Here is a 56,677-nt window from a genome sequence, read left to right as displayed (position 1 = left end):
TCCCCGACGATGGGGGTGTCAATTGGATTTGGTCGACTTCCACATGGAGTGGCTGCAGGTGATCAAGTCGAAATCGAGATTCGTGGCAAATGGGTGCCGGCCGTAGTGTGCAAGTTGCCTTTTGTGCGTAACGGACAAGTGGTCACACACGCGTAATTTTTTTATTTAAACCGTATTCAATTCAACCAAACTGATTGAAAAATTTCTGGAGACTTTCATGAGCATCCCTAGCGATCGTAAATACGCAAAAACACACGAATGGATCAAGGCCGAAGGCGATGTGATGATCGTCGGTATTACTGGCCCCGCACAAGAACAGCTCGGCGATCTGGTGTTTGTCGGCGACGTGAAAGTCGGCTCCAAACTCGCTGCAGGCGCAACCGCCGGAGTCGTAGAGTCTGTCAAGGCGGCATCTGATATTTATGCGCCTGTCGCCGGCGAGATCGTTGGTTTTAATGAGGCGCTCAATGACGCGCCCGAAACCATCAATGCCAGCCCCTACGGCACTTGGATCTTCAAGATCAAGGCAAACAATCCCGCCGATATTGATGGTTTGCTCGATGCAGCAGGCTATCAGGCTGTCGCTGACGCAAGTTAAGGCAAAAATCATGTCCCAAGCTTTGGATACTTCGAACGAATTTATTCCTCGCCACATTGGTCCGAGCGAGGACGATCAGAAAAAAATGCTCGCAGCGATTGGCGCGGCGAATCTCGACACCTTGATGCGCGAAGTTGTGCCTGCGAACATCCATATGTCTCGTGAGCTTGATCTTCCCGGCGCGCGCTCAGAGGCCGATGTGTTGGCTGAAATGCGCAAAATAGCGGGCGAAAATCAAGTGTTTCGCAACTACATCGGACAGGGCTATTACGGCACGCACACACCTAACGTTGTGTTACGTAATATTCTTGAAAATCCAGCTTGGTACACCGCCTACACGCCGTACCAGCCAGAGATTTCACAAGGTCGTCTTGAAGCGATCCTGAACTACCAAACCATGGTCGCGGATTTGACGGGACTTGACATCTCTAACGCGTCTTTGCTTGACGAAGGTACAGCTGCCGCAGAGGCGATGACGCTCGCGCGTCGCGCTTCGCAAGCCGCGAGCAAGGTGTTTTTTGTGTCACAGCATTGTCATCCACAGACTATCGAGGTGATCCGCACCCGTGCAGATGGTTTGGATATTGATGTGGTGGTGGGTGATGAGGGCAAGGGCGTACCTGCTTGTTTCGGTTTGCTCCTGCAATACCCTCATTCGCTTGGTGCTGTCGCGGACTATCGCGCGATCACTGAGCAGGTTCATGCCCAAGGCGGTGTCGTGGCGTGTGCAACGGACTTGTTGGCGTTGGCACTGCTTGAGCCCCCCGGACACTGGGGTGCGGATATCGCGATCGGTTCGGCTCAGCGCTTTGGTGTGCCCTTTGGTTTTGGTGGTCCCCATGCTGGCTTCATGGCTTGCAAGGATGCGTTCAAGCGGAATATGCCTGGCCGCTTGGTCGGTATCTCCAAAGATGCCCAGGGCAATCAGGCTCTGCGCTTGGCGCTTCAGACCCGTGAGCAACACATTCGCCGCGAGAAAGCGACCTCCAATATCTGTACGGCACAGGTACTGTTGGCTGTGATGTCCAGTATGTATGCTCTATGGCATGGTCCCAAGGGTATTCGGTCTATCGCCACGCGAGTACATCAGTCGACCGCAATACTCAAGCAGGGCCTCGCATCGCTTGGTATCAAGGTTGCGAACGATACCTTCTTTGACACGCTGTTGCTCGAAACGGGTACGCAAACAGAAGCCGTGCTGACTGCCGCACGTGCGGCACGGATCAATCTGCGCAGCGTCAGTGCCACGCATCTCGGTATATCCCTGGACGAAACAGTCACGCTCCAAGACCTTGAAGAACTGCTTGACGTGTTTGCTCGGGCGACCAAGCAGTCGCCACCGGCTTTGTCCACGGCGATAAACGGCTTGCCAGGCATTCCCTCAAATGTTCAGCGCAAGAAGGCCATCCTCAGTCATCCCGTCTTTTCCAGCATACAGTCTGAAACGGATATGTTGCGTTATCTGCGAAAGCTCGCTGACAAGGATCTCGCACTCGATCGCACAATGATCCCGCTTGGCTCTTGCACAATGAAGCTCAACGCAACGGTCGAGATGATTCCTGTGACATGGCCGGAGTTTGCCGCCATTCATCCTTTTGCACCGGCAGATCAGACGCGCGGTTATCAAAAGATGATTGAACGTCTGTCAAAAGACTTGTGTGAAATCACGGGCTATGACGCCATCAGCTTGCAGCCTAACTCTGGTGCGCAGGGCGAGTATGCGGGTCTGCTTGCGATCCGTGCTTACCATCGTGCGAATGGACAACATCAGCGAGATGTTTGCCTCATCCCATCATCGGCGCATGGTACCAATCCCGCTTCCGCAAACATGGTCGGCATGGATGTTGTGGTCGTCGGCTCAGATGCGCACGGCAACGTTGATATCGATGATTTGAAAGCCAAAATCGCCAAGGTTGGCGATCGTCTGGCCGCTCTGATGGTGACCTATCCTTCGACACATGGTGTCTTCGAAGAGTCGATCACAACCATTTGCGATCTGATCCATGAGGCCGGTGGTCAGGTATACATGGACGGTGCGAATATGAACGCCATGGTGGGTGTCGCACAGCCAGGAAAGTTTGGCTCCGATGTTTCCCATTTGAACTTGCATAAAACATTCTGCATTCCGCACGGCGGCGGCGGGCCCGGTGTGGGGCCTGTTGGTGTGCGTGCGCATCTCGCGCCTTTTCTGCCTGGTGTTGTGAATGAAAAGGGTGTCATGGCCAACGGCATGCCCGTGGGCCCAGTATCGGCGGCCCCGTTCGGCTCAGCGAGTATTTTGCCTATTCCGTTTGTCTACATCTCGCTGATGGGGGCACAGGGTCTGAGGCGCGCAACAGAGGTGGCGATTTTGAGCGCCAACTATGTGGCTCGTCGACTGGCTGATCATTATCCTATTCTGTACACGGGTCGTAATGGTCGCGTCGCGCACGAGTGCATTCTTGATATGAATCCGATCAAGGAGGCCTCTGGCATTTCCGCCGAGGACATCGCAAAACGTCTGATGGATTACGGTTTCCATGCACCGACCATGAGCTTCCCTGTTGCGGGTACCTTGATGGTTGAGCCAACTGAGTCAGAGGGACTGGCTGAGCTGGATCGTTTTGTCGACGCGATGATTTCTATTCGTCAGGAGATCGCTCAGGTCGAACGGGGTGAGCGCGATAAGAGCGATAACGTTTTGAAAAATGCGCCACATACGGCTCAGATGTTGCTAGCTGAGGAGTGGCATCACGACTATCCGCGTCAGCAGGCTGCCTATCCTCTGGCAAGCTTGCGTGACACCAAGTACTGGCCGCCTGTTGGGCGCGTGGATAACGCCTGGGGCGACCGGAACTTGGTGTGTTCTTGTTTGCCTGTAGAGGCTTACGCCGAGTAGGAGTAAAGGGTTACTTTTCGGCAGACTTGAGTTCTGCCGAAAACTCCCTCACGAGTTTAAAGAAGGTACTGACCATGCCTTCAATCGCATCTTGACCAATACCCCCGTAGGTGCTGATATCCATTTCCAAAACGGGGGCGCCAGATTCTTTGACATAGACTCGCGCCCAACGATTCCGCAGGTTCCAGCCATTGACGAACTTGAGTGCGGCCACATGTTCAGATGAGTAAGTTGCACGCAGCAGGACGTCTTCGCAAGTTGGATCCTTGCGGCAACCACTAAAAATAATCTCGATGCTCTGCGCACCAGAGTCGCCTGGCGTCACTTTAAGAACAAGGTCGCCATCGGCATCTCTGGATTCCTCGTAGGTGAATTCTGAGTCACTCAGGATGGCGCCTAATACCGCAGGATCCAAATGCTGAAGAGATAAGGCCTCATCAGGTCCTTCCTGTCCGGAAGTGGCCTGACTGGTGTAAAGCTTGGACGGCAATAGCGTGCTTAGAACCTTTAGGATGGGTTCTGGAGGAGTGCGTTGCCCATTGATACGCAACTCGCCTTCTTGGACGTTGAAATGGGTGACGAGACGGCCGTTTTGAACCCGTCCGAGTTTGAGCTGGAAAGCCATATCCGCGAGTCTTTTCGCTTCGCGATCCGCCAGGCTTTTCGCCTTGGCAGGAGAGGTGCCCGGGGTTTGAACGCTTTGCAGAATGAGAGCATTGACCATCGATTGTGAAATCGTCAGCGTCGCATCGAGTGTGTCGATTGGACTTTCGCGCAAGCCAATGCCACCTGAAGCCAGTTCAGCGCCCCGGAAAGTTGTGCTCAGGTTGAGCTGACTTTTTCCTGAGGAAGTTTCCCAAGCAAGCGGTTCGATACGAATGCTTGGGTTGTTTTTGAGCAGGCCTTGAACATAGACCCAGATTTTTTTGATTTCGGCGGTACTGAGCGGCTCAGGAGCAAGAATATTGAGCATCACGCGAATCAGGGTGCGGTTGTAGAGCTCAAGCAAAGGAGAAAGGTCGCGGTCGCTCAGGTTGTCATAGGTGAGCGCAAGTCTAAGCGCGCCAAGTTTGTTCTGGGCGATCCCCAGCTCACTAATGTTGATTTCAGTCGCGCCACTCAGCTCGTCATCCGTGCGCGAGAGCGCACTGCGAAATTTGAATTTTTCCAGTTCAATTGTGGGAGCATTGACCGATGTCCACGTCAGTCGACCGATCTCACGGGAGTGAATGCCAATAGGTAATCCCGATGAATCGAGCTGCGCTTCCAGGCGGACCTTGACTGTGTTGAGATCAAGCGTGGTCTGTCCATTGGTCATGTTGAGTGACTCAAGTGCCAGCGTCCCACTTCTGCTTTTGAATCTCGGACCGATTTCCGCCGTAAGCGTGGCACCGCCGAACTTGACCCGCAAAGCATCTTGAGAGAATTCTGCAGGCGTTGCTGACCAATTCAAACTTGCAACACCGTTCGTGCCAACGCGCGTCTGACCGCTCAAAAGTGGCTGCTCAGAGTTGGCCTTTGTCAATTGCTCGATCCAAGGCGTTGGCGCACTGACTGTTTCAATCATGGCGCCTACGGGACTGAAATCACCGGAGAGCAAATTTTTAAAGGGAAAGGGCCCATGGGCGATACGGTTGATAAAAAGAATCTCTCGCTTTTGTTGGGGATCAGATTCCTTAAGACCTGGAAGGGTGAGAACGTAGGAAGCTTCAGTGGAAAAAATACCTCTTTGGTAATCGCGGGCCGACAGGCGGACTTGCTCTGGCCACGTGCGGGCCAGATGAAGATTGATGGCATCGACGGCCGCATAGGATTGCGACTGGATCTTAAAGCCTGACCACAGGCTTGCCCCACAATATGCGGCAATGGCTGTCGCCACGAGAGCAGTCACTGCGACGAGCTTTCTCTTCATGTTCGTTCCAACTGTTCGGGATGCACACGCCGATAATGTACGACATCGAAACGCAATCCATTTTCCTCCGGATAGTGTGTTCTGGAGGTTTCGGTCCACTGATCCTTGTTTAAAGGTGCAAAATGGGCGTCGCCTTCAACGTTCTCTAATACCTCTGTGGCGATGATCTCTTGAGCAAATGCAAGTGCCTCATGATAGATCTGCGCGCCACCGATCACAAAGGCCCGGTCCACGTCCTGTAAACAAGCAATGGCTTGCGCAAGGCTGCTCACACACTCCGCACCAGAGGCATGAAAATCAGGATTTCTCGTAATGACGATATTACGCCTGCCGGGTAACGGCCTGCCAAGTGATTCCCATGTCTTGCGCCCCATGATGACAGGGTGTCCAAGCGTCGTGCGCTTGAAGTGTGCCAGGTCACTTGGCAGCTTCCAGGGCAGAGCGTTGTCTCGTCCAATGACACGATTCAGTGCGTAGGCGACGATCAAGTAAAGCTGCATGGGAGTCGGGCCTTGTGGGCTTGGTTAAGTCAGGCGTTAGACGGCTACGGGCGCTTTGATATGCGGATGGTGCGCGTAATCCTCGATCACGAAATCTTCGTAGCGATAATCAAAAAGTGAATCAGGTTTACGTTGAATGACGAGCCTTGGATAAGGGTGGGGTTCACGCGACAGTTGCAGCTCGACCTGCTCGAAGTGATTGCTGTAAATGTGGCAGTCCCCACCCGTCCAAATGAAGTCACCGACCTCGAGGTTGCACTGCTGTGCGACCATATGTGTCAGGAGGGCATAGCTTGCGATATTGAAAGGCACACCAAGGAAAATGTCTGCGCTGCGTTGATAGAGTTGGCAAGAAAGTTTGCCCTCCGCGACATAAAACTGAAAAAACGCATGGCAGGGAGGCAACGCCATATTTTTGATTTCACCCACATTCCACGCGGACACAATTAGTCTTCGCGAGTCGGGCGTTTTGCGAATTTGTTCAAGTACTTGTGAAATCTGATCGATATGGCCACCGTCAGGCGTGGGCCAGGAGCGCCATTGCACGCCATAAACGGGCCCGAGATCGCCGTCTTCGCGCGCCCACTCATCCCAGATCGTGCAGCCGTTTTCCTGAAGCCATCGGACATTTGAATCACCCCTCAGGAACCAGAGCAGCTCGACAAAAATACTTCGGGTGTGAAGTTTTTTGGTTGTCACCAGAGGAAAACCTTTCGAAAGATCAAAGCGCATCTGATAACCAAAGACAGATCGTGTGCCGGTACCGGTTCGATCGGTTTTGTTGACGCCTGTGGTGTAGACGTGGCGCATAAAGGTTTCGTACTGGTTCATAGGAAATTTTATGATCAAGTCGATGAGGGAAGGGCAGTGTCTACGATGTCTGCGGACCAGGTGATCTCGGCAGTGTGCGCAAGCATGGCGGAGGCTGAGCAATATTTTTCATGAGAGAGCGCGATCGCGCGCTCAACGGCGGCACGCGGAAGATTGCTTCCCGTGACCGTAAAGACAAAGTGAATCTTCGTGAAGACTTTTGGATCCGTTTCCGCACGCTCGGCTTGTAGCTTCACAGAGCAACCGGTAATTGCATGTCGTCCGCGCTTGAGTATCAGCACGACATCGTAAGCCGTGCAGCCACCAGTCCCTACTAGCAACAGTTCCATGGGTCTTGGGGCGAGATTATGGCCGCCACCTTCCGGTGCGCCATCCATTGCGGCGATGTGACCTGTGCCTGTCTGGCCAACGAAGAGCATGCCGTCCGGCCCGCCCCAATCAATTCTGACTTCCATGTTTGATCCCCTGCGTAGAAGCAAGAATGATAAACGGAAAGAGGCCTGAAAGCTCTTGTGAACCTGCTTTTGTGCTTTAGGGCTATTTTGTGCGCAAGGGCGTTAAGATACCGGGCATTGCTGCTTGGAATGTTTCACCATGGATCGCCTCCCAATACCAACGTCCTCAACACCCCCGGCGACCGAAGCCACCGGGTCACGCGCAATCAGTGCGCCTCGCCTGATGCGCAGACACGGGTTGCTGGACCCGTTTATTGCTGAAATCGATGTCGCTTTGCAAGTCCTCGGGGCGGGAGTGACCGCGTCGCGCCCCAATCCCGCCGGTCCGCTCAGGCAGGACGATGATGCGCAGATGGATGTCGAGTCCAAGCGCCATGCGGCAGGATTGATGCGAGTCAATCACGTGGGCGAGGTTTGCGCGCAAGCGCTTTATCGCGGTCAGGCTGCAGCGGTCCAGAATGTCGAGAGTGCTGAGTTTTTTTTGGCGGCCGCCTCAGAGGAGGTTGATCATTTGGGCTGGTGTGCTCAGCGTCTCAAAGAGCTTGACAGCCGTCCGAGCCTCTTGAATCCGCTTTGGTATGCAGGCTCTTTCGCCTTGGGCGCGCTTGCCAGTCGAGCGGGGGCTGCGAAAAGTTTAGGATTTATGGCGGAAACCGAACGCCAAGTTGAGGCGCACCTAGACAGCCATCTCACTGAATTGCCACCAACAGATGCGCGCTCAAGAGCGATCGTGGAGCAAATGAAAGAAGACGAGATCAAGCATCGCGTCAGCGCGGAGTATCGGGGTGCCGAGGCGCTTGCACAGCCGGTACGCGCTGTCATGCGCTTGATGGCAAAGGTCATGACGGGGACCGCGTACAGGATTTAGGTTTGTTGATCTTTAAGTGTTGTTGCAATGCATCAAAATATTGAAATCACTTATTTTTTATACGGATTGATAAATATTCTTGCAACGCACCAACTTTTCAGCTAATATTTGTTTATGGAAGTTCAGTCATGAGTGTGTTGAATCTGATTGCTAGTGTTTACCAGTAGCCGGTTTTTAGTTTTGTTGGTTACATAGCTGTTACGCAGTGGTTGACTAGCCCAACACTGATTCATTCGCTGAGACCCTCGAGGTTTCCTGAACTTGCCAAGGTTGTCTCCTCCACCCTCCTCCTTTGGTGGATTTAGCCCAAGACTGCAAAGTCTTGGGCTTTTTTTTTCGTGGGCTTTTTTTTATTTCTTAAGCCTTTATGATCTCGTACTCAGCGTTCAAACAAAGGTGTTGTGCCTGCGAGCGTGGATCGAGTTGGAGAGTGACTTGCACATTCAAGACGTAAAGTTGGCAGTAGTCGGCCTGGGCTATGTGGGGCTACCGTTGGCGGTTGAGTTCGGTAAACAGCTTCCGGTGATTGGTTTTGACATCAATTTGACGCGCATCGAGGCGCTTAAAAAAGGTCACGATCACACACTTGAGGTCGATTCCGCGGAACTGGCGCTTGCAACGGGTTTGCGCTACACCGCAGATCCCGAAGCGCTGCGCGAGGCGAATACCTTTATCGTGACGATGCCAACGCCGATCGATGCCTACAAGCAGCCAGATCTGACGCCTTTGATTCTTGCCAGTGAAACGATTGGCCGTGCTCTGAAAAAAGGTGATCTCGTCATTTATGAGTCGACGGTTTATCCAGGCGTGACCGAAGATGTGTGTGTGCCAGTGCTGGAGCGCGTCTCTGGCTTGCGATTCAATCAAGATTTTTTTGCTGGCTATAGCCCAGAGCGTATCAATCCGGGTGATAAAGCGCGTCGGGTGACGACGATTAAAAAGGTCACTTCTGGCTCCACCCCCGAAATTGCGAAATTAGTGGATGAGCTGTATCGCCTTGTTGTTGTGGCGGGAACGCATTGCGCACCCAGCATCAAGGTGGCGGAGGCTGCCAAAGTCATCGAGAATACCCAGCGCGATGTGAACATTGCTTTGATCAATGAATTTGCAAGAATCTTTAATCGTCTTGGTATAGACACTGAAGATGTTTTGACTGCCGCAGGCACTAAATGGAACTTTCTGCCCTTCAGGCCTGGACTGGTGGGTGGGCCTGCATTGGCGTCGATCCTTATTATTTGACGCACAAGGCACAGTCGATTGGCTACTATCCGGAAATTATTCTCGCCGGGCGCCGGATCAATGACAGTATGGGTAGTTATGTAGTCGCCCAACTCGTCAAAGCCATGACGCGGAGTCGCATTCATGTTGAAGGTGCGCGCGTATTGGTCATGGGATTCAGCTTCAAAGAAAACTGCCCGGACCTACGCAATACGCGTGTGGTCGACGTCGTGCGAGAGCTTGAGGAATATCACGTCGATGTGGATGTGTACGATCCTTGGATCGATCCGCAAGAGGCCGCGCATGAGCATCGCGTACATCCTGTGAATATCCCGGAAAAGGGTGCTTACGATGCCATCATTCTGGCAGTTGCCCATCGACAGTTTGTTGAAATGGGGATCGAAGCGATCCGTGCGCTGGGTAAGCCTGAGCACGTGTTATATGACTTGAAATATATTTTCCCGGCAGAGCAAACTGACTTAAGGCTATAGGACTACATCAACCACTTGCGAGTTTGCGTACCCAATACGCAGTTGAGGGATCATATGGACTGACTGCCGGGTCGCTACCGAGCGCATCTAGCCGTCGTTCGATATCGCCAGCCAGCCGTTTGCCAAACTCAACGCCCCACTGGTCAAAAGGGTTGATTCCCCAAAGCACACCTTCTGTAAAGACTTTGTGCTCATACAGCGCAAGCAGTGCGCCGAGTTGTCTGGCCTCGAGCCTGGGCAGCACGATGAGCGTGGAGGGGCGCCCGCCTGGATGTACGTGATGACGGGCGAGCGTTGCGGCTTTCTCGGGATCTTTTTCTGTTTTGCTGACTTCTTTAAGCGATTGCTCGAAAGACTTGCCCTCTAGTAAGGCGGAGCGTTGCGCTAAACAGTTGGCGATCAATAGTCTGTGGTGTCGTGAATGACGGTGATCCGGTACGGCACAAAGAATAAAGTCGACGGGTGCGCCCTTGCCATCCTGATGCAGCCATTGAAAAAAAGTATGCTGGCCATCTGTGCCCGGCATGCCCCAGACAACCGGACTGCTGGGGACATCCAGGGCTGAGCCATCGCGCAGCGTGGCTTTGCCGAGAGACTCCATTTCAAGCTGTTGTAACCAGGGGACGAGGCTACCTAAGCGCGCATCGTACGGGCATAGGGCAAAAGAACCGTAACCCAGCACACTGCGATTGGCGACGGCACTTAGTGCCATCTGCACGGGGGCGTTCTGCTCAAAAGGTGCGTGGAGAAAGTGGTCATCCATGGCTGCGGCACCCGCGCGCAATTCATTGAGCGCCTCGATCCCCAGCCCCAAAGCGATTGGCAGGCCAATGGACGACCAGAGTGAGTAGCGACCGCCTACCCAGTCCCAAAATTGAAAAATACGTTCATCGTGGATGCCAAAGTCGCGCGCGGCTTTGGGATTGGCTGTCACTGCGGCGAAGTGATCCAGTGGATCTGCAACCCCATTTGCACGCAACCAGTCTATTGCACAGGCAGCATTTGCAAGAGATTCTGTTGTGGTGAATGATTTGGAGGAAATGATCACCAGGGTATCGTGCGCATCCAGTCCCTCGAGTGCTGCGGTAATGGCATGCGCATCGACGTTTGAGGCGAATCTCAAGTTGCGTCGAGTCCCTGCACCAGCAAGCGAATCAAAGGCCAGCCGGGGCCCCCAGTCACTCCCCCCTATACCCAAATGCACCACGTTACGGTATTGGTTACGGGCATTCACATCCTCGACAAATTTAGCCAGACGCGCGCGTTCGGTGAGCACGGCATCGGCCACCGCTTCCGGTGGGGCAGCAGCCCGCAAGGCGGTGTGCCATGCGGCGCGTTGTTCGGTCCAATTAATCGTTGCGCCCTCAAAGAGGTCGCGACGGTACTGTTCAAAGCCTTGTTGCTCAAGCAGCGCCTGAGCGGCCTGTGTCAGCGCCGCCGAGCTTCTTTGTGTCGTGAGGTCGACTTCAAGCCCGGCTGCTTCGATCACTCTCAGTGAGTCAGGCTTGGAGGGGCTGCTCAGCACAGCTTGTGAAAACTGCTTCCACGCGGAGCTGTTTGACAGAGAAGGCATAGGATCCAGTGTGAGGTAAGTGTCAGACGCGCAGCGTTAAAAAGGTAATTTGGCTGCGGGGGCAAGTAAGAGTAGCTGTTCCCGGAATGCTTTTTTGATACGTTCAAGCGCCTCGGGGGTGTCGCCCTCAAAGCGTAAGACAACAACCGGAGTCGTGTTGGAGGCGCGTGCCAAACCGAAGCCATCGGCATAGTCCGCCCGTAGACCATCAATTTTGAAGATTTCCGTCGCACCGGCAAAAACGCCTTCGGTTTGCAGTCGCTTGATGAGTGCGTGGGGCTCGCCCTCGCGCATTTCAAGCTTGAGTTCGGGGGTCGATACGCCTTGAGGCAGGGCTTCCAGTACTGCAGAGGGATTGACCTCTCTTGAGAGGATCTCCAGCAAACGGGCGCCCGTGTAGAGGCCGTCGTCAAAACCAAACCAGCGTTCCTTGAAAAAGACGTGGCCACTCATCTCGCCAGCAAGAGGTGCGCCGGTTTCGGCAAGTTTCGCTTTGATCAGTGAATGTCCAGTTTGCCACATCAGGGGTTTGCCGCCCGCTGCGCGAATTTGTTCGGCAACATGACGACTGCACTTGACGTCGTAAATGATGGTCTCACCCGGACAACGCTGCAAGACATCCCGGGCGTAGAGGATCAATTGACGATCGGGCCAGATGATTTGTCCGGATTTGGTCACGACACCTAGTCGATCACCGTCGCCATCAAAAGCCAGGCCGATTTCGCAGTCAGTCGTTTGTACGCAGCGAATCAGATCCTCGAGGTTGTGGGGGTCTGCCGGATCAGGGTGGTGGTTGGGGAAGGTGCCATCGACCTGGCAAAACAGCTCGGTGACCTCGCAGCCAAGACCTCGAAAGAGTGCGGGGGCGACGGCGCCGGCCACTCCGTTGCCGCAATCGATCGCGATCTTCATTGGTCGGCTGAGCTTGATATCGCCAAGGATCCGTGCCAGGTAGGGTGTCAGAATATCGACGCTCGAGGCGGTGCCAGGTTGTGCGGCACGGGCTGGTCCTGCGGCGACTTCGTCACGCAGACCCAGGATTGCATCGCCATGAAGCGTCTGACCACCCATCATCATTTTGAAGCCGTTGTATTCGGGCGGGTTGTGACTGCCGGTCACAGCCACACCGGAACCGGTTTTGAGTGTGTAGGCCGCAAAATAGACCAGTGGAGTCGGGACCTCGCCCACATCAATCGTGTGGATGCCACCTTCACGCATGCCCTGCTGGAGTGCGCCTGCGAGTTCCGGGCTGCTGAGTCTGCCATCGCGGCCAACCACCATGGTCGTGACCCCACAGGCATGTGCCCGCGCTGCCAAACCCAGACCGAGTTGCCGGGCGAATTCGGCATTCAGGGCTGTGGGAACGACGCCACGAATGTCGTAGGCTTTAAAGGCTGCGTAGGGAAAAGTCGATGAGGCAGACACGAGCGGACTCCAAGAATAAAAACAGCTTGATTCGATATTATCGCCGATTTGAAATGTTTGTTTCCCACCAGAGTGAGTTGATATTAGTGATCGGGCAAGGGGATCTCACCTACAATTTAGAATATCTCTATATGTTGGACCGACCATTTAAAGAGAGTCGAATGAGCGCATTGAAGCAATTAGAACAAATCGTGGGCGCAGCCCAGTTGTTGACGGGTGAGGCAATGGCCCCCTATCTAGTCGATTGGCGGGGTCGCTATCGTGGTGATGCGTTGGCGGTCGTGCGTCCTGGGTCGACCGAAGAGGTCGCTGCGGTCGTGCGAGTTTGTGCCGAGCACAAGATTCCAGTGGTGCCTTATGGTGGCAATACGGGGCTGTGCGGTGGCGCGACACCAGACAATACAGGCCGAGCCTTGGTGTTGTGTCTGGCGCGTATGAACCAGGTGCGGGAGATTGACACCGACAACGACACGATCACCGTTGAAGCGGGATGCATCCTACAGTCTGTTCAAGAGGCGGCACAGGCTGCTGGCCGCCTGTTTCCCTTGAGTCTCGCGGCAGAAGGTAGCTGCACGATTGGCGGCAATTTATCCACCAACGCGGGTGGCACGCAGGTCCTGCGTTATGGCAATACGCGTGAGCTGGCTTTGGGTCTCGAAGTCGTCACCCCTCAAGGTGAAATCTGGCATGGTCTACGCGGGCTGCGCAAGGACAACACCGGTTACGACCTGCGCGATCTCTATATCGGCAGCGAAGGCACGCTAGGTATCATCACTGCCGCCACGCTCAAGCTCTATCCCTTGCCGGTCGCGCAACGTGTCGCAATGCTTGCGCTGAACTCCCTTGAGGACGCGATTGCCGTGTTGTCGCGTGCGCGAGCCGGTTTTGGTGCTTCGCTCACCGGTTTCGAGGTCATGATGGGATCTGTTCTCAAAGCCGTTGTGCGTTTGTATCCGCAGCAACGTCTGCCTTTCGAGGGCGCCTCCGCGGACGCTCCCTGGTTTGCGATTCTGGAACTGTCCGACAGTGAAAGTGCCGAGCATGCGCAAGCGCGTTTTGAATCGGTGCTCGGAACTGCGATCGAGGATGGTTTGGTCGTGGATGCGGCGATTGCTGAAAATATTGCGCAGAGCAAGGCGATCTGGCATTTAAGAGAGAGTATTCCGTTGGCTGAATCAGAGCTTGGAAAGAGTATCAAGCATGATGTCTCGATTCCGATCTCTTTGATTGGTCAGTTCGTCCAAACAACGAACGCCGCACTTCAGGAGAAATTTCCCGGTATTCAGCACATCGTGTTTGGCCACTTGGGTGATGGCAATCTGCACTACAACGTCGCACGCGCGCCTGAGCAGACTGAACAAGAACTGCTCGCCAAACAATACGATGTCTATCAATTGGTCCATGACAGTGTGCATGCTTATGGCGGATCCATCAGCGCCGAGCATGGTGTGGGTCAACTCAAGCGAGACGAGTTGACGCGATACAAGAGTGAGCTTGAACTCAGATTGATGAAACAAATCAAGCAGGCACTCGACCCGCATGGTTTGATGAACCCCGGTAAAGTTTTGCAGGCTTAAGGAAAACAGATGCTTCGTTTGACATGGCGGTTTTGGTGGACAGCACTCTTGATGCTGACCTTGTTCCGTTTGTGTCTGGTTGCATGGCAATGGCCGCGAGTCGAGGCTGTTGATGGTTTCTGGCCTGTGATGATCGGCGGTTTACGCATCGATCTCGTCATGATTGGCATGATGATCGCCATCCCCGCCGGAGCGGGACCTTTTTTCGGGCATTTCGCGATCGCTGAAAAAATCACCGCCTGGTGGTTTAGGGTGTGTTGGTTTCTGCTGCTACTGCTCGAGGTGTCGACACCACAGTTTATTGCCGAATACGATACGCGCCCCAACAGGCTTTACTTCGAGTATCTTGGTTATCCCCGCGAAGTCTTCTCAATGCTGTGGGAGGGCTATCGTTTGGTATTGTTGGCGGCGTTTGTGGGTCTGGGTATCGGGATGTGGGGGGCGTTCAAGCTGTTTAAAGCCGGCAAGCCCGATCGAGAGCTTCGCTGGTGGTTGCGTCCGGTTGTCAGTGTGCTGTTGATTTTATTTTGTGTCGGAACGATTCGCGGTACGCTTCAGCATCGACCGATCAACGCGTCTTCAGTGGCTTTCGGTAACGATGCGATGGTTAACGCTTTGCCGCTCAATGGTTTCTGGAGCGTGACGAACGCCGCCTATCTCATGAAGAACGAGAAGTCTTCATTTGATATGTACGGCAAAATGCCAATTGAAGAGATCAACGCAATCGTTCGACAGGCCGCAGGTATTCCTGATCCCGTGCTTGACCCGCATTTGCCGACCCTTCATGCGCAGACGGCGACAAAGCGTCGGGACAAGCCACTCAACCTCGTCATCATCCTGCAAGAAAGCATGGGTGCCCAATATTCGAAAAAACTGGGTGGTGCCCAAGACTTGACGCCAGAGCTTGATAAGCTGGCCAGCGAGGGCTGGTGGTTTGAGCGCGCCTACGCCACGGGCACGCGCTCTGTTCGAGGTCTCGAGGCGGTGAGCTCGGGCTTCTTACCGACTCCGGCTCAGGCCGTGCTGACACTGCCGCGTTCGCAAACCGGTTTCTTTACGATCGCGGAACTGTTGGGCAGGCATGGTTATTACTCTCGCTTCATTTATGGCGGAGAGGGTCATTTCGACAATATGCGTAGTTTTTTCCTTGGGAACGGCTTTAATGAAATGGTCGATCTTCCCAAGTTTGTCGCACCAAAGTTTGTCGGGTCTTGGGGCGCCTCGGACGAGGATATGTTCAACGAGCTTGACCGGATTTTGCGCGAGGATACTGCGCGTCCGACTGTCACGATGGCTTTCTCTGTATCCAACCATTCGCCATGGGAGTATCCAAAGGGCCGCATCGAGCCGATCGGCGATCCCGCCTCGGTGACCAATACCGTGCGTTATGCTGACTGGGCTATTGGAGATTTCTTTAAAAAAGCACGTCAATCAGCATATTGGGACAATACGATTTTTGTGATTGTGGCCGATCACGATGCGAGGGTCTACGGTGGGCTGGTGCCAGTGCGTCACTTCCATATTCCTGCCTTGATCCTCGGTCCGGGTGTTGAACCAAAGTCTGACCCTCGTATCATGAGTCAGATTGATCTGCTCCCCACCTTGCTCTCGCTGATGGGGATTGATACCGTGCACCCGATGTTGGGACGCGATCTCACGCGCGGTCCTGCAAACCGCGCCATGATGCAGTTTGGTGACAACTATGGCTTCTTGAAAGCCACTCCCGAGGGTGAAAAACTCGTGGTACTAGAACCAGGCAAGCCTGCGCGGACGATGCGTTATGAAATGCCTGATCGTTACACTCCGATTGAGGTGGATGAGCAACAGTCTCGTGAAGCGCTTGCCCATGTCCTGTGGCCAAGTTGGGCGTACCGTGAGCAGCGCTACGCCTTGCCCCCGCGCACAACGCGTTAGGCCCTTTTGTCCAAGTCTATATTTTTTGGCAACTTGGACAAAAATAGGTGGCGCGTTGACCTTGGACAATGCGCTTGATGGGGGTGGCACAGACCCTGCAGGGCTCTCCTTGTCGTTCATAGACGGCCGCATGCAGTGTGAAGTACGCCCCGGCTTCGCCCGTGGCGTTGACATAGTCTCTCAATGTACTGCCGCCAGACTGTAGCGCATCGGTCAGCGTGCTCTGCAGCGCCTCGACCAAGCGCGCGCAGCGAGCAAGCGACACGCGGGCAGCTTGTGTTTTGGGATGAATGCGCGCCCGAAATAGACTTTCCGACGCATAGATATTTCCAGCCCCCACGACCACATCCCCGGCCAAAAGTGCCTGTTTGATGGAGACCTTCCGGCCGGCCAGGCCCTGTTTGAGCCAATTTGCGTCAAATTTTGGATCGAAGGGTTCGACGCCTAATTTGCTCAATAGTGGATGGTTTTCGACGGGTCCGAGCGATTTGGGGTGCCAGAGCACGGAGCCGAAGCGTCTGGGGTCGTGCAGCCGCAGGCTGATCTGGTCAAATTCCCACTCAACATGATCGTGTTTTCGCAGCAGCTCCCCTTTGGGCACGCTACGCAAGGAACCTGACATGCCCAGGTGTATGAGCTGCGTGCCGCGATCAAACTCGATCAAAAGGTATTTTCCGCGGCGGCGACAGGCCCGGACCACTTCCCCCTTGACCTGTGCGGGGAGATCTTGGGGGATCGGCCAACGCATGCGGAATTCGTGCACGATCATGTTACGGAGCGTGTGACCTGTTGCAACGGCGTCAATTCCCCGGCGAGTTGTCTCGACTTCTGGTAGTTCTGGCATGGCTGAGTGCTAACATCCGTCCACTGAGTCTGTAGATTGTGCCACCAACCAGGCGGGTCGAGTGAAGTCGTCGTTTAAATCCATTATTTCTGAAGTTGCCATCGCGACCCTGATCGGGGGCATCGCGCTATCTTGGGCTCCCCGCGCGCTGGCGCAAGCCAGCCCCGGGAAAAGCTTTGGGCAAAACGCCCAGCTACAAATCAAGCCTCGACAGCCCGAGTCTGAGATCATCCGTTTGCGTGCAGGTGAGTTGCCCGAGGTCAGTCTGACTTCGACGATTCTTTTTCGGATTCTTGCCTCTGAAATCTCTGCGCAGCGCGGTACATTCCTGCCGGCTGCCAAGACAATGCTGGATTTGAGCCGCGAGTTGGGCGACTACCGCTTGGCGCGACGCGCGCTTGAGTTTTATCTAGCAGGTGGAAACTTGCCCGGAGCCTTGGATGCATCGAGGGTTTGGTTGCGTCTGACGCCCGATGATCCCGAGGCCTCTTCGACAGAAATGGCATTGGCTGCCGCCTCGGGGCAAACAAGCGGGCTTGCCGCTGCGCTGCGCAAGCAGATCGACGCCGCAAGCGATAAATCCGCTGCGATTGGTCAGGCGTTTGCAGTGTTGAGCAGGATGCCTGACAAGCGCGCCGCGCTGAGAATTTTGTCAACGGCGATTGGCGACAGCAATGCCAGGCATCTCGCCGCAGGACATATGGCCTTGGCCGATATGGCTCGCGCGGCGGGAGACAACGAACGCGCGCTGGAGGAGTCTCGCCTTGCGCTCGCTGCCGCGCCACGTTCTGAAGACGCGGCAATGCGGGTGTTTGAGTATGGTTTGAGCGTTGATCCCGAGCGGGCTTTGCGCGATGCGACCGAGTTTGCGGCTTTGCAGCCCAATGCACGACGTTTGCGCGTGATTCTGGCCAGCCATTTGGCTGAAAGAGGCCAATTCGATGCTGCAATGGCCGAGTTGACGTCCATGCTTAAGCGTAACCCTGAGGATTTCGATCTCTTGTTCATGCAAGCTCAAGTCGCGTACCGCGCTAAAAAACTGGAACAGGCGCGTGGCTTTTTGGATCAGTATGTCGCTGTTCAGGCTCAGCGCTTACGAGCCTCTGCCGCTGCGGGTGCGACGGATGCCCCGGCAGCCCTTGCTGAGGCGTATCAGCTGTTATCCAGGATCGCAGAAGAGCAGGGACAGTTAGACGAGGCGGTGAGTTTGCTGGCCAAGATCGACGACCCCTCCATGCGTTATACGTCCCGCATTCGACAAGCCATTATTCGCGCAAAACAAAATCGGGTGCAAGAAGCGCTGGCTTTGATTGATTCCGCGAATGCGCAAACTGATGAAGAAATCATGATGGGGGCGTCGGCAGGCGCGCAGATTCTGCGCGATGCGAATAGACTTTCCGAGGCGATCAAGCGCATGCAGGCGCTTGATCTGAAGATGCCGGACTCCGTGAATGTGAAGTACGAGCTTGCGATGTTGCATGAGCGTGCGGATCAAATGCGGGAAGCAGAACGCTTGCTCAGACAGGTCATTGCTTTGGATCCTGGTCATGCTCATGCGCACAATGCGCTGGGCTACTCGCTCGCCGACCGTAATCAGCGCCTTCCTGAGGCGTTGGCCCTGATTACTCGGGCGCTTGAGATTTCACCCAGAGATCCGTATATCCTTGACAGCATGGGCTGGGTCAAGTTCAGAATGGGGCATTACAAAGATGCGGTGGAGTATTTGCAGCGCGCGTACTCTCTGCGACCAGAAGCTGAAATCGCCGCGCATCTTGGCGAGGCGCTTTGGCAGCTAGGCGATCAAGCCGAGGCGCGCAAAGTCTGGGCGCAAGGCGTGACCCAGGATGCCTCGAATAAAACCTTGCAAGATACCCTCAAGCGATTTGGAGTTCGGCCTTGAGGGCGTGGCTGAGCAGGATGCTTCAATCGAACTCAGGCGCAAATTCGGTGCGCAGATTGCCTCGTGCGCTCATGCTCTGTGCACTGGTGCTGGGGCTTGTTGGCTGTGCCACCCAGTCCCCGACCACGACAGAGACCGCGGGTCTCAACGACCTTGTGCGCCATGGGCGGTTTGCGCTGCGCGCGGAGTCACCCAATCAAGTTCCGGATGCGGTGCAGGGCAGCTTTGTGTGGCGCGATCTGGGGACTCGCCTCACGCTCGACCTGGCAAATCCTTTTGGAAACACTCTGGCGCGCGTGACGGTGGAACCTGGTCAGGCGACTCTCACGCAGTCCAACGGCGAGATTTTGCGTGCTTCTGATCCGGATGGGCTTGTTCAGCAAGCCATCGGTGAGCGTGTGCCTGTCCGCGATCTGCGACAGTGGCTGCGCGTGCCTCTGCGGTCTGTGCCAGCCATGCAGCAGGTCAAACGCGACGAGAAAGGGCGCATTACTGCCTTTGAACAAAATGGCTGGGAGGTCGAGTTATCGCGTTTCGATGAGCAGGGCCCTCGATTGCTCGTGCTGTCACGCAATGAAGGGAGCAAGCAAATCGTTATCCGTCTCGTTGTTGACGTGCCTTGATACCTCCAGGTGTTGACTCTTTATCATGTTGTATGACCTGCCCGCACCCGCCAAGCTGAATCTGTTTTTGCACGTCGTGGGTCGGCGTGCGGACGGTTATCACCTCCTTCAAACTGTTTTTCAGCTCATCAGCTTATCCGACACGCTGGATATCGATGTGCGTGCCGACGGCTTGATTTGCAGGGAAACGGACCTGCAAGGCGTGAGCCATGACGATGATTTGGTTGTGCGCGCGGCGCGGCTTTTGCAAAAAAGTACTGGAGTCAGCCTGGGGGCGCAGATTCAGGTGCGTAAGCAGATCCCCTCCGGTGCAGGTCTGGGTGGAGGGTCTAGTGATGCTGCCACGGTTCTGATGGCCCTGAACAGGCTTTGGCGAACGGGTTTAAGCCGCGGGGAGTTAATGCGTCTGGGGCTGCAGCTCGGGGCGGATGTGCCCGTTTTTATTTTTGGACAAAACGCTTTTGCCGAGGGAGTTGGCGAGCAGCTCACGCCCCTCGAATTGCCCCGTCAGGCTTTTGTTGTGATTCAGCCGGCGCAGGGTGTTCCAACGCAAGGCATTTTCCAAGCCCCTGATTTGACAAGAGACACTGAACCAGTCAAAATAATGGACTTTTCTGGACGTCAAGCGGTTGCTTGCTTGGGGTTTGGTCATAACGATCTGCAACCAGTGGTGTTAAGCCGCTACCCAGTTGTACGTCAGGCGCTTGATTGGCTAGAGCAAGCCGGTTTTAATGCGCGGATGACTGGTTCTGGTTCCTGTTTTTTTGTCGGGTTCCGGAGTAATGAGCAGGCCGAAGTGGCATACCAGAAAATGCTCGCTAAAATACATGTTGATTTTTCTGATGTTGCTAGTGCGGGATTAGTGAGTGCTGCTGGTTCCCGCTCTGTGAGTCCGATACAAGCCATTAAGGTTTGCGAGGGTATCGCTGAGCACCCACTGCGACATTGGAGTGAAAGCTAGTTGGGGAGTCGCCAAGCTGGTTAAGGCACCGGATTTTGATTCCGGCATGCGAAGGTTCGAATCCTTCCTCCCCAGCCCCGAATTGTGTAGAGCTGTTGAACTTGCCGAAGAACTTGCCAAACGAGTGCCTGGCTTTGAGTTCAGCAGCTTTTTTGTTCCACAACTGCTTCTGACGGTCCATGACTGCCTCCATCATGCCCAACGATAGTTTCATGATCTTTACCGGTACTGCGAATACGCGGCTGGCAGTTGATGTGGTTAATCATCTGGATATGTCATTGGGACGCATGACCGTTGGCCGTTTCTCGGACGGCGAGGTGATGGCTGAAATCAATGAAAACGTCCGCGGTAAAGACGTTTTCGTTTTACAGCCAACCTGTGCACCCACCAACGATAATTTGATGGAAATCATGGTGATGGTGGATGCGTTGCGTCGTGCTTCGGCCGGACGCATCACCGCTGCGATCCCTTATTTTGGTTATGCGCGCCAGGACCGTCGTCCCCGCTCCGCACGTGTGGCCATCACCGCCAAGGTCGTCGCCAACATGCTGCAAGTCGCCGGTGTTGACCGCGTGTTGACGATGGATCTCCACGCTGATCAGATTCAGGGCTTTTTTGATATCCCCGTCGACAATATCTATGCGGGTCCTATTTTGCTGGGCGATATCTGGCGCCGAAACCTGAGTAACCTGGTTGTCGTTTCGCCGGACATTGGTGGTGTGGTGCGCGCGCGGGCGCTTGCCAAACAGCTTGAGGCAGATTTGGCCATCATTGATAAGCGCCGTCCACGTGCCAACGTGTCCGAAGTCATGAATATCATCGGCGAGGTCGATGGCCGGACATGTCTGATTATGGACGACATGGTGGACACGGCAGGTACGCTTTGCAAAGCCGCTCAGGCGCTGAAAGAGCGCGGTGCAGGAGCGGTCTACGCCTACTGTACGCACGCTGTGCTTTCTGGTGGTGCGATCGAGCGGATTGCTGGTTCCGAATTGACTGAGTTGGTGGTGACGGACACGATTCCCTTGTCGGACGAGGGACGTGCATGTAGCAAGATCCGCCAGCTTTCTTGTGCAGCGTTGCTTGGCGAGACTATTTTGCGTATTTCTAACGCTGAGTCCGTCAGTTCGTTGTTTGTTGATTAAAAATTTGTGACGTCTTCGTTTTAGAGGGCGTCAAAAAATTTGCTGTTCACTGGTCGCGGTGCACAGCAAAGCCACAATCCGATCTCCGGCTTGTGTTTTAACTGGATGCTAGTCATCCCCTTTGGAGTATTTCATGCAATTTAATGCAACCCCACGTAGCGTACAGGGAACGAGTGCGAGCCGCCGCCTGCGCCGTGCGAGCCGCGTCCCCGCCATTGTTTATGGTGGTAAAGAGCAGCCCGTCAACATCGAGCTCGATCACAACGAAATCTATCACGCTCTGCGCAAAGAGCAGTTCCACGCCTCCATTCTGGAGATGCAACTCGAAGGCAAGAGCCACCAGGTTCTGTTGCGTTCGGTTCAGTGGCACCCCTACAAGCAGATCGTGATGCACGTCGATTTCCAGCGCGTGTCAGCTGACCAGGCTCTCCACACCAAGGTGCCTTTGCACTTCACGAACGCTGAGATTTCACCAGCAGTCAAGCTGAGCGCTGCGATCATTTCGCATGTCATGAATGAAATCGAAATCGCTTGCTTGCCAGCAAATCTGCCACAATTTATCGAAGTTGATTTGTCCAAGCTGGTTGGTGGCGCATCGATCCACCTTGCAGACATTACTTTGCCCAAAGGCGTGACCTACGTTGCGCATCGTGGCGATGCAAATCCTGTGTTGGTCACAGCGATCGTCAAAGGTGGCGCAGCTGCCGCTGGCGCCGAAGGCGAAACACCTGCCTCCTAAATCATCTTTTGACTGGCTCGGCGCGAGTGGTTTATCGCGTTGAGTGAGCAAAGATCAGGTGGTGAATATGCTTTCCAAGCCCTGTCCGTTTTGCGCGGATGGGGCTTTTGTCTTCATAATGGCGTTATGACTCAACCGATCAAACTCATCGTAGGCCTAGGCAATCCCGGTCCGGATTATGCGCGCACGCGTCACAACGCTGGCTTTTGGCTGGTCGAAGAGCTGGCTGACGATTTGCGCTGCGCATTCACTGTTGAAAAGTCATTCTTTGGCGCTGTGGCCAAATCACGTGTCAACGGCGAGCAAATCTATCTGGCAAAGCCACTAACCTTTATGAATCGCTCTGGTCAGTGTGTGGGGACCTTGGCCCGCTTTTATAAACTCGTTCCCGAAGAAATTTTAGTGTTGCATGATGAGTTGGATCTGATGCCAGGACAGGTCAAGGTCAAGCAAGGCGGGGGTCATGCTGGTCACAATGGCCTGAGGGATATTCAGTCTGTGCTGGGGAGTCCTAATTTTTGGCGCTTACGCCTCGGCATTGGCCATCCTCGCAGCCTTGGACTCGCTCAGGAGGTTGCGGATTTTGTGCTCCATCCTGCCCGACGTGATGAACAAACAGCAATTGACGCGTGTCTGACTCGCTGTCGTGCGGTGATGCCGCTCTTGTTGAAAGGCGAGTTTGTGCGCGCGACCGAGCAGCTACATCGCGACAACCCGCCATGACAGCAGTCTTACGCTTTCGGGATGAGTTTCGACAGTTTTTAAAATTTGTTCGTCGCCCGAACTTAAGGCGTGTAGTGCAACATTCCACGCCTGTGAGCGGCTGGGTGGCAGACTGGTTGCCCGGTTGCAAATTTTCTCGTTTGTTTGCCTGGGCCGGCGCACTGTGGCTCATCAATATTGTGGCACTTGGACCGCTTGTCTTGACGGTCTTCGAAATGAGTGGCGCGACACATCGAATCAGCGTGCATAACTTGCCCTGGTTTCAGGCGCTTGTGTGGGCGCCCATCATCGAAGAAATGCTCTTCCGGTTTGGCTTGCGTCGACCGATGATGGCGTTACTGGTTGTGCCTGTTCTGATTTATGTGTTTCTCAATGGCTTTGCCTGGTGGGCAAGCAGTTTGATTGTGCTGGTGATGTTGCTGCTGATCTGGTCGATGCGCCATGCAGCGATGCCAACCGGTCAAGCTTGGAAATGGCTCAGAACATATCGGTGGGCATTTCCTGTTGTCATGCACGGCTCTGTTCTGGCGTTTGCGGCGCTCCATATCCATAACTATGAGTTTGTGGATCTGCCCTGGTGGATGATGATGGTGCTTGTGCTGCCACAATGGGTGACCGGTCTGGCTTTGTGCTGGATCCGTGTCCAGCGCGGCATCGGTGCGGCCATCCTGGTGCATGCCTTGTTCAATGCCGGTCCGCTGGCTGTTGCCTGGTTAGCGCTGCAGGTGGCAGGCGAGGCTATTTAGCGAGCGCGTCATAGCGCTCCCGTAATTCGCGTTTGAGTACTTTGCCAATTTCACTTCTGGGCAACACGTCTGTTAATAACAAGTCGGCTAGACGTTGTGTTTTACCAAGACGTGCATTGACCCAAGTCAGCAGGTCTGCTGGTTTGATGTTGGCTCCTTGCTTGAGAACCACATAGGCGACTGGCGTTTCACCCCATTGTCGCGAGGGGACACCCACCACAGCGGACTCGCGTACATCAGGGTGCTGTCCAAGCTCGGCTTCCAGATCACTTGGGTAGACATTGAAACCACCCGAGATGATCATGTCTTTCTTTCGATCGGCGAGAATAAAGAAACCGTCTTCGTCTTGACGGGCGATATCGCCGGTTCGAATAAAGCGTTTACCAGAGGGGTCAAACCATTCAACTTCGCGCGTTTTCTCTGGCATGCCGAAGTAGCCCTCCATCATGGCCGAAGAGCTGCCCACGATTTCGCCGGTCTGGCCTTGTGGCACTTCTTGGCCTGACTCATCGATCAAACGGATGTCGTGTCCGCTGGCAGGACGGCCGATTGTATGCAGCTTGTGGGGGAAACGATGGGCCTCAAGTTCGCAGCGGCCACCCCCCTCGGTCATACCATAGATTTCAGTCAATCGACCTGGCCAGCGTTTGAGTACTTCGTCTTTGAGTGCTGCGCTAAATGGCGCGCTTGTTGAAAATTTCGCTTGAAATGAGGACAGGTCGAATCGGTCAAACTCAGGATCATCCATGATGCGCTGATATTGGACGGGGACAAGCATGGTGTGGGTGACTTTGTGTTTTTCTGCCAGTTCAAGATAGCGACGGGCATCGAATTTGCTCATCAAGACACCCGTGCCACCCAAAGCAAGTGTCGGTAAAAGAGCGACGAGGGTGGTGTTTGAGTAAAGCGGCGTAGAGGCAAGTGTCACCGAGTCGGGTCCGTAACCATTCGTGGCCGCCCGCTGGACGTGAGACCAGCGCATTGAACAAGGTTGCACGATGCCTTTTGGTACCCCTGTCGTGCCCGAAGAGTAGATGAGGTTAAAGGCCCAGTTAGGTTGTGGCTCAACGGGTGTCGGATGCAGATCAGTCGATAGCCACTCGCCCCAGCTGTTCGGACCATGCTGTTCGTCGATCCAGATACGTTGCAAACCTTGATTGACCAGCGCATCAGTCGGCCAGTTGACCGCGCAGGCGCGATCCTGAAAAAGGAGCTTGGCGCCCGAATTGGCAAGCATGCCATTTAGGTTTTGCGCCGTGGCTGAAGGGGGGAGCGGGGTCATGATGGCCCCCGCCCGTAACGCTCCTAAGAAAAGCGCGACATATTCTAAAGAGGTGCCGGCACACGCTGCAACGACATCACCTGGACCAATCCCCTCTCGCTGCAAAGAAGAGGCGACGCGCAGAAGCATGGCATCCAGGCTTGCATAGCTGAGGCGTTGATCATTGAGGATCAGCGCGGGATGCCCCGGGCGTTGTGACGCCGCGAAATGAATCATTTCAGGGAGGGTGCCAAACGGCCGGGCGAGAAGATCGGTCAGGGTCATGATTTTGGGTAAAAAGTAATGATGCATGGATCAAAAGTCGTCTGCACCCGGGTCAGCTGCACCGCTCTGGGCGGAGCGGTTAAACTCATATTCTATACAGCAGTTTCACTTATCAAGAACTTCGGGATTCTCATGGCTCTGCAATGTGGCATCGTTGGTTTGCCCAACGTCGGTAAATCAACACTTTTTAATGCCCTCACCAAGGCAGGTATCGCTGCCGAAAACTACCCTTTTTGTACGATCGAGCCGAACGTCGGCGTGGTCGAGGTCCCTGATCCGCGACTGGCTGCTCTGGCCGAGATCGTCAAGCCCGAGCGCATCCTGCACGCGACGGTCGAGTTTGTGGATATTGCAGGTCTGGTGGCGGGTGCCAGCCAAGGCGAAGGCTTGGGTAACCAGTTCCTCTCACATATTAGAGAAACGAATGCAATCATCAACGTCGTGCGTTGTTTCGAAGATGACAATGTGATTCATGTCGCGGGTCGCGTCGATCCCATTGCAGATATCGAAGTGATTGAAACTGAACTGGCTCTTGCGGACATGCAGACTGCTGAAAAAGCGATGCACCGTTATCAAAAGACTGCCCGCTCAGGCGATAAAGAGGCTCAAAAAGTTGTGAGCATTCTTGAGCAGGTGATTGCCCAGTTAAACGAGACCAAGCCTATTCGTGCGCTGGATCTCTCCCCCGAAGATCGGGCGCTGATCGCGCCACTTTGCTTTATCACGGCCAAGCCCGCCATGTATGTCGGCAACGTGAGCGACCACGGTTTTACCAATAATCCCCTGCTGGATCGTTTGAATGAGTATGCCGCTGCGCGCAACGCACCGGTTGTCGCGATCTGTGCGGCCATCGAATCCGAAATCGCCGAGCTTTCTGACGAAGACAAGGCTGTATTTCTCGCCGATATGGGCATGCAGGAGCCAGGTCTCGATCGCCTGATTCGTGGCGCCTTCAAATTGTTGGGCTTGCAGACATACTTCACCGCGGGTGTCAAAGAAGTGCGGGCCTGGACCGTACCCATTGGCGCGACCGCCCCGCAGGCCGCTGGCGTCATTCACACAGACTTTGAACGCGGCTTTATCCGCGCGCAGACGATCGCCTATGAAGACTACATTCATTTCAAAGGCGAACAGGGCGCTAAAGAAGCTGGCAAGATGCGCGCAGAAGGCAAGGAATACATTGTGCAAGATGGCGATGTGCTGAACTTCTTGTTTAACGTTTAAACGTCTCTAGACTCACCAAAGGAACTTGCTGAATGGCTCAGATGCATCTCATTCCAGTCGATCGCTTGCGCGCCGCAGTGCGGTATTTGGTTAAAGGTTTTGGTAGCGACGAGCGTGAAATCGAACTCGTCACGGAAAATCTGGTGCAAGCAAACCTGACCGGTCACGACTCACACGGTGTCGGCATTTTGCCGCGCTATGCCGAAGCGTATCTGGAGGGTAGTCTCAAGCCCAACGCTCGCATTCAGACGCGTATGGATAATGGCTCCATGATTGGTCTGGATGGTGAGTGCGGCTTTGGTCAGGCGATTGGCCATCAGGCGATGGAACTGGGTATTGCACGCGCCAAGGAGCATGGCAGCTGTATCTTGGCGCTGGGCAATTCGCATCATCTTTGTCGAATTGGTGCCTGGGCCGAGATGACCGTTGAGCAAGGCTTGATCTCTATTCACTTTGTGAATGTGATTTCCCGCCCGATCGTGGCGCCCTTTGGTGGCGGTGATGCGCGGTTTGGGACCAACCCCTTTACCGTTGGTATCCCTGTGCCCGGCCAAGACCCGATTTTGCTTGATTTTGCGACGAGCGTGATTGCGCAAGGCAAGGCACGCGTCGCACTCAACAAAGGCGAGCAGTTGCCCCCCGGATATCTGATTGACGATCAGGGCCGTCCAACGACCGAACCGATTTATGCGGTGAAACCTCCGCTTGGCGCGTTATGTACGTTTGGTGAACACAAGGGCTTTGGGCTTGCGCTCATTTGTGAGCTGCTTGGCGGCGCGCTGGCGGGCGGGATGACGACGCAATCACCACCGGATGGCAAACGACGCATTATCAATGGCATGCTTTCGATCATCTTTGATCCTGCCAAGCTGGCCGATGGTTCAATCTTTGAACACGAAATGAAGGCTTTCATCGACTGGGTAAAGGCTTCGCCGCCACAGCCAGGCTACGACCATGTGCGTGTGGCGGGCGATCCCGAGCGTGAGATGCGTGCCAAACGACTGGCCCAGGGCGTTCCAGTGGATGAAACAACATGGGGTGAAATGCTGGATGCGGCCAAGAAACTCGGTCTGGATGCTTCACACATGCAAAAACTGGCCGGTCTGTAAAGGGTAGGCGCTGCTTAATAAAAAGATGCAGGGCATCAAAAGGGGACAACATCATGACAATTCAAAAAATGACCGGCCGGCAAGCTTTCATCCGCTTGTTACTTGATGAAGGGGTGACCCATCTGTTTGGCAACCCCGGGACAACCGAGCTGGCAATTATGGAGGCGGTTCCCCAGTTTCCAGAGCTGAAGTATGTGCTCGGCTTACAGGAGTCGATCGTGGTGGGGATGGCCGATGGTTTTGCCCGCGCCTCCAACCAGTTGGTCGCTTGCAATTTGCATTGCGCACCTGGTCTGGGTCATGCGATGGGGGCGATTTACAACGCCAAGTTTTCGGGTTCCCCTTTGTTGATCACTGCCGGTCAATACGAAGTTGGCTATGGTTTGCAAGAGCCTTTGTTGTATGAGCCGCTGGTGCCGATTGCCGCACCCTTGGTGAAGTGGGCGTTTGAAGTGACACGGATTGAGGATTTGCCACGCGTGATTCGCCGAGCAGCCAAAATTGCGCTCACTCCGCCTATGGGTCCAGTGTTCATCAGTTTGCCTGGTTCCGTGCTGGACGAAGAGGCGGAAATCGAATTTGGCTTTCCCACCAGAGTCGACGCAGGTGTGCGCCCCAGTGATCAGGGACTCAACGCGCTCGCACAACAACTGCTCGCTGCGAGTCGTCCGGTCATCGTCGCAGGCCGTGAGATTGCCAATGCCGACATGTTTGCCGAGGCCTGTGAATTGGCTGAGCTGCTAGGCGCCGCGGTCTACCAGGAGTCGGTGCCTTACAACGCCCGTTATCCCTCCTCCCATCCTGCGTGCATGGGTGATTTGACTCGTAACCAAAAGAAAGTCCGTCAGACACTTGAGCAATACGACTTTCTGCTTTGCCTTGGGGCGGACTTGTTGCGCATGTCGCCTATGAGCACGGTGGAGCCATTACCTCCTGACATGCCTGTGATGCATATTACTGAGCGTGATTGGGAACTTGGCAAAAATTACTCCACAGCGACTGCTGTGCGCGCGGATATCAAGGAAACCCTCCTGGCATTACTTCCAGTGTTGCGCAGTATGCGAACAGCCGAGCAGGCCAAACAAGCCCAGGCACGTCTCGCTGAGCTTGCGACGCGTAACTGGTCCGCCAATCGCGCGAAAGTTTTTGCAGAGGTGCAGGCCAGCGCGTCAGCCACGCCCATTGATCAGCGTTTTTTCGTGAGTCGACTGGTTGAGGCATTGCCTCAAGACGTGATCGTAGTCGATGAGACCTTGACTGCGGCCCCTGCGATTGCTGCGATGCTACCGATGGATGATCCGCAGGCCTATTACGGTTTGGCAAGCGGTGGCTTGGGGTTTGGCATGGCGGGAGCGGTAGGCGTTGCGTTGGCGCAGCCTAAGCGGCCCGTGGTGGCCGTGATTGGCGATGGCAGTGCGATGTACAGCATCCAGTCCTTATGGACAGCCGCGCATTTAAAATTGAATATCACCTATGTGATCATCAATAACCGTAGCTATCGCATCATCAAGGAGCGTTTGCTCGCGATGCGCGGAACCGATGATTTTGTCGCGATGGATATGAACGACCCGGCAATCGATTTTGCAGGCGTCGCCAAGAGTATGGGTATGCCTTCTCAGCTGGTCACCGATCCTGCAAAGATTGCGGACGCCCTGAAAGACGCCATGTCCCATGACGGACCGAACTTGGTCGAAGTGATTGTGTCCAGAGGGTTTGGCGAGTAGCGATTATCCGCGCGGACCGGGCACGCCACCATAGGTTTGCCAAGTCGATCCGGCCAACCAACCTGCATCGACTGGCAAATTAATGCCCGTGATGGCTTTTGCCGCAGGGGACAATAAAAAACCGACAGAGTCCGCGACCTCGTCCGGAGTCACCATGCGACCCATTGCTGCTTGAGAGGTCAAGTCGTCGGGATTGCGATCTTTGCGATCAATGGCGGCTTGAAGCGCCTCTGTGAGCACATAGCCTGGTGAGATCGCATTGACGCGGACGCCAGATCTTCCCCATTCAGCTGCCAGGCAAGCAGTCATTGCAGCGACTGCGGCTTTGGCAGGGCCGTAGGCATGCAAAGGAGAAGAGCGCAACGACGTGATGGAGGCGATGTTGACTATCGCGCCACCGCCAAGCTCAACCATGCGAGAACCGTAGATTGCGCAGGCAAGATATGTCCCTCGCTGATCGATATCCACCACACGATCCCACTCTGTCATCGAGAGTCGATCGGGCGGTAGGCGATGTTGCAACACCCCGGCGCTATTGACCAGCGCAGTGACAGGGCCATGGTTTTCCTCGATCTTGACTGCCATCTGTCGCATCGCCTGTTCATCGGTCACATCACAAGCATAAGCGCTCACACCCAGCTTACGCATGGACGCATCCGACCATGTTCCGGGTAAATCAAGTGAAACGACCTGATCGCCCCGCTGCGCCAAGTGACGCACGCAAGCCGCACCGATGCCACTCGCGCCTCCCGTTACGACAGTGATGTTTGGTCGTTTCATTCAGGAACTCCTCATGTTGTGATTTTTTATATGCTGATCAAGGATACATCAGTGACAAGTGCTTGAAAAAGTGATTTTCATATCGCGTTGCGATAGGCTAAAGTGCGACTACTATTGAATCAATGGACTCATTGACTATGACAAATCATCCAACGCCTCCTACAGTTTTTTTCCCCGTCGTGGGTTGTGCCGGACTCGACCGCCGACAAGCTGCCGACTATCACAACCGGTGGTTCGTGGTGGACGAGAACGGACATTGGTTGAGTGCTGCGCGTTGCGCTGCGCTCGCACAGGTGGTGACAGAACTCAAGCTGGGGTCTCTTGTGATGCGCGCACCAGGAATGTTGCGCATCGATATTCCGCTGGATGTGATTGAAGATGATGACAGCGTCAAGCGAACCGTGCAGGTTGGACAGCAATCAGTTGTGGTTGTGGATGAGGGCGACGTTGCGGCGACCTGGCTGTCAAATGTGACGGGACAAGCTTGTCGTTTGGTGAAAGTGCATCCAGAAGCCCAGCCAGTTGATTGGCCGTAAGAAATAGTTATTTGGCAACCAGTCAGTCGGCAACAATTAAGTTGGCAGCGCTTAAGTCGGCAGCGCTTCAGTCGGCAGCGCTTCTGTCGTTTAGGCTTTGACTGCTTTCGCTTCCGTGAGCTTGCGATATTTGGCCATCAGGGCTTCTTGTCCTTCTTTCCATTCGGGGTGCAGTTCGATGCAGTCGACAGGACACACGACTTTGCACTGAGGCTCGTCATGATGTCCAACACACTCCGTACAGGCATCAGGATTGATGACGTAAATCGACTCTCCCATTGAGATTGCATCATTGGGACATTGTGGTTCACACACGTCGCAATTGATGCATTCTTCGGTAATCAGCAGAGCCATATTGATTCAGCGTCCAAAAGGGAGAGGCGCGTCTAGGATTTGAGTGCCGTCGCGGTTTGTTCCCGTCGTTCTTTAGCCTTGGCTTGCAACCAACGTTCAACGGAAGGGAACACAAACTTGCTGACATCACCTCCGAGTTCAGCAATCTCGCGAACGATCGTGCCTGAGATGAACTGATACTGGTCGGAAGGCGTCATGAACAAGGTTTCGACTTCTGGTAGGAGATGACGATTCATCCCCGCCATTTGAAACTCGTATTCAAAGTCTGAAACCGCGCGCAGACCACGCACAATCACGCGACCTTCTTGCTCGCGCACAAAGTCCTTGAGCAAGCCGGCAAAGCTCGCGACTTTAACATTGGGATAGTGGCTCAACACCTCGCGCGCGATTTCGACGCGCTCATCCACCGAGAAAAAAGGTCTTTTGTTGCGGCTGTGCGCCACGCCGATCACTACACGATCGAAGAGGCTGGCTGCACGACGAACCAAGTCTTCGTGGCCACGGGTCATGGGATCGAACGTTCCAGGATAAATAGCAGTGATCATTTTTGCAATGCAGCAATTTGGATAAGATGATAGTGTACGGCTCCTGCGCGATCTTGGCGCAATAACCTGTACTCGTCCGGTATTACTACCGGTTTTTCAGCCTCAATATAAACAAGACCGTTGGGTTCCAACAAATCTGGCAAAAGTGGCCAGAGCGATTCTAGCCAGTTTTTGCCAAATGGGGGGTCAATGAAAATCAAGTCGAAGCGTGCGCCTTCCAGTCGTTCCAGGACGTGGACGGCGTCACCCGCATGGATACGCACGGTTTTCGCGTCCAGTTTGTCACGCAACGCACGTAGCGCGGCAACTGCGCGGGGGTGTTGTTCCACAATCTGGACATGCGCAACGCCCCGTGACGCCGCCTCAAAGCCTAGCGCTCCGCTGCCGGCAAACAAGTCCAGGACTCGTTTGTCAGAAAAATCACCGCCCCAAAAATAATTTAGCCAATTGAACAAAGTTTCCCGAACACGGTCCGGAGTCGGGCGTAACCCTTCCGCATCGATCACCTCGATTGGTGTTCGACGAAACTGACCGGCCACGATACGAATATACTTCTTCACTATGTTTCGCTTCTTCAAGAAAAAACCAATTCCAACTGAGTCCTCGGTAGAAGACCAGCCGCTCACACCTGTCTCTGGCGAGGATGCGCATCGGCTGAATCAAACTACTGAAAAAGTGATCGTACCTGAGACACAGGATGATGCACCTATTTCGTCTGATTCAAGGCCCGAGGCACAGGCATCCGAACCCGTTGTCGTCGATTTAGCGTCGTCCGAGCTCCCCGCGCCGGTTGTGATCGAGCAAAGCGAAGAAAAAAAGGCTTCTTGGCTCGCGCGCCTGCGAAGCGGTCTGGCCAAGACGGGACAAAGCATCGGCAGTTTATTTGTCGGTGTGCGCGTCGATGAGTCCTTGTTTGAGGAGCTTGAGACCGCACTCATCATGGCTGATGCGGGGGTCGAGGCGACTGAACAGTTGCTCAAGGCTCTACGCCTTCGCGTCAAGCGCGATCGTATCGAACATGCAGAGGGTGTGCGACAAGCTTTGCGAGAAGTATTGACAGAGCATTTAAAAATCCTGGAAAAACCCTTTGATGTGGGGCGTGTGAGGCCTCTGGTCGTGATGATCACCGGCGTCAATGGTGCGGGTAAAACAACATCGATCGGAAAGCTTGCCTTCTCACTGCAGCAGCAAGGCGCGCGCGTGCTGCTCGCGGCAGGCGACACGTTTCGGGCTGCGGCGCGTCAACAGCTCGCGGAGTGGGGCGCACGCAACAATGTGGATGTGATCGCCCAAGAGGGGGCCGACCCTGCAGCCGTGGCGTTTGACTCTGTCCATGCCGGACGTGCGCGTGGTATGGATGTCGTGATGGTTGATACGGCGGGTCGATTACCCACACAATTGCACTTGATGGACGAGCTTAAAAAAATCCGACGTGTGATTGCCAAAGCCGATCCGACTGCGCCACACGAGGTCTTGCTGGTAGTGGACGGTAATTCCGGACAAAACGTGCTGGCGCAAATTCGTGCGTTTGATGCGGCGGTCGGCTTGACGGGCTTGATCGTGACCAAGCTCGACGGGACAGCAAAAGGCGGCACGCTCGCTGCAGTGGCGGCGGGTAGTCAGGGTGTGCGTCCGGTCCCGGTCTATTGGGTTGGTGTCGGTGAAAAAATCGAAGACCTGCAACCTTTCAATGCCTCAGAGTTTGCAGCAGCTGTAGTGGGTTAAGACAGCTGTAGTGGGTTGAGCCTAAGGTTGGCGACTAAGCGTCTGGGTCGCACCCGTTAATTTCTCAATTCCAAGGTCTCTTTTCGTTTGCCAGCTGCTTAAACGCCTCAGCGGCCTGCTGAGTCAATATCCCCAGGCGCGCCTGGATCCACCCGCAGGCAAACCAGGCGTGAGCGTGCTTTTCTTTCATGGCATCGAAAAGCGGGAGTGCGAGATACAGGTCATTCATTTCTCCCAGGATGTCCTGGACGCACGCGAGCTGTTTGCGGTAGCGACGCATCGATGACTCAGGCAGCAACGATTCGCAGAACTGCAAGGCGTAACGCAGCCGCTTGGACTTTTTGCGAAGCGCATGTTGCGCCTCGATTTCCAGAGAGGAGAAGTTCAAACCTCGACGTACAACTTGGCGATGCCATTTTTTGAGTGTTTGGATCAAGAGCGGTTTGAGCGATGGTTCTCGAGAGTCGCTTGGCAAAGCAGGCTTCGTGCATGTTGCCAACATGTCGAGTAACCATCCCTGAAAAGCCGGGCTGGCGATCAGCTCATTGCCGGCGCAGGAGTCAGACGAGGGAACGATTTCAACAGGCGGGAGTCCTGCGGCATACAGAGCAGGCAGAACAGACTCTTGCAGCACATCTTCGTCGCGCGTCCCACCAAACTGCGAGAAATAATGAAGGATTTGCTGACGGAGTTCGAGCGACGGCAGCGGCGTCAGCCCCTCGAAAAATGACCAGGCAGAGCGAAGTCTGCGGATGCCCACCCTCAGCTGATGCAGGTGCTCAGGTGTCGAAGCGCGGCAAATCCCGGCTGTGTCAATTTCACACAAGATCGCTGCGTTGCGCACGATATGCTCCAGGCATTCGCTCGTGACAGTGGCAAGCGCTTGCGCAGCCCCCCGTTGTTTGACAGCAGGAACCAGGTCGATTGACTCGGCACTGCGTGGTTTCCAAAAATCCGCGATCAGTCTTGCGCGCGCCAGGTCTTGTTGCTCAGTGGCTCCCCCCGCCTCCAGAGTCAGTAGCGCCTGCGCCAACTGTGCCAGGCGGTCTCCCCGCTCGGCTTTACTTCGAAAATCGAGAATCAAGCCAAACCTTTGTTGCCATTGTCGCCCGACTGCGAAAACAGACTCGAGCGCGCCACGTTTGAGTTCAAATTCGACTTCAGAGATCGGCAGCTGTAACGCTCCTGCACGCAACCAGCCGCGGTCATAGGCGAGCTCTACGGTGCCAGTCTGTGAGCGTATGTCGCGCACGAGGCGCTTGACGTCTGTCTCGTAGCAAACCTCCAGAGGTTCTGCGAGTGCCGCAATGACCTCTCCAGCAGGTGTGCCTGCGTAAATACCGAGATCCAGCGTGGCTTCGGGTCGATTCTCATTGATTTCGATACGCGACAGGCTGTGTTCGCCAGGCATTTTGAGAGTTTGCACCCATTGCTGACCCTCCAGACGCAGTCTGAGTGCCATGCGCGCACGCACCAGTTCGCGTGAAGGTGTATCAAAGTAAAGCGCACGCAAGCGGATCTCAGAGAACTTGGCGCGCCGAACAGCCTGCTCGACGCGCAGTTGAGCGTTGACGGGCACATTTAGCTTGAGTTCTTGTTCGGACATCGCCACTCCTAGAGAATTGAGCCCTTGAGGGCGGTCCATCTGGCTGTTATTCCGATGAGCTTTTTGCTCGAAGCAGGAATTCCGCCATCTCCACAAAACCGTCTCCACCCTTTGAACGGGTGACAAACTTTGGAGGACACTTCAAGCGGTGAAGTTGACTTTGGATATTTGCCACACCAACCGACAAATCAAAAAATTTGAACATAGGCTCGTCATTAGGCGAGTCGCCGATAAATAATGCGGTATCCAGTTGCTCGCGAAGATTGAGCCCGCACTCACGCGTGAACAAGGTTTGAGTCATGGCAAGCTTGTCGTAATCTCCGAACCAGCCATTGACATGTATGGAGCTCACCTTGGCCTGCGCACCGGCTTGCTGAAAAATGCTCACAATCATTTGTACCGCAGATTCATCCAGAGGTGTCACATCCTCGCAAAAATCGATGGCTAAATCCGCTTCGCGATAGTTTTGATCGCTCGCCAGGCCGCACCCCGGGACCGCCCGTAAAATCTTGTCAGCGAGTTCATTTAACTTTTGGCGATTAATCTGGCGCTGCGCCGGATGGGTAAAGTGATGTGTCAGCATCTTTTTGGCGCTGTGGTCATACCGCATGTAAAAAGCCCCGTTTTCCCCAACTACAGCAAAAACTGGCCACATTCTGGCGATGTGATCACACCAGCCAGCGGGTCGACCCGTGATGGGGATCACGACGAGGCCGGCTGCGGAAAGCTTTTCCAGCGCGGCATAGGCACGGCCCGTTAAGCGACCTTCTGTCGTAATCGTGTCATCAATATCGCTCAACACAAAGCGAATCTTGGCTGCTTGCTGGCGGGTTAGGCTCTGTAGTGCTTGCATAGTTGCTGAGGACCGCTTGGTAAGTGGTTAAATGATGCGCAGCTGGCTGCTGAGGGGGCGAACAGGGGTTCTGTACGTGCTTTGTTACGAGGATTCTATAATAGGTATTTACACGTGCTCCTGCATAACGCCACCATGTCTGCCAAACCTTCAACGCTTTCACCTCTCGATGCTGATCTTGCGGCAGCGATATCGCCTGTTTCCGAGATCATTTCCGAGCTCAAAATGGGTCGCATGGTGATTTTGGTTGATGAAGAAGACCGTGAAAACGAGGGCGATCTGGTGATGGCCGCCGAGTTCGTCACGCCCGAAGCAATTAATTTCATGGTGACCCATGGACGCGGCCTTGTTTGTCTGACCTTGACTGAGGAGCGTTGCCGTCAGCTTGAGTTGCCTTTGATGTCCAATCGCAACGGCACGCCTTACGGCACGAATTTCACAGTGTCTATCGAGGCAGCCGAAGGTGTGGAAACGGGCATATCGGTTGCCGACCGCGCCAGAACTGTCCGGGTTGCTGTGGCCCGCGATGCCAAGCCCACCGACCTTGTTCAGCCCGGTCATATTTTTCCCTTGCGGGCAGTTCCCGGGGGCGTGCTCGTGCGTGCCGGGCACACCGAGGCAGGCTGTGATCTGACAGCCATGGCGGGACTGACTCCTGCTGCCGTGATTTGCGAGATCCTTAAGCCGGATGGCACGATGGCGCGCTTGCCGGACTTGATTGAATATGGTCGGACGCACAACTTGAAAATCGGCACCATTGCCGACCTGATTCAATACCGCAACGAGCACGAGTCTGTGATTGAGCGGGTGAGCGAGCGAGTCGTGCAGACCCCCTGGGGGACATTTAATATGATCGCTTATCGGGACACTGTGGCGGGTCACCCTCATTTGGCTTTGGTGCATGGTCATGTCGACCCGAACCGTGAGACGCTTGTGCGCGTGCATGAGCCAACCTCCATTCTCGATTTGCTGGATGTACAAAGCCCTGGCCATAGTTGGGGGGTCGCACAGGCGCTTGAAGCGATTCGCGAAACTGAAGCCGGCGTGATGGTATTTTTAAATTGCCAAGGCTCTTCGAGCCAGCTGTTCGAACAAATTTCTGCCTCACAGGGCGATGCGCCTGTGCCAGTCAAGCGTGAATCAGGCCGGATGGATCTGCGTACTTACGGAATGGGCGCGCAAATTTTGCGCGATCTGAACGTTGGTCAGATGCGTTTGTTAGCGCGACCCCGGAAAATGCCAAGCATCATGCCTGGTTTCGGGCTCGACGTGACCGGTTACGATCACCAACCTCCCACCAGTCATAAATAGGAAGCACATCATGAGCCCATTTACCCTGACCCCCGACATGAACGGAGAGGGCCTGCATATCGGTATTGTTCGTGCCCGATTCAATGAGGACATCGGTTTGATCGAACTCGATGCCTGCCTTCAAGAGCTAGAAAGCCTCGGTGTAGATGAGCGCGACATCATGGTGGTAACTGTTCCGGGCGCGCTGGAGCTTGGTGTCACGCTGGCACGCATGGCCGAAACATTTGAGTTCGACGCATTGATCGCCTTGGGCGCTGTCATCCGTGGTGAAACCTATCATTTTGAGATCGTCAGCAATGAAAGCGCTTCGGCGATTGCTCGAGTGGCGCTTGAGACCGGCATCCCTGTCGCGAACGGCGTACTGACCACCGAGACAGATGAGCAAGCCGAGGCGCGTGCAGCAGATAAAGGCCGCGATTGCGCACAGTGCGCGGTTGAAATGGCCAATCTCGTCGCAGCCCTCGAGCCCGAAGCAGACGACGAAGAATACGAAGAGGATGAAGATATTGAACAAGCCCCAGCAAGACGATAATTCACAGGCGATGCCTCCCCGCAGCGCACGTCGCCGTGCGCGCGAGTTGGCGCTTCAGGGGCTGTATGCCTGGCTTGTCCGCGACACTGAAAGTTTGCAGGACGCTGGCGAGATCGAGGCGCATCTGCGCGATGAAGACGAGTTCGATCAGGCCGATGCGGTGTGGTTTCAGACCTTGTTGCATGGCGCGATGAGGGAAGCGCCCGCATTGCGCGAAAAGTTTGTTCCTTTTGTGGATCGCCCCTTGGCCGAGCTTTCACCAATTGAGCATGGCATTTTGCTCATTGGCAGTTTTGAACTTATCCATCAGATTGATGTGCCTTATCGCGTGGCGATCAACGAAGCTGTCGAGCTTGCGAAGTCTTTTGGCGGGACGGATGGTTTCAAGTTCGTCAATGGTGTCCTGGATAAACTGGCTGCCGAAGTGCGCGCAACAGAATGTCGGGCAGCCGCCCGTCGCTAAGCACGTACGTAATCGTGTCCAACGAATTCGATTTAATTGCCCGCTTTTTCAAGCGTCCTGTCCCCTCCGGCATGCTGGGTGGTGGAGATGATTGCGCATTATTCAAGGTCACGCCTGGCCAACAGTTGGCCACCAGCAAAGACTTATTGCTCGAAGGCCGTCACTTTTTTTCCGATGTTGACCCTTACTCACTTGGCCATAAATCCTTGGCTGTGAGTCTGTCTGATTTGGCGGCAATGGGAGCCAAACCCGTCGCATGCTTGCTGGGCTTGGCACTACCTGCTTATAACGAGGACTGGCTTGCCCGTTTTGCAGATGGTTTTTATGCGCTTGCAGACCTGCATGGTTGCGCCCTGATCGGTGGTGATACCACGCGAAGTGAAAACGGCATCGCGATTAGTGTGACCGTTTTCGGCGAAGTGGATCCCGCGCATGCCATGCATAGGAGCGGAGCGAAAGTGGGCGACGATATTTGGGTGTCCGGTCAGCTTGGCGCTGCCGATTTAGCGCTGAAACTGTTATCAGGTGCTCTGGTTGACCCCACGTTGCCCCCTCGCCAACAGTCATCCGGATCGACCAAGCCAAAACCACACGGTTTATTAGGCTTGAGCGGGAGTTTGCTCGAGCAGACACGTCCTGCTTTGGAACAACCGACTCCACGGGTGTTTTTAGGCCGACGTCTGAGTACCCATGCCCATGCGGCGATTGATATTTCTGACGGGTTGCTTCAGGACTTGGGTCATATTCTTGAGTCTAGCGGTGTGGGCGCACGCTTGGAGGAAAGCCTCTTGCCTGTTCATCCGGCGCTCCAATCACTGGCGCTGGCTGACAGACGACGCGCGGTGCTGGCTGGTGGAGATGTCTACGAGTTGTGCCTGACCGCGGCCGTCACAGAGCGAGACGATTTTGAGCGGATCGGTCTGGAGTCTGGTGTGGCATTGACGCGCATCGGTCAAATCATCTCAGAAAAAACATTGCATGTTTATGATGAAGCAGGTCAGCGCATCGAATCCTTGCCGCAAGGCTTTGATCATTTTCGGGATTGATATGGCCGGCATTTCAAACAGACATCGCACCACATGGCCGACTTTTCGCTGGGTTTTTTCAGATCCTGGCCGTATTCTGATGTTTGGTTTTGGTTCTGGCTTGATTCGCCCGGGTTCCGGAACCTGGGGAAGCCTGCTCGCCTGGTTTTTGTGGGTGGCGATTTCTCCTGGTGTAAACAACTGGGCGATTGGTTTATTTTTATCCTTCAGTTTTGTGTATGGCTGCTGGGCAAGCCAACGTGTCAGTCAGTCGCTTGGCGTGCTAGACCATGTGGGAATCGTATGGGATGAGTTTGTGGCTCTTTGGCTAGTCCTCTGGCTGATACCTGATTCATTGTTGGCACAAGGGATCGCCTTTGTCCTCTTTCGGATCTTTGATACGCTCAAGCCACCACCCATTCGTCAGGTTGACGCGCGTTTCAAAGGCGGGACTGGTGTGATGCTCGATGACTTGCTCGCCGCACTCTATACGCTTTTGGTGATGGCACTCTTGGTGCGCTTCGTTCCACTTGTTTGAGGTGTTTCATGCAAAACGATATTCGCACGTTGGCGGCCGAACTCGGCGCCTTGCTGCTGGCTCGACAGGCCTGGTTGGCGACAGCTGAATCTTGCACAGGTGGATTATTGTCAGGCGCCGTGACAGCGATACCGGGCTCAAGTGGTTGGTTTGATCAGGGTTGGGTCACTTATAGCAATAAAGCCAAGCATGTCCAGCTCGGCGTGGCACGCGAAACGCTTGACGAGTTTGGCGCAGTGAGCGAGCAAGTTGCCCGTCAAATGGCTGCGGGTGTCTTGGCAATGGCGCCGCGAGCAACGCTTGCGCTCACCACAACCGGTGTGGCGGGTCCAGGAGGCGGCACAGCAACCAAACCAGTGGGTTTAGTGTGGTTTGGTTTTGCGCAGCGCGCACCCTCTGGCGTGATTGTGCATGCGACGTCACAGATTTTCACAGGCGACCGGGATGCAGTCAGAGATGCCTCTGTCGCCTTTTCATTACGCTCAGCTTGCGCCTTGCTCGCCGATTAGCGATGTGCGTTGATATCGTCCCGCGTCTGTTTCGCCACGGCCGCAGCGGCCTCGGTCCAATGACCAGCGCCTGTCGCGTACAGAATGGCACGCGATGAGTTGATCATCATGCCCGTTTTTTGAGTGTTGCAGCCTGAGGCACACGTCGCGGCGATGTCACCGCCTTGGGCACCAATGCCGGGCACCAGCAGCGGCAGGCTATCGCCAACTGCTTTGCGAACCGCTGCGAGCTCATTGGGAAAGGTCGCACCCACCACCAGACCGCATTGTCCTGTTTTGTTCCACTTGTTGGCGACCAAGTCAGCCACACGCAGATACAAGGGCACACCGTCCGTCATTAAAAACTGTAAGTCAGAGCCGCCCGGATTTGATGTGCGACATAAAACAATCACGCCCCGATCCTCCCATTCGAGATAGGGGTCGACCGAGTCGGCACCGAGATACGGACTCACGGTCACGGCATCGGCTCCATAACGCCCAAACACCTCTTTAGCGTATTGGGTGGCCGTCGCACCAATATCGCCCCGCTTGGCATCAAGCACGAGGGGGAGGTGAGGATATTGTTCGCGGAGATACGAGCAAAGATCCTCTAGCTGGCGTTCGGCACCCACTGCTGCAAAGTATGCGATCTGGGGTTTGAATCCACAGACAAAAGGCGCCGTTGCATCAATGACCTGTTTGCAAAACTGAAAAATTGCATCGGGCTTGCCCTGAAGTTCCGCAGGCATGCGGGATAAATCCGGGTCGAGTCCCACCATCAGGAGTGATTGTGAGCTGGCCCAGGCAGCATTCAGTTTTTGGATAAAGGACATGACGAATGTTTGAAAAGATAAATAAGCTCTATTAGAGCCTAAAAAACTCGTCTAAATAAAATTGCACCACTTGTTGAGCAGAAGTGTCACCCAAAGCACGCCCGTTAGTAACAGACTCAACAAAACCGCAGCGCTACCCAGATCCTTGGCGCGGCCGATGAGTTCGTTATTTTCGAGTGTCACGGCATCTGCCACTGCTTCGAGTGCGGAGTTCAGCAGTTCAATGATCAGGACAAATACGAGTGAACTCAAAAGGAGCAGGATCTGCCAAGCACTGTCCCCAACCCAAAATGCGGCAGGTGTCAAAATCAGTGCCAAGAACAGTTCTTGCCTAAATGCCGCTTCGTAGCGCATGGCGGCTTTCAGGCCGCTCAGCGAATATCCGGCCGCCTTAAAAACTCGACCTAAGCCGCCTTTGCTCTTGTGTTGGGAGGGGTGAGAGGACATGATTGCGAACTTGGTTTATAAATAACAGCCGCCTGACGGATTCAGGCCTCTACATTCATCTTGGAAGATAGCACACCATGCCAATGCTTAACGTTCAAATCCTGCAGGGACACAGCGCCGCAAAAAAAACGGATCTGTTGAAAAAGTTGACGCAATCAGTTGTGGACAGCATTGGTGCGCCTTTGGCTTCCGTGCGGGTCGTCTTGCAGGAAATTCCTCCCGAGCACGTGATCGTAGCGGGTGAAATTGGCAAGGAAATGGTCATGATTACAGTTGGCTTGATCCGCGGAAGGACTGAAGATCAGAAAGCCGCTGTGATCGCGGCGATCTTTGAGGCGACTGAGCAGGCGATCGGTGTATCTAAGCAAAATATTCGTGTCATTTTGTTTGATCGACCCGCGACGGACTTTGGTGTCGCAGGCGGGGTCACAGCCAAGGCCGCGGGCCGTTAATCTCTATTCACTTTTACTCTCAGGCATCTATCCTATGTCCACTGTTCTGAACTATGACCAAGACGATCTCGGTGTCGTGACGCTCACGCTTAATCATCCTGAAACGCGTAATGCGTTGACAGGCACAGGTATTGTCGAGGCGATGCTTGAGGCGTGTCATCGCATCGAACACGATCCGAGTGTGCGTGCAGTGATCATTACTGCTAATGGACCTATATTTTCGTCAGGCGGAAAAATCGACGAGATGGAGCGTCAAATTGGCTCGGGCTTTGGTTCCGAGGTCTTGCGCCAAGAATATCGCCAGGGCATTCAGCGCTTGCCGCTTGCGATCCATCAAATCGAGGTGCCAACGATCGCCGCGGTTAATGGTCCCGCCATTGGTGCAGGTTGTGATTTAGCGTGTATGTGTGACTTGCGGATAGCGTCTGAGCAAGCGACGTTTGCCGAGAGTTTCGTCAAGGTCGGCATTGTGGCGGGAGACGGGGGCGCCTGGTTTTTGCCGCGTGTGATCGGCATGGCGCGTGCGGCTGAAATGTCTTTCACGGGCGAAGCGATTGATGCGAAGACGGCTCTGGACTGGGGCATGGTTTCGCGTGTAGTACCTGCTGAGGAGTTATTGTCAACAGCGCAGACGTTGGCTCGTAAAATGGCGGTCAACTCTCCTCATGCGGTCCGGATGACTAAGCGTCTCTTGCGTGAGGGGCAGACGTCTTCTCTGTCTAATTTGCTGGAGTTGTCGGCGGCCTATCAGGCGATTGTCCACAAGACGGCTGAGCATGCAAAAATCGTCAATGACTTCATGGCGGCCAAAGCAGCTCGCCGAGCAGCCCGAAAATCTTGATTTTTCGGCCAGGAAAGCGGAGCGATTGAAGTTTTGCTCAGCAAAACTCAACGCTCGGATTTCCGTATAACCCTTAAACCCGGAAACTTGAGGTGTTTGGTTTTGCTGAGCAAAATCCAAAGCACCCCAATTTCCTGGGCTTTGGGTGATTACTCTGGTTTGAGCTTTATGCAGGAAAGCGGAGCGATTGAAGTTTTGCTCAGCAAAACTCAACGCTCGGATTTCCGCTTCGCCTGATAAAACACTTTGGGACTTGAAATCCCAAAAACAACCTCTATAATTAGCACTCAACTGAGACGAGTGCTAACAATCCTCTCTTAGTCTTTCCAACAACCCTTAATTATTTTTAAACAGGAGTTCTACATGGCCCTGCGTCCCCTGCACGATCGCGTGATCGTCAAACGCCTGGACAACGAGCGCAAAACTGCCTCGGGCATCGTTATCCCTGAGAGCGCCGCTGAAAAGCCCGATCAGGGTGAGGTGCTGGCTGTTGGTCCCGGCAAACAAACCGAAGATGGCAAAGTCCTGAAGATGGACGTCAAAGTTGGCGATAGAGTCTTGTTCGGCAAGTATGCCGGCCAGACAGTGAAAGTCGACGGCGAAGAAGTCCTCGTCATCCGTGAGGAAGAAATCCTCGCGGTTGTCCAGTAAACAGAACACGAGAAGGAAACATAAATGGCTGCCAAGCAAGTTCTATTCGGCGATGACGCACGCGTGCGTATCGTCCGTGGCGTAAATATTCTCGCCAATGCAGTGAAAACAACACTCGGCCCAAAAGGTCGTAACGTTGTCCTCGAGCGTTCGTTCGGTGCCCCAACCGTCACAAAAGACGGCGTATCGGTCGCTAAAGAAATCGAACTCAAGGACAAATTTGAGAACATCGGCGCACAGCTGGTCAAGGAAGTTGCTTCCAAGACCTCCGACAACGCCGGTGACGGTACAACCACCGCAACCGTGTTGGCCCAGTCGATCGTTGTTGAAGGCCTGAAGTATGTGGCTGCCGGCATCAATCCAATGGACCTCAAGCGCGGCATCGACAAGGCTGTTGTTGCTGCAGTGGCTGAGCTCAAGAAGCTCTCCAAGCCATGCACCACAACCAAAGAAATCGCTCAAGTTGGTTCGATTTCCGCAAACAGCGACCTCTCTATCGGCCAAATCATTGCTGATGCGATGGACAAGGTCGGCAAAGAAGGCGTGATTACTGTCGAAGACGGCAAGTCACTCGAAAATGAACTCGATGTGGTCGAGGGCATGCAGTTTGACCGTGGCTACCTGTCACCTTACTTTATCAACAACCCTGACAAGCAAGTGTCAGCGTTGGACGATCCTTATGTTCTGATTTACGACAAGAAAGTCAGCAACATTCGCGATTTGCTGCCCGTATTGGAGCAAGTTGCCAAGTCCAGCCGTCCTTTGTTGATCGTGGCAGAAGACGTCGAAGGCGAGGCCTTGGCCACGCTGGTCGTCAACAACATCCGCGGCATCTTGAAGACAACAGCCGTCAAAGCCCCAGGCTTTGGTGACCGTCGTAAAGCCATGCTCGAAGATATCGCCATTCTCACCGGTGGTACTGTTATCTCCGAAGAGACAGGCATGTCGCTTGAGAAAGCAACATTGGCTGAACTCGGCCAGGCTAAGCGTATCGAAGTCGGCAAAGAGAACACCACCATTATCGACGGTCATGGCGATGCCAAGTCGATCGAAGCACGCGTCAAGCAGATCCGCGTTCAGATCGAAGAAGCAACGTCCGACTACGATCGTGAAAAACTGCAAGAGCGTGTGGCCAAGTTGGCTGGCGGTGTTGCCGTGATTCGCGTGGGTGCATCGACCGAAGTCGAAATGAAAGAAAAGAAGGCACGTGTCGAAGACGCTCTGCATGCAACACGTGCGGCTGTCGAAGAAGGCATCGTTCCTGGCGGTGGCGTTGCGTTGATCCGCACTCGCGCTGTGGTTGCTAAAGTCAAGGGCGACAATGCCGACCAAGACGCAGGTATCAAGCTGGTCTTGCGTGCCATTGAAGAGCCTCTGCGCACGATCGTGGCAAACGCTGGTGACGAGCCAAGCGTTGTGGTCAACAACGTTGCAAACGGCACAGGTAACTACGGCTTTAACGCCGCCACCGGCGAGTACGGTGACCTGGTTGAGCAAGGCGTTCTGGACCCAACCAAAGTCACACGTACAGCGTTGCAAAACGCAGCATCTGTTGCCAGCTTGCTGCTGACAACCGAAGCAGCTGTTTGCGAGCTCGCCGATGACAAGCCAGCAGGCGGCGGTATGCCTGGTGGTGACATGGGCGGTATGGGTGGAATGGGCGGCATGGGTGGTATGGGCTTCTAAGTCCCTACCATTCTCCCTGAGCCTAGCCTCAGGGTACGCTAGTCAAAGCCCTCGGAGCAATCCGAGGGTTTTTTGTTTTGTGGCCCGTTTACTTTTGTGCAGATCGCGCACAGGACGTGTCTGGCTGACATGACGGCAAGCTCGCTCCCGGGTATGCTTGCGTGCAAAGCATGGGTATGGCTGAAAAGAACTTTAATGGGAGTGTTGGGCATGCAAGACGGCGGACAAGTAAGAACAGTGTGGACGGAGTCGGAGCTCACGAGCTTGGCTGTTCGGGCTTTTCAGGGTCTGGGATTGACGCAGACCGACGCGCAGGACGTTGTCCGTGTGCTGGTTATCGCAGATCTCTTTGGTCTGAGCACACATGGCTTGTCTCGCGTGGAGTCTTATGGCGATCGTTTAATGGTCAAGGGCATTCGGGCCCAACCAAATATCAAAATTGAGTCTCCGGCACCAGCCCTCAGGTTGGTGGATGGTGATAACGGTGTCGGCCCTCTAGTTGGTATGCATGCCTTGCGCGCGGCGATGGATGCAGCCGGTCAGTACGGTATTGGGATGGCTTTTGCGCGGGGCAGCAACCACTTCGGTCCGATTTCCCCTTACTCACTGATTGCGGCACAAGAGGGCTTTGCCAGCATCATCGGTAGTAATGCGACAACGACGATTGCCCCATGGGGTGGAAGCGACGCGCGTTTAGGCAACAGTCCTTTAGGGTTCGGTGTACCGAATCCTGGCGGTCAGCCTTTTTTGCTTGATATGGCGATGAGCGTGGTCGCGCGCGCCAAAATTCGTAACGCTCTCAAGCGTGGTGAAACCATCCCGGATACCTGGGCAACTGATAGCAAGGGGAGGGCCACGACTGACCCGAAAGCCGCGCTTGACGGCTTTCTGCAGCCCATTGGCGGGCATAAGGGCTATGGGTTGGCTCTAATGGTGGATCTGTTTTCCGGCCTGCTTTCCAACGCAGCTTACCTGACACATGTAAAGTCCTGGGTGGATGCGCCAGATGAGCCACAAAATCTGGGTCACTTTTTCATTTTGATCAACACCAAAGTGTTGGGTTCACCACAGTGGCTGACTGCGCGCATGATGGACTTTGCTTCGATCTTGCATGATTCTGTTCCAGCGGACCCAGACCGACCCGTGATCGTGCCAGGTGAAATTGAGTTGAAAAAAATGGCTCAACAGCAGGCGACAGGTATTACGCTTGACCCTGCAGTCGTCAAACTACTGCAAGATCACGCAGCAAAGTTTAAAAAATAAGAGGAGACCTTTGTGCACGAATGGACTTGGCTATGGATACCCGCCACAATCTTTGCCGCTGCAGCCCAAGCAGGGCGCAATGCGATTCAGAGAAGTTTGACTGAGCAGCTCGGTACGCTTGGTGCGACGCAGGTTCGCTTCCTGTATGGTTTTCCCTTCGCAGTGCTTTTTACCGCAATTGCGTTGATGGTGACAGGGTCTGTGATGCCCCAGATGGATTGGAGCTTTGCATTGTTTGTGGTGGCGGGCGCGGTCTCGCAAATCGCTGCGACTGCGTTAATGCTTGCGGCGATGCGTCAGCGCGCGTTTGTCGTTGTGACCGCATGGACTAAAACTGAACCCGTTCAAGTCGCGATTTTCGGTCTTGTCGTGCTGGGCGATCGGATTTCGATCCTGGCAATGGTGGCGATTATTATTGCCACGGTTGGCGTGACCATCATGGCTCGAAAACCCAGCGCGACAGCGCCAGGTGAGTCCTCTTGGCAACCTGCTGCGCTTGGTTTGCTGGCGGGCGCATTCTTTGCCATTGCTGCGGTGACGTTCCGAGGTGGGATTCTTGCCTTGGGTGATGCGCATTTTTTTGTACGCGCCTCATGGACACTTACCTGTGGCCTTGGCATACAGACGATTTTGCTTGCCGTATGGATGATGAGCTTTCATTATGAGGCCTGGATCAAATGCCTCAAAGCCTGGAGGATATCGATCTGGGGTGGTTTGCTTGGCGCTTCGGCATCGCAGGGCTGGTTTTTAGGATTTGCTTTGACCGCTGCGGCTAACGTACGCACTCTTGGTCTGGTGGAGGTTTTATTCGCGCAGCTGCTGTCTTGGCGAGTATTTCTGAGTAAGAGCACTCGCCAAGAAACATTCGGCATCATATTGATCGTCTTTGGCGTGGCGTGCTTGCTGCTTTCGACTGCATAAAAAAATAGGCTCCAAAGCTGGAGCCTAAGTTTTGTGGCTGAATGCTTGTCGCCGTTTGGCGCTTACTGCAGTAAAGGTAAACGTTTGGCTGCGGTGTCCGCGGCCGGAGTGCCTTTGTAATCCTTGACGATTCGCTGCAGCGTTGTTTTAGCCCCAGCGCGATTGTTCAACTCGATCTGGCAGCTGGCCACCATTAACAAAGCATCCGCAGCGCGTGGCTCGGTTGGATATTTTTGTACCATCGACTGTAAGGTTGTGATCGCACCTTTGTAGTCTTTCATGGCGTAGCGACTGCTGCCAAGATAAAACTGTGCCGTGGGCGCCAATTTACTATCTGGGTAAAGTGTAAGGAAAGCGGTGAGATTTTGAACAGTTTCCTTGTATTGGGCCTTGCGGAATGTCTCCATTGATTGATCAAACGCAGCTTGCTCGCGTGGATCTTGGGAACGTGGATCGGCTGGACGGCCGCCTGCAGCGCCACCCGCACCTGCTGGTCGACCAAGCTGTTCGATTTCTCCGCGCAAACGAACAATTTCTTGTCCGAGCGTTTCGATCTGGTCTGAAAGTTGAATACGCGCACGCTGATTGGCTTCGTTCATCGCACGGACTTGCTGACGAAGTTCGAGAATCGCCTTGCGCGCCTCGTCGTCGGTAAAGGCGGTTGCAGAATGACTGAGCAACAAACTACCCATCAAAACGAGGCATGAACTGGCTGTTCGCCAGGAAAGGGATTGGACGCGCATAAAAATATCCTCCTTTAAACAACAAAGCGGCCGTTGGCCGCCTTGTCACAGACCAAACTAACGGGTCAGTTTAACGCTTGTAGTTGAAATCAGCACGACGGTTTTCAGCATAGTCTGCTTCTGTATCGCCGAGAGCTTTTGGCTTTTCTTTACCAAAGCTGATTGTTTCAACCTGTGTGTCGGGCACGCCGATCAGTGTCAGCATGCGACGGACGGCCTCAGCACGGCGTTGACCCAACGCGAGGTTGTATTCGGAACCGCCGCGCGCGTCAGTGTTGCCTTCGATGACGACGCGCTGTTGTGGGGCGCTGACAAGGTACTTGCCATGTGTGTCAACGAGTGAGCGGTATTGATCGCCGACTGTGTAACTGTTGAAATCAAAATAAACGGAACGCTGTTTAGCCAGAATGCTTTGTGGGTTGAAAGGATCCAGAACGCCGGAGCCGTCAGCTCCGCCCTTGCCGGCCTGATCGTCCAGAGAAACAGAGCTACAAGCAGCCAGACCGGCGGCCAGTGCAGCAATGGTCACAACTTTAGCGATACGCGATCTCATGATATTTACCTTGGTGAAAAATACAAGTATGTTTTAAATAAATTCAAACTCAAAACGTGAAACAAAAACAAAATAAAAATTTAGGCAAACTAAGTCAAACTACTTATTCGTGAAAGGACCCCAGGTCGGCTCTCGAACTTCGCCGTTGAGAACAGAGAGCGTCTGACGCACGCGACCATCACTGGAAACACCTGCGAGTACGCTACGACCACCCTGTACAGCTGCGTAAAGTATCTGCATACCGTTTGGAGCAAAACTTGGTGACTGATCATCCCTGCCTGGTGTCAGTAATGATTCGGCCCCACTGGCCAGGTCAAGCGACGCTACCCGATAAGACCCATCACGACGTGTCACAGTCACTAAGGATTTTCCGTCAGGGGAAACCCTTGGTGAGATATTGTAACTGCCATTGAAGGTAATGCGCTTTGGTTCGCCACCGCCGATGCCAACCTGATAAATTTGAGGACTGCCGCTTCGGTCGCTTGTGAAGTAAATCGTGCGACCGTCAGGGCTAAATGTTGGTTCAGTGTCGATCAAAGGTGAACGCGTGAGGCGGCGCAGATTGCCTCCATCATTCGCATTAACTAAGTAAATTTGAGATAAGCCGTCACGTGTGAGCACCACGGCAAGCGTATTGCCATCTGGGGACCAAGCAGGTGCAGAGTTGTTACCCTTGTAGTTAGCGACAGGAAAGCGCTTGCTTGTAGAGAGCTGATGCACATAGACAACAGGCTTACCCGATTCAAAACTCACATAAGCGAGGCGCGAGCCATCAGGCGACCAGGCGGGGGAAATAATTGGCTCGCCGGAGCGTAAGGCAACCTGAGGATTTTGACCATCTGCGTCTGCTATTTGCAGCTCATAGGTTTTGCCGCGCTTAAGTACATAAGCGATACGGGTTGAAAAAACGCCACGGATACCGGTAATTTTCTCGTAGATGCGGTCGGCAATCTGGTGCGAGAGACGGCGTAATTCTTTATCGGAGCCAACAAATGTGATTTCGTCGAGTGTTCCGCGCTTGACGGTATCAGCCAGGCGATATTTGATTTCGTAGCGGCCATCACCGCTGCGTGTCACAGTCCCATAAGCAATGAAGTCTGCGCCGCGTGTGCGCCACTCGTCATAGGCAATAGGAGTGGTGTAGGTCAGTGTTGCGCCTGCCGTGCTGATCAAACGAAACTGTCCAGTACGCGTCAAGTCTGCACGGATGATTTCCGCTACCTGTGTGCCTGCCGCATCGCCGCTGAAGTCGGCAATCGCCACTGGATACTGTTGTGCGCCAGTGCCTGATATATCAACCCGCAATTGTGCTTGAGCGCTCAGTCCGAGGCCAAGCGCAAGCGACAACACCATGGCTTTGAGCCAGGCGCTCAACGTGAAAATAAAAGATGACGGGTACGTGCGATTCATAGGGAATGGGTATCTATTCATGGTTGCAGGACTCCTGTCAATCGTACATATTGTAATTGACGTCGATATAGCCGGGATACTTACCTGATGGTGGAGTTGGGAACGGCGAGCACCGACGGATACCCGTCTCGACCGCGCGGTCAAAGTTAGGATTGCCTGAGCTGCGAGTGAGTTTCACGCCCGCAATGGTGCCGTCAGGTCGCAGGTCGACTCGATACTGCGCAGCCGGATTGGTGTTGCTGCGAGGAGGTGTCGGGAAAGATACGCCGGGCTGCACGCAGGCGCGCACCTTGGCACCGTAACCATCATTGCTGCCACCACCCGCCTGATTACGATCTGCCGTGCCACCGGGAATGCCGGCGGCACCCATTGCGTCATTGCGGAAAGCATCCTTAAGCGCCTTATCTGCCGCCGCTTTCTTTGCCGCATCCGCTTTGGCTTTTTTATCAGCCTCGGCTTTCGCCTTTTTGTCAGCTTCTTCTTTGGCTTTTTTAGCTTCTTCTTCTTTCTTTTTCTTTTCTTCAGCAGCTTTTTTGGCAGCTTCCTGCTTTTTCACTAGTTCAGCTTTCTTTTCAGCTTCTTCTTTTTCCAGCTTTTCCTGTTTTTCGCGCTCGAGACGCTCGGCCTTCTTGCGCTCTTGCTCAAGACGGTCCCGCTCTTGTTTTTCAGCCTTTTCACGCTCGTGCTTGATACGCTGCTGTTCCTTTGCAGCCTCTTCTTTGGCCTTTTTCTCTGCGGCCTCTTTTTCTAATTGCGCACGCTCGAGCTCTGCGCGACGCTTGCGCTCTTCCTCGAGGGCAATCTCAGGATCAATGACAGGTTTGGGCTCCGGCGCAGCTTTCGCAGTTGGCGGAGGTGGAGGCGGCGGAGGAGGTGGCGGTGGGGGTGGGGGCTCCGGCTTTGGTTCAGGCGCAGGCTCAGGTTTTGGTTCGGGTTTGGGTTCACTTCTCGATGGAGGAGGGGTGACCGGAGTGTTACCGTCCATCCATAATTCGACTTGCAAAGGACCTTCAGCCTCTGTTTTCCAGTTGAGTCCCACTACCAGAAACAATACCAATACTCCGTGCGCAAGCATCGCCAACCCAAAAGCGCGCCAATTGATCGCTTCTTTTGGTGGCAGGCTAGGTCCGCGCGGGATTGAGTCGTAGGGTGCAGTCATGGGTTAAGCAACTGGCGCTAGGCGTGTGTGCGTGAAGCCTCTTTATTTTTTGGTTGAGTTGGGGTTGTTTGCGCTGTTCGGGGCACGTCTGGTCGATGCATTGGGCGTCGGCGCAGCTTCGCTCTTCTGATCGACGAGCAATCCAAGTTTGGTCACACCGTTTTTGCGCAGATCGTCCATGACTTTCATTACGACCTCATAAGGCACTTTTCCATCCGCAGCGATCACAACAGGCTGATCGGGTTTAAGTTCGGCAAGAATTGTCTGCGCTAGTGCGCTGCGTTCGACAGCAATGTTGGTGGCACCGGGTTCGCGTTTGCGCCATGAGACTTTGCCATCCTCGGTAATTTGTACTTCTATCGGTGAGGCCGGGACATTTGCCGCCTGACCGACTGAAGGGAGCTCAACCACACCGGGCGTGATCAAAGGCGCGGTCACCATAAAGATGATGAGCAGCACGAGCATCACATCGATGTACGGCACAACGTTGATCTCATTTTTCAGGCGTCGACCTGGGCGCCCGGAGCTCGATCGGACCGAGGACATTAGCGCACCTGCCGCTGCAGAATATTCAGAAATTCGTCGACGAACGTTTCAAAGCGAATCGACAGGCGATCAATATCATGGGTATAGCGGTTGTATGCTACCACCGCAGGAATCGCGGCAAACAGTCCGATCGCAGTCGCGATGAGCGCCTCTGCAATGCCAGGTGCAACCGAGGCAAGCGTAGCTTGCTGGACGTTGGCCAGACCGACAAAGGCGTGCATGATGCCCCAGACGGTCCCCAGCAAGCCAATGTAGGGACTCACGGAACCAGCCGAGGCTAGAAAGTTCAGGTGCGACTCGAGTTCGTCAACTTCGCGCTGAAAAGCGGCCCGCATTGCGCGTCGGGCACCATCCATCGTTGCATTGACGTCTGTCGCTGTTCCGCTGCGGCGCGCTTTGAGGAATTCGGTCATGCCAGAGTCAAAAATACGGGCCAGTGCGCCTTGTTCTGCACGACGCGTGGAAATGGATTGGTGCAGCAGGGCCAAATCGCCGCCCGACCAGAAGTCGTCCTCGAAACGACGCGTCTGGATGAGGGTCTTTTTAATCGTGGCCCGTTTGGCGAAGATAAATGTCCAGGACACAACTGAAATGCCAATCAGTAACAGCATGATGAACTGTACTGGCAAGCTGGCATTGAGCACCAGCGAGAGCATCGACATATCGGGTGTAGTTTGCATCACTTATTCCTGAGTAATTGCGGCTAATTTATTTCGTACAGATTCTGGAATTGCAGCGACCCGCATATTAACGGTTTCTACGCAACAGACTTGGATGTTACTTTGAGTAATCAGTTCCCCGTTACGAAGAACGGACTGTGCGAAGTGTAACGAAGCACGACCCATTCGGGTGACTTCACTTTCAATTTGCAGACAGTCGTCCAGGCGAGCGGGTGAAATGTAACGCACATCGACGCGCACCACCATGAAACCACGTTGCTCCTGCGCAGCAAGCTCAGATTGGTTCACGCCCAGGGAGCGGAGCCATTCCGTGCGTCCCCTTTCCATGAATTTGAGGTAGTTTGCGTAAAAAACAACACCACCCATGTCCGTATCCTCGTAATAGACACGGACATCCATGCGGTGTTTGAAAGCGGGCTGTTCGACAGGCATTGGTTGATGAAGCGCTGATGCTTGAGTCACTGATGTCTGAGTTGGTCTCAAGCTGATTCAAGTAATTTAAGGGTCTCATTCAAACACGAATCGAGCGACACACGCGCCGCCTCTGTTTGCTTGCGTCCCAATAACTCAACCACGCCATCGTTCAGGCCGCGCTCGCCGACAGTAATGCGAACAGGAGGACCGATCAGCTCCCACTCTGCAAACATGATGCCGGGGCGCTGGTCGCGATCGTCGAGAATCACATCAATCCCTTTGGCTTTGAGTTCAGCGTAAAGTTTCTCGCTTGCCAAACGGACCGCTTCACTTTTACCCCAGCCGACAGCGCAAATGGCGACCTCAAAGGGGGCAATCGCTCTGGGCCACACTATTCCTTTTGCGTCATGGTTTTGTTCAATGGCGGCGCCAACAATACGTGTGACACCAATGCCATAACAACCCATTTCCATCAGGGCGGGCTTTCCATTCTCATCCAGAAACGTCGCCTTGAGCGCTTCGGAGTATTTCGTGCCCAGGTAAAAGACGTGACCGACCTCAATTCCACGTTGGATGGCAAGCTTGCCTTTTCCGTTTGGCGCGAGGTCGCCCTCGACGACATTGCGCAGGTCGGTGATCAAACCAGGCTCAGGCAAATCGCGAGCCCAGTTGACCCCGGTCAAGTGCGCGCCTTCCTGATTGGCGCCGCACACAAAGTCATGCATGTTCGCAACGGTTAGATCGGCAACTATGCGCATTGGCAGTTTGGTAGCAACAGGACCGAGGTAGCCGGGTTTGCAGCCAAAGTGAGCGATTATTTCCGCCTCTGTTGCAAAACGGAAACCTTTGTCCAGACCGGGAATTTTGCCAACCTTGATCTCATTGAGATCATGATCGCCACGTAATAGTAGCAACCAGATCTCGACGGGCTTACCCTCTTGTTCTGTCGCCAGCACGATGGATTTGACTGTTTGGCTCAACGGTATATTGAGCATCTGCGCCACCAACTCACATTTCGTGGCCTCGGGCGTTGGGACCAACTGCATGGCTGCGCCCGGCGATGCGCGATGCGAGATCAGGCAAGGTGCGGGCGCCAGTTCAATATTGGCCGCATAATCAGATTCTGGGTCGTAGACAATTAAATCCTCGCCAATATCCGCAATCACTTGAAACTCATGGCTTTGCGAGCCGCCAATTGAGCCTGTATCCGCCGCCACCGCGCGGAAAGTCAATCCAAGACGGGAAAAAATACGCATATAAGCGTCGAACATGACCTGATAGCTTTTTTGCGCACCCGCGACATCGCGATCAAATGAGTAGGCATCCTTCATAGTGAATTCGCGACCGCGCATCACGCCAAAACGTGGGCGGCGTTCGTCGCGAAATTTTGTCTGGATGTGATAAAAATTGACGGGTAAATGACGCCAGCTTTGAATCTCATTGCGAGCGATGTCCGTAATCACCTCTTCAGAGGTTGGTTGCAGGACAAAGTCGCGTCCGTGGCGATCTTTCACGCGCAGCAGCTCCGGGCCATATTGTTCCCAGCGACCCGATTCGATCCAGAGTTCCGCGGGCTGAACAACAGGCATCAAGAGCTCAAGGGCGCCGGCCGCATCCATCTCCTGACGAATGATATGTTCGACTTTGCGAATCACCCGCAAACCAAGCGGCATGTAGTTGTAGATGCCCCCGGCGAGTTTGCGAATCATGCCAGAGCGCATCATGAGCTGATGGCTGGCGATTTCGGCGTCGTTAGGGGCTTCTTTGAGAGTGCTGATGTGAAAGGCGGATGCGCGCATTGTTTGCTAAAAAATTTATTAGGGCAAATTGCCCGACAGGTACGTATAATTAAACGTAATTGTATTGAATTCGCAGGGAGTGGCCATGCTTGATCGCGAAGGCTACCGTCCCAATGTTGGAATTATCCTCGTTAATCAGAAAAACGAGGTCTTCTGGGGTAAGCGTATCAGGGAACATGCTTGGCAGTTCCCTCAGGGTGGCATCAAACACGGCGAGAGCCCTGTTCAAGCCATGTTTCGCGAGCTTCACGAAGAGGTTGGCTTAAAGCCCGACCATGTCCGCATTTTGGGACGCACGAGAGAGTGGTTGCGTTACGACGTGCCGGATACCTTTATCCGTAGAGAGTCGCGCGGGCATTACAGAGGGCAAAAACAGATCTGGTTTTTGCTGAGAATGCTTGGGCGTGATACGGACGTCAGATTGCGCGCGACCCAACATCCAGAGTTCGATGCCTGGCGATGGAGCCATTATTGGGTCTCGCTGGATGCTGTGATCGATTTCAAGCGCGAGGTCTACACACAGGCCCTGAACGAACTTTCTCCCTTGATATTTAAGCGTGGCCAAGAGTCACGCCTGGAGGCGATCTCTCTGACAAGGCCGCAACTGACTGTGAGCACGAGTGTCAAGGTCTTTGGACATGATGTAGCCGGGGCCGCTATTTCCGAGGGTCAGGAGAAATCAGTCAACAATGCTCTGCCTCAGGGACTTGTCTAAAACGACAGGCTCAAAGAATATCGGGCTCAAAAAAAGACGCTTAAATGTATTAAGCGTCTTTTTCACACAGAGATGAGATTTATCTTAAGCGCTTGATCAGGCTTGAGGTATCCCAGCGCGAACCGCCCATTTTCTGAACATCCGCGTAGAACTGGTCCACCAGGGCGGTAACTGGAACACGCGCTCCATTTCTGCGGGATTCATCGAGCACAAGACTCAAATCCTTACGCATCCAGTCGACAGCAAAGCCAAACTCGAACTGGTCGTCCACCATGGTGTTGCCACGGTTTTCCATCTGCCAGCTTTGCGCCGCACCCTTATTGATGACATCCAGAACCTGTTTCATGTCCAGACCGGCTGCCTGTCCAAAGGCAATCCCTTCCGAGAGACCCTGAACCAGACCTGCGATGCAGATTTGATTGACCATTTTTGCAAGTTGCCCTGCGCCGACAGGACCGACCAATGTGACTGCACGAGCCATGACTGCGATCACTTCACGCACTTGTGCGAACTCAGCTGCATCACCACCGCACATGATGGTTAGCATACCGTTGATCGCGCCAGCTTGGCCTCCGGAGACCGGTGCATCGATGAACTTGATCGATTTGCTTTGGGCAATGGTATGAAGCTCGCGCGCGACGAGTGCCGAGGCAGTGGTGTGATCGACATAGGTAGCACCAGCATGCATCCCGGCAAATGCTCCGTTCTCACCCAGCACGACACTGCGCAAGTCATCGTCGTTTCCTACGCAGGAAAAAACGATTTCCGCACCAATGGCTGCCTCGCGAGGCGTGGCACACGCACGACCACCAAATTCTTTTACCCAGGCCTGCGCCTTTTGAGGGTTGCGGTTGTAGACCGTGACGTGGTGACCGGCGGTGGCCAGATGCCCCGCCATGGGCAGACCCATCACCCCCAAGCCCAAGAAAGCGACTTTTCGGGGTGAGGAGACTTCGTAGGTTTTGCTGTTGATTGAGGCCACTGTTTAAGTTTCCTCGAAAATTTCACGCTTCTTCTTGAGGGAAGGCAGAGAAATAATCAAAACCAGCAAGAGCGCAACACCGAGCAGCGAAGCTGAAAGCGGGCGCTCAAGGAAGGTCATGAAGTTACCACGCGACAGCAACAAGGCGCGACGGAAGTTTTCTTCCATGAGAGGACCAGCACCAAGCCCAGCAGTAATGGTGCGCCCTCGCATTTTAGTTTTGACCAAAGATAACCGACAATACCAAAGATGGCCGTCACAATAATGTCAAAAACGTTGTAGTTCAGCGAGTACACCCCGAT

The 56,677-nt window shown here is 54.3% G+C and carries 56 protein-coding genes, 1 tRNA gene and 2 pseudogenes (1 of these 59 cut by a window edge); 33 read left to right on the top strand and 26 right to left on the bottom strand.

The genetic code is table 11. The annotated features are described in order from the left end of the window. The 3 genes from gcvT to gcvP form a co-directional block, all read left to right on the top strand. Positions 1-156, top strand: partial view of a glycine cleavage system aminomethyltransferase GcvT gene (gcvT, locus tag QWY27_RS12950; protein WP_290198795.1) — the 3' portion only. The gene continues 945 nt to the left of window position 1, outside the view; 156 of the gene's 1,101 nt are visible here — the last part of the coding sequence; its start codon lies off the left edge, out of view; the stop codon is at positions 154-156. A 61-nt stretch (positions 157-217) separates the two neighbouring features. Continuing rightward, positions 218-598: a glycine cleavage system protein GcvH gene (gcvH, locus tag QWY27_RS12945; protein WP_290198794.1), complete on the top strand. Its 381-nt coding sequence runs from the start codon at positions 218-220 to the stop codon at positions 596-598. 10 nt (positions 599-608) lie between these two features. Then, on the top strand, positions 609-3,476 hold the full coding sequence (gcvP, locus tag QWY27_RS12940; RefSeq protein WP_290198793.1) for an aminomethyl-transferring glycine dehydrogenase: 2,868 nt from the start codon (positions 609-611) through the stop codon (positions 3,474-3,476). A 10-nt stretch (positions 3,477-3,486) separates the two neighbouring features. On the opposite strand, the gene QWY27_RS12935 is transcribed toward gcvP, so the two are convergent. The 4 genes from QWY27_RS12935 to QWY27_RS12920 are packed head-to-tail and all read right to left on the bottom strand — an operon-like array spanning position 3,487 to position 7,174. Continuing rightward, a complete protein-coding gene (locus QWY27_RS12935) occupies positions 3,487-5,388 on the bottom strand; it encodes a DUF945 family protein (RefSeq protein WP_290198792.1) in 1,902 nt (633 codons plus the stop codon). Beyond that, complete coding sequence (locus QWY27_RS12930; RefSeq protein ID WP_290198790.1) at positions 5,385-5,888, bottom strand: dihydrofolate reductase; 504 nt, start codon at positions 5,886-5,888, stop codon at positions 5,385-5,387. The genes QWY27_RS12935 and QWY27_RS12930 overlap by 4 nt, the downstream gene beginning before the upstream one ends. Before the next feature lie 36 nt (positions 5,889-5,924). Then, positions 5,925-6,719: a thymidylate synthase gene (locus QWY27_RS12925; protein WP_290198789.1), complete on the bottom strand. Its 795-nt coding sequence runs from the start codon at positions 6,717-6,719 to the stop codon at positions 5,925-5,927. Positions 6,720-6,733: 14 nt separating this feature from the next. Further along, the gene (locus QWY27_RS12920) at positions 6,734-7,174 is read right to left on the bottom strand and encodes an OsmC family protein (RefSeq protein ID WP_290198788.1); all 441 of its coding nucleotides are present in this window, start codon (positions 7,172-7,174) and stop codon (positions 6,734-6,736) included. A 223-nt stretch (positions 7,175-7,397) separates the two neighbouring features. Here QWY27_RS12920 and coq7 point away from each other — a divergent pair, with 223 nt between their 5' ends. Both coq7 and tviB read left to right on the top strand, forming a co-directional pair. Next, positions 7,398-8,042, top strand: coding sequence for a 2-polyprenyl-3-methyl-6-methoxy-1,4-benzoquinone monooxygenase (coq7, locus tag QWY27_RS12915; RefSeq protein ID WP_290198853.1), 645 nt, complete (start codon positions 7,398-7,400; stop codon positions 8,040-8,042). A gap of 435 nt (positions 8,043-8,477) precedes the next feature. Next, positions 8,478-9,751, top strand: a pseudogene (gene tviB / locus QWY27_RS12910) (Vi polysaccharide biosynthesis UDP-N-acetylglucosamine C-6 dehydrogenase TviB). Positions 9,752-9,758: 7 nt separating this feature from the next. Here the strand turns inward: tviB and pgi are convergent. Together pgi and QWY27_RS12900 are read right to left on the bottom strand one after the other, a co-directional pair. Further along, the gene (gene pgi, locus QWY27_RS12905) at positions 9,759-11,324 is read right to left on the bottom strand and encodes a glucose-6-phosphate isomerase (RefSeq protein ID WP_290198787.1); all 1,566 of its coding nucleotides are present in this window, start codon (positions 11,322-11,324) and stop codon (positions 9,759-9,761) included. Positions 11,325-11,360: 36 nt separating this feature from the next. Then, positions 11,361-12,749, bottom strand: a complete 1,389-nt coding sequence (locus QWY27_RS12900) for a phosphomannomutase/phosphoglucomutase (protein WP_290198786.1) — start codon at positions 12,747-12,749, stop codon at positions 11,361-11,363. A 161-nt stretch (positions 12,750-12,910) separates the two neighbouring features. Between QWY27_RS12900 and QWY27_RS12895 the strand changes: the two genes are divergently transcribed. After that, positions 12,911-14,326, top strand: coding sequence for an FAD-binding oxidoreductase (locus tag QWY27_RS12895; RefSeq protein ID WP_290198785.1), 1,416 nt, complete (start codon positions 12,911-12,913; stop codon positions 14,324-14,326). 9 nt (positions 14,327-14,335) lie between these two features. After that, complete coding sequence (locus QWY27_RS12890; RefSeq protein ID WP_290198784.1) at positions 14,336-16,240, top strand: LTA synthase family protein; 1,905 nt, start codon at positions 14,336-14,338, stop codon at positions 16,238-16,240. A 16-nt stretch (positions 16,241-16,256) separates the two neighbouring features. On the opposite strand, the gene mutM is transcribed toward QWY27_RS12890, so the two are convergent. Beyond that, positions 16,257-17,084 carry a bifunctional DNA-formamidopyrimidine glycosylase/DNA-(apurinic or apyrimidinic site) lyase gene (gene mutM, locus QWY27_RS12885; RefSeq protein WP_290198783.1) on the bottom strand — a complete coding sequence of 276 codons (828 nt, stop codon included), beginning with the start codon at positions 17,082-17,084 and terminating at the stop codon, positions 16,257-16,259. Positions 17,085-17,145: 61 nt separating this feature from the next. On the opposite strand from mutM, the gene QWY27_RS12880 reads away from it, so the two are divergent. The 8 genes from QWY27_RS12880 to QWY27_RS12845 all read left to right on the top strand — a co-directional run bounded on the left by QWY27_RS12880 (position 17,146) and on the right by QWY27_RS12845 (position 23,921). Next, on the top strand, positions 17,146-18,984 hold the full coding sequence (locus tag QWY27_RS12880; protein WP_290198782.1) for a tetratricopeptide repeat protein: 1,839 nt from the start codon (positions 17,146-17,148) through the stop codon (positions 18,982-18,984). Between the two features lie 47 nt (positions 18,985-19,031). Continuing rightward, positions 19,032-19,607 (top strand): lipoprotein insertase outer membrane protein LolB, encoded by a 576-nt coding sequence (gene lolB / locus QWY27_RS12875; RefSeq protein ID WP_290198781.1) that lies wholly within the window; start codon positions 19,032-19,034, stop codon positions 19,605-19,607. 22 nt (positions 19,608-19,629) lie between these two features. Next, positions 19,630-20,568, top strand: a complete 939-nt coding sequence (gene ispE, locus QWY27_RS12870; RefSeq protein ID WP_290198851.1) for a 4-(cytidine 5'-diphospho)-2-C-methyl-D-erythritol kinase — start codon at positions 19,630-19,632, stop codon at positions 20,566-20,568. A 1-nt stretch (position 20,569) separates the two neighbouring features. Continuing rightward, positions 20,570-20,643 (top strand) — tRNA-Gln (locus QWY27_RS12865). Positions 20,644-20,762: 119 nt separating this feature from the next. Next, positions 20,763-21,713, top strand: a complete 951-nt coding sequence (locus tag QWY27_RS12860; RefSeq protein WP_290198849.1) for a ribose-phosphate pyrophosphokinase — start codon at positions 20,763-20,765, stop codon at positions 21,711-21,713. Between the two features lie 133 nt (positions 21,714-21,846). After that, positions 21,847-22,452 carry a 50S ribosomal protein L25/general stress protein Ctc gene (locus QWY27_RS12855; protein ID WP_290198780.1) on the top strand — a complete coding sequence of 202 codons (606 nt, stop codon included), beginning with the start codon at positions 21,847-21,849 and terminating at the stop codon, positions 22,450-22,452. 126 nt (positions 22,453-22,578) lie between these two features. Beyond that, complete coding sequence (pth, locus tag QWY27_RS12850; protein WP_290198779.1) at positions 22,579-23,175, top strand: aminoacyl-tRNA hydrolase; 597 nt, start codon at positions 22,579-22,581, stop codon at positions 23,173-23,175. A 74-nt stretch (positions 23,176-23,249) separates the two neighbouring features. Next, on the top strand, positions 23,250-23,921 hold the full coding sequence (locus QWY27_RS12845) for a CPBP family glutamic-type intramembrane protease (protein ID WP_290198778.1): 672 nt from the start codon (positions 23,250-23,252) through the stop codon (positions 23,919-23,921). Here QWY27_RS12845 and QWY27_RS12840 read toward each other — a convergent pair. Further along, a complete protein-coding gene (locus QWY27_RS12840) occupies positions 23,914-25,494 on the bottom strand; it encodes a class I adenylate-forming enzyme family protein (protein WP_435433487.1) in 1,581 nt (526 codons plus the stop codon). The two genes, QWY27_RS12845 and QWY27_RS12840, sit on opposite strands and share 8 nt — an antisense overlap. A 105-nt stretch (positions 25,495-25,599) precedes the next feature. Between QWY27_RS12840 and ychF the strand changes: the two genes are divergently transcribed. From ychF to QWY27_RS12825, 3 genes are read left to right on the top strand one after another with little or no spacing between them, the layout of a single operon-like run. Further along, positions 25,600-26,691 (top strand): redox-regulated ATPase YchF, encoded by a 1,092-nt coding sequence (ychF, locus tag QWY27_RS12835; protein WP_290198777.1) that lies wholly within the window; start codon positions 25,600-25,602, stop codon positions 26,689-26,691. Between the two features lie 32 nt (positions 26,692-26,723). After that, positions 26,724-27,800 carry a malate/lactate/ureidoglycolate dehydrogenase gene (locus QWY27_RS12830; protein WP_290198776.1) on the top strand — a complete coding sequence of 359 codons (1,077 nt, stop codon included), beginning with the start codon at positions 26,724-26,726 and terminating at the stop codon, positions 27,798-27,800. Positions 27,801-27,853: 53 nt separating this feature from the next. Further along, positions 27,854-29,524 carry a thiamine pyrophosphate-binding protein gene (locus QWY27_RS12825; protein ID WP_290198775.1) on the top strand — a complete coding sequence of 557 codons (1,671 nt, stop codon included), beginning with the start codon at positions 27,854-27,856 and terminating at the stop codon, positions 29,522-29,524. A gap of 3 nt (positions 29,525-29,527) precedes the next feature. Here QWY27_RS12825 and QWY27_RS12820 read toward each other — a convergent pair whose 3' ends face one another. After that, complete coding sequence (locus QWY27_RS12820) at positions 29,528-30,304, bottom strand: SDR family NAD(P)-dependent oxidoreductase (protein ID WP_290198774.1); 777 nt, start codon at positions 30,302-30,304, stop codon at positions 29,528-29,530. Between the two features lie 137 nt (positions 30,305-30,441). Between QWY27_RS12820 and QWY27_RS12815 the strand changes: the two genes are divergently transcribed. Next, a complete protein-coding gene (locus QWY27_RS12815; protein ID WP_290198773.1) occupies positions 30,442-30,840 on the top strand; it encodes an MOSC N-terminal beta barrel domain-containing protein in 399 nt (132 codons plus the stop codon). Positions 30,841-30,930: 90 nt separating this feature from the next. Here the strand turns inward: QWY27_RS12815 and QWY27_RS12810 are convergent, their stop codons facing one another. From QWY27_RS12810 to rsmD, 3 genes are read right to left on the bottom strand one after another with little or no spacing between them, the layout of a single operon-like run. Then, on the bottom strand, positions 30,931-31,194 hold the full coding sequence (locus tag QWY27_RS12810; RefSeq protein ID WP_290198772.1) for a YfhL family 4Fe-4S dicluster ferredoxin: 264 nt from the start codon (positions 31,192-31,194) through the stop codon (positions 30,931-30,933). 32 nt (positions 31,195-31,226) lie between these two features. Beyond that, a complete protein-coding gene (gene coaD, locus QWY27_RS12805) occupies positions 31,227-31,739 on the bottom strand; it encodes a pantetheine-phosphate adenylyltransferase (RefSeq protein ID WP_290198771.1) in 513 nt (170 codons plus the stop codon). Further along, positions 31,736-32,302 carry a 16S rRNA (guanine(966)-N(2))-methyltransferase RsmD gene (gene rsmD, locus QWY27_RS12800; protein WP_290198846.1) on the bottom strand — a complete coding sequence of 189 codons (567 nt, stop codon included), beginning with the start codon at positions 32,300-32,302 and terminating at the stop codon, positions 31,736-31,738. Before rsmD ends, coaD begins: the two co-directional genes overlap by 4 nt. On the opposite strand from rsmD, the gene ftsY reads away from it, so the two are divergent. Beyond that, a complete protein-coding gene (gene ftsY, locus QWY27_RS12795; protein WP_290198770.1) occupies positions 32,301-33,464 on the top strand; it encodes a signal recognition particle-docking protein FtsY in 1,164 nt (387 codons plus the stop codon). The genes rsmD and ftsY overlap by 2 nt on opposite strands. 64 nt (positions 33,465-33,528) lie before the next feature. Here ftsY and QWY27_RS12790 read toward each other — a convergent pair whose 3' ends face one another. Both QWY27_RS12790 and QWY27_RS12785 read right to left on the bottom strand, forming a co-directional pair. Then, positions 33,529-35,070: a CYTH and CHAD domain-containing protein gene (locus QWY27_RS12790; RefSeq protein ID WP_290198769.1), complete on the bottom strand. Its 1,542-nt coding sequence runs from the start codon at positions 35,068-35,070 to the stop codon at positions 33,529-33,531. A 46-nt stretch (positions 35,071-35,116) separates the two neighbouring features. Further along, a complete protein-coding gene (locus QWY27_RS12785; RefSeq protein ID WP_290198768.1) occupies positions 35,117-35,923 on the bottom strand; it encodes an HAD-IIB family hydrolase in 807 nt (268 codons plus the stop codon). A 135-nt stretch (positions 35,924-36,058) separates the two neighbouring features. Between QWY27_RS12785 and ribBA the strand changes: the two genes are divergently transcribed. Genes ribBA through QWY27_RS12755 form a run of 6 tightly spaced genes read left to right on the top strand, consistent with a single transcriptional unit; the run spans position 36,059 to position 40,301 of the window. Then, a complete protein-coding gene (gene ribBA, locus QWY27_RS12780; RefSeq protein WP_290198767.1) occupies positions 36,059-37,234 on the top strand; it encodes a bifunctional 3,4-dihydroxy-2-butanone-4-phosphate synthase/GTP cyclohydrolase II in 1,176 nt (391 codons plus the stop codon). 10 nt (positions 37,235-37,244) lie between these two features. Then, on the top strand, positions 37,245-37,766 hold the full coding sequence (gene ribH, locus QWY27_RS12775; RefSeq protein WP_290198766.1) for a 6,7-dimethyl-8-ribityllumazine synthase: 522 nt from the start codon (positions 37,245-37,247) through the stop codon (positions 37,764-37,766). Further along, on the top strand, positions 37,732-38,229 hold the full coding sequence (gene nusB / locus QWY27_RS12770; RefSeq protein WP_435433486.1) for a transcription antitermination factor NusB: 498 nt from the start codon (positions 37,732-37,734) through the stop codon (positions 38,227-38,229). Before ribH ends, nusB begins: the two co-directional genes overlap by 35 nt. Further along, positions 38,205-39,275, top strand: a complete 1,071-nt coding sequence (thiL, locus tag QWY27_RS12765) for a thiamine-phosphate kinase (protein ID WP_290198765.1) — start codon at positions 38,205-38,207, stop codon at positions 39,273-39,275. The genes nusB and thiL overlap by 25 nt, the downstream gene beginning before the upstream one ends. A 1-nt stretch (position 39,276) precedes the next feature. Beyond that, positions 39,277-39,792, top strand: coding sequence for a phosphatidylglycerophosphatase A family protein (locus tag QWY27_RS12760; RefSeq protein ID WP_290198764.1), 516 nt, complete (start codon positions 39,277-39,279; stop codon positions 39,790-39,792). Between the two features lie 8 nt (positions 39,793-39,800). Continuing rightward, positions 39,801-40,301, top strand: coding sequence for a CinA family protein (locus tag QWY27_RS12755; protein ID WP_290198763.1), 501 nt, complete (start codon positions 39,801-39,803; stop codon positions 40,299-40,301). On the opposite strand, the gene pyrF is transcribed toward QWY27_RS12755, so the two are convergent. Then, on the bottom strand, positions 40,298-41,113 hold the full coding sequence (gene pyrF, locus QWY27_RS12750; RefSeq protein ID WP_290198762.1) for an orotidine-5'-phosphate decarboxylase: 816 nt from the start codon (positions 41,111-41,113) through the stop codon (positions 40,298-40,300). The two genes, QWY27_RS12755 and pyrF, sit on opposite strands and share 4 nt — an antisense overlap. A 51-nt stretch (positions 41,114-41,164) precedes the next feature. Further along, on the bottom strand, positions 41,165-41,560 hold the full coding sequence (locus tag QWY27_RS12745; RefSeq protein ID WP_290198761.1) for a diacylglycerol kinase: 396 nt from the start codon (positions 41,558-41,560) through the stop codon (positions 41,165-41,167). Between the two features lie 77 nt (positions 41,561-41,637). Here QWY27_RS12745 and QWY27_RS12740 point away from each other — a divergent pair, with 77 nt between their 5' ends. From QWY27_RS12740 to QWY27_RS12715, 6 genes are all read left to right on the top strand, one after another. Beyond that, the gene (locus QWY27_RS12740; RefSeq protein WP_290198759.1) at positions 41,638-42,012 is read left to right on the top strand and encodes a tautomerase family protein; all 375 of its coding nucleotides are present in this window, start codon (positions 41,638-41,640) and stop codon (positions 42,010-42,012) included. A gap of 34 nt (positions 42,013-42,046) precedes the next feature. After that, positions 42,047-42,853 (top strand): crotonase/enoyl-CoA hydratase family protein, encoded by an 807-nt coding sequence (locus tag QWY27_RS12735; protein ID WP_290198758.1) that lies wholly within the window; start codon positions 42,047-42,049, stop codon positions 42,851-42,853. Positions 42,854-43,216: 363 nt separating this feature from the next. After that, complete coding sequence (gene groES, locus QWY27_RS12730; RefSeq protein WP_290198757.1) at positions 43,217-43,504, top strand: co-chaperone GroES; 288 nt, start codon at positions 43,217-43,219, stop codon at positions 43,502-43,504. Between the two features lie 24 nt (positions 43,505-43,528). Then, complete coding sequence (gene groL / locus QWY27_RS12725) at positions 43,529-45,190, top strand: chaperonin GroEL (RefSeq protein ID WP_290198756.1); 1,662 nt, start codon at positions 43,529-43,531, stop codon at positions 45,188-45,190. Positions 45,191-45,400: 210 nt separating this feature from the next. Beyond that, positions 45,401-46,453, top strand: a complete 1,053-nt coding sequence (locus QWY27_RS12720; protein WP_290198843.1) for an Ldh family oxidoreductase — start codon at positions 45,401-45,403, stop codon at positions 46,451-46,453. Between the two features lie 12 nt (positions 46,454-46,465). Then, positions 46,466-47,374 (top strand): EamA family transporter, encoded by a 909-nt coding sequence (locus QWY27_RS12715; protein WP_290198755.1) that lies wholly within the window; start codon positions 46,466-46,468, stop codon positions 47,372-47,374. 62 nt (positions 47,375-47,436) lie between these two features. Here the strand turns inward: QWY27_RS12715 and ybgF are convergent, their stop codons facing one another. The 8 genes from ybgF to QWY27_RS12675 all read right to left on the bottom strand — a co-directional run bounded on the left by ybgF (position 47,437) and on the right by QWY27_RS12675 (position 54,678). Then, a complete protein-coding gene (ybgF, locus tag QWY27_RS12710) occupies positions 47,437-48,117 on the bottom strand; it encodes a tol-pal system protein YbgF (protein ID WP_290198754.1) in 681 nt (226 codons plus the stop codon). Between the two features lie 70 nt (positions 48,118-48,187). Beyond that, positions 48,188-48,670 (bottom strand): peptidoglycan-associated lipoprotein Pal, encoded by a 483-nt coding sequence (gene pal, locus QWY27_RS12705; protein WP_290198753.1) that lies wholly within the window; start codon positions 48,668-48,670, stop codon positions 48,188-48,190. A gap of 99 nt (positions 48,671-48,769) precedes the next feature. Beyond that, positions 48,770-50,101 (bottom strand): Tol-Pal system beta propeller repeat protein TolB, encoded by a 1,332-nt coding sequence (gene tolB, locus QWY27_RS12700; RefSeq protein WP_353958776.1) that lies wholly within the window; start codon positions 50,099-50,101, stop codon positions 48,770-48,772. Positions 50,102-50,117: 16 nt separating this feature from the next. After that, on the bottom strand, positions 50,118-51,239 hold the full coding sequence (gene tolA / locus QWY27_RS12695; RefSeq protein ID WP_290198752.1) for a cell envelope integrity protein TolA: 1,122 nt from the start codon (positions 51,237-51,239) through the stop codon (positions 50,118-50,120). Between the two features lie 42 nt (positions 51,240-51,281). Further along, a complete protein-coding gene (gene tolR / locus QWY27_RS12690; RefSeq protein ID WP_290198751.1) occupies positions 51,282-51,785 on the bottom strand; it encodes a protein TolR in 504 nt (167 codons plus the stop codon). Further along, positions 51,785-52,465, bottom strand: coding sequence for a protein TolQ (gene tolQ, locus QWY27_RS12685; protein ID WP_290198750.1), 681 nt, complete (start codon positions 52,463-52,465; stop codon positions 51,785-51,787). Before tolQ ends, tolR begins: the two co-directional genes overlap by 1 nt. A gap of 3 nt (positions 52,466-52,468) precedes the next feature. Beyond that, a complete protein-coding gene (ybgC, locus tag QWY27_RS12680; protein ID WP_290198841.1) occupies positions 52,469-52,897 on the bottom strand; it encodes a tol-pal system-associated acyl-CoA thioesterase in 429 nt (142 codons plus the stop codon). Between the two features lie 47 nt (positions 52,898-52,944). Next, the gene (locus QWY27_RS12675; RefSeq protein ID WP_290198749.1) at positions 52,945-54,678 is read right to left on the bottom strand and encodes a proline--tRNA ligase; all 1,734 of its coding nucleotides are present in this window, start codon (positions 54,676-54,678) and stop codon (positions 52,945-52,947) included. 85 nt (positions 54,679-54,763) lie between these two features. Between QWY27_RS12675 and QWY27_RS12670 the strand changes: the two genes are divergently transcribed. Continuing rightward, positions 54,764-55,393, top strand: coding sequence for an RNA pyrophosphohydrolase (locus tag QWY27_RS12670; protein ID WP_290198748.1), 630 nt, complete (start codon positions 54,764-54,766; stop codon positions 55,391-55,393). Between the two features lie 79 nt (positions 55,394-55,472). Here the strand turns inward: QWY27_RS12670 and QWY27_RS12665 are convergent, their stop codons facing one another. Then, positions 55,473-56,375 (bottom strand): NAD(P)-dependent oxidoreductase, encoded by a 903-nt coding sequence (locus tag QWY27_RS12665; protein ID WP_290198747.1) that lies wholly within the window; start codon positions 56,373-56,375, stop codon positions 55,473-55,475. Between the two features lie 3 nt (positions 56,376-56,378). Next, positions 56,379-56,677, bottom strand: a pseudogene (locus QWY27_RS12660) (tripartite tricarboxylate transporter permease); the annotation flags it as partial.

This window comes from Zwartia vadi, assembly GCF_030410375.1.
GTDB classification, from domain to species: Bacteria; Pseudomonadota; Gammaproteobacteria; order Burkholderiales; family Burkholderiaceae_B; genus Zwartia; species Zwartia vadi.
The sequence above is the reverse complement of the archived record's forward strand: the minus strand, read 5'-3'. Positions and strand labels throughout refer to the sequence as shown.

Coding starts and splice junctions, on each gene's coding strand:
- gcvH (WP_290198794.1), top strand. CDS start 218: ATGAGCATCCCTAGCGATCGTAAATACGCAAAAACACACGAATGGATC.
- gcvP (WP_290198793.1), top strand. CDS start 609: ATGTCCCAAGCTTTGGATACTTCGAACGAATTTATTCCTCGCCACATT.
- QWY27_RS12935 (WP_290198792.1), bottom strand. CDS start 5,388: ATGAAGAGAAAGCTCGTCGCAGTGACTGCTCTCGTGGCGACAGCCATT.
- QWY27_RS12930 (WP_290198790.1), bottom strand. CDS start 5,888: ATGCAGCTTTACTTGATCGTCGCCTACGCACTGAATCGTGTCATTGGA.
- QWY27_RS12925 (WP_290198789.1), bottom strand. CDS start 6,719: ATGAACCAGTACGAAACCTTTATGCGCCACGTCTACACCACAGGCGTC.
- QWY27_RS12920 (WP_290198788.1), bottom strand. CDS start 7,174: ATGGAAGTCAGAATTGATTGGGGCGGGCCGGACGGCATGCTCTTCGTT.
- coq7 (WP_290198853.1), top strand. CDS start 7,398: ATGCGCAGACACGGGTTGCTGGACCCGTTTATTGCTGAAATCGATGTC.
- pgi (WP_290198787.1), bottom strand. CDS start 11,324: ATGCCTTCTCTGTCAAACAGCTCCGCGTGGAAGCAGTTTTCACAAGCT.
- QWY27_RS12895 (WP_290198785.1), top strand. CDS start 12,911: ATGAGCGCATTGAAGCAATTAGAACAAATCGTGGGCGCAGCCCAGTTG.
- QWY27_RS12890 (WP_290198784.1), top strand. CDS start 14,336: ATGCTTCGTTTGACATGGCGGTTTTGGTGGACAGCACTCTTGATGCTG.
- mutM (WP_290198783.1), bottom strand. CDS start 17,084: ATGCCAGAACTACCAGAAGTCGAGACAACTCGCCGGGGAATTGACGCC.
- QWY27_RS12860 (WP_290198849.1), top strand. CDS start 20,763: ATGCCCAACGATAGTTTCATGATCTTTACCGGTACTGCGAATACGCGG.
- QWY27_RS12855 (WP_290198780.1), top strand. CDS start 21,847: ATGCAATTTAATGCAACCCCACGTAGCGTACAGGGAACGAGTGCGAGC.
- pth (WP_290198779.1), top strand. CDS start 22,579: ATGACTCAACCGATCAAACTCATCGTAGGCCTAGGCAATCCCGGTCCG.
- QWY27_RS12840 (WP_435433487.1), bottom strand. CDS start 25,494: ATGCATCATTACTTTTTACCCAAAATCATGACCCTGACCGATCTTCTC.
- ychF (WP_290198777.1), top strand. CDS start 25,600: ATGGCTCTGCAATGTGGCATCGTTGGTTTGCCCAACGTCGGTAAATCA.
- QWY27_RS12830 (WP_290198776.1), top strand. CDS start 26,724: ATGGCTCAGATGCATCTCATTCCAGTCGATCGCTTGCGCGCCGCAGTG.
- QWY27_RS12825 (WP_290198775.1), top strand. CDS start 27,854: ATGACAATTCAAAAAATGACCGGCCGGCAAGCTTTCATCCGCTTGTTA.
- QWY27_RS12820 (WP_290198774.1), bottom strand. CDS start 30,304: ATGAAACGACCAAACATCACTGTCGTAACGGGAGGCGCGAGTGGCATC.
- QWY27_RS12815 (WP_290198773.1), top strand. CDS start 30,442: ATGACAAATCATCCAACGCCTCCTACAGTTTTTTTCCCCGTCGTGGGT.
- QWY27_RS12810 (WP_290198772.1), bottom strand. CDS start 31,194: ATGGCTCTGCTGATTACCGAAGAATGCATCAATTGCGACGTGTGTGAA.
- coaD (WP_290198771.1), bottom strand. CDS start 31,739: ATGATCACTGCTATTTATCCTGGAACGTTCGATCCCATGACCCGTGGC.
- ftsY (WP_290198770.1), top strand. CDS start 32,301: ATGTTTCGCTTCTTCAAGAAAAAACCAATTCCAACTGAGTCCTCGGTA.
- QWY27_RS12790 (WP_290198769.1), bottom strand. CDS start 35,070: ATGTCCGAACAAGAACTCAAGCTAAATGTGCCCGTCAACGCTCAACTG.
- QWY27_RS12785 (WP_290198768.1), bottom strand. CDS start 35,923: ATGCAAGCACTACAGAGCCTAACCCGCCAGCAAGCAGCCAAGATTCGC.
- ribBA (WP_290198767.1), top strand. CDS start 36,059: ATGTCTGCCAAACCTTCAACGCTTTCACCTCTCGATGCTGATCTTGCG.
- ribH (WP_290198766.1), top strand. CDS start 37,245: ATGAGCCCATTTACCCTGACCCCCGACATGAACGGAGAGGGCCTGCAT.
- nusB (WP_435433486.1), top strand. CDS start 37,732: ATGAAGATATTGAACAAGCCCCAGCAAGACGATAATTCACAGGCGATG.
- thiL (WP_290198765.1), top strand. CDS start 38,205: ATGTCGGGCAGCCGCCCGTCGCTAAGCACGTACGTAATCGTGTCCAAC.
- QWY27_RS12760 (WP_290198764.1), top strand. CDS start 39,277: ATGGCCGGCATTTCAAACAGACATCGCACCACATGGCCGACTTTTCGC.
- QWY27_RS12755 (WP_290198763.1), top strand. CDS start 39,801: ATGCAAAACGATATTCGCACGTTGGCGGCCGAACTCGGCGCCTTGCTG.
- pyrF (WP_290198762.1), bottom strand. CDS start 41,113: ATGTCCTTTATCCAAAAACTGAATGCTGCCTGGGCCAGCTCACAATCA.
- QWY27_RS12745 (WP_290198761.1), bottom strand. CDS start 41,560: ATGTCCTCTCACCCCTCCCAACACAAGAGCAAAGGCGGCTTAGGTCGA.
- QWY27_RS12740 (WP_290198759.1), top strand. CDS start 41,638: ATGCCAATGCTTAACGTTCAAATCCTGCAGGGACACAGCGCCGCAAAA.
- QWY27_RS12735 (WP_290198758.1), top strand. CDS start 42,047: ATGTCCACTGTTCTGAACTATGACCAAGACGATCTCGGTGTCGTGACG.
- groES (WP_290198757.1), top strand. CDS start 43,217: ATGGCCCTGCGTCCCCTGCACGATCGCGTGATCGTCAAACGCCTGGAC.
- groL (WP_290198756.1), top strand. CDS start 43,529: ATGGCTGCCAAGCAAGTTCTATTCGGCGATGACGCACGCGTGCGTATC.
- QWY27_RS12720 (WP_290198843.1), top strand. CDS start 45,401: ATGCAAGACGGCGGACAAGTAAGAACAGTGTGGACGGAGTCGGAGCTC.
- ybgF (WP_290198754.1), bottom strand. CDS start 48,117: ATGCGCGTCCAATCCCTTTCCTGGCGAACAGCCAGTTCATGCCTCGTT.
- pal (WP_290198753.1), bottom strand. CDS start 48,670: ATGAGATCGCGTATCGCTAAAGTTGTGACCATTGCTGCACTGGCCGCC.
- tolB (WP_353958776.1), bottom strand. CDS start 50,101: ATGAATAGATACCCATTCCCTATGAATCGCACGTACCCGTCATCTTTT.
- tolA (WP_290198752.1), bottom strand. CDS start 51,239: ATGACTGCACCCTACGACTCAATCCCGCGCGGACCTAGCCTGCCACCA.
- tolR (WP_290198751.1), bottom strand. CDS start 51,785: ATGTCCTCGGTCCGATCGAGCTCCGGGCGCCCAGGTCGACGCCTGAAA.
- tolQ (WP_290198750.1), bottom strand. CDS start 52,465: ATGCAAACTACACCCGATATGTCGATGCTCTCGCTGGTGCTCAATGCC.
- ybgC (WP_290198841.1), bottom strand. CDS start 52,897: ATGCCTGTCGAACAGCCCGCTTTCAAACACCGCATGGATGTCCGTGTC.
- QWY27_RS12675 (WP_290198749.1), bottom strand. CDS start 54,678: ATGCGCGCATCCGCCTTTCACATCAGCACTCTCAAAGAAGCCCCTAAC.
- QWY27_RS12670 (WP_290198748.1), top strand. CDS start 54,764: ATGCTTGATCGCGAAGGCTACCGTCCCAATGTTGGAATTATCCTCGTT.